This is a genomic window from Mesorhizobium sp. M1142 (genome assembly GCF_040318565.1).
Taxonomy (GTDB): Bacteria; Pseudomonadota; Alphaproteobacteria; order Rhizobiales; family Rhizobiaceae; genus Mesorhizobium.
The window spans coordinates 456,277-512,638 of record NZ_JAMYMK010000001.1 but is presented as its reverse complement, the minus strand read 5'-3'; the positions used below and the strand labels follow the sequence as shown (position 1 = coordinate 512,638).

Genomic DNA, 56,362 nt, shown 5'->3' with positions numbered 1-56,362 from the left:
GGCCACGGTGACGGCGAAGGCACCGGCATCGAAGGCCTCCTGCGCGTCCACCGCGCTGATGGCGCCGACATAGCCGCGCGGCATATAGCCGAGCGCATCGACGCGCGCCCGCTTGCCCGGCAATCCTTCGGCGAGCGCGCGCTCCAAGGCTGCCGGCAGGTCGCTGCCCGACAGCTTGACGTTGCCGTGCTGGTCGCGCTCCAGCCTTTCCGGCGGCACCAGGCTTTCGACCAGCGCCTTGCCGTCGGCGGTGCTGACGCCTTCGGAGACGGCAACGATGCAGCGCTTGTGGCGGTCGAGCGTGGCGCGCACGTCGTCGATGAAACCGGCCGCCGAGAACGGCCGCTCCGGCACGTAGACGAGATGCGGGCCGCTGTCCTGGTCGAGCTGCCAGGCCGCGGATGCGGCCGTCAGGAAACCGGCATGCCGCCCCATGACGATGCCGACATAAATGCCCGGCAAAGCGCGGAAATCGAGATCGACCGAAAGAAACGCGCCGGCGACGAACTCGGCCGCCGACATGAAGCCGGGCGTATGGTCGTTCTCCTCGAGATCGTTGTCGATGGTTTTCGGCGCGTGAACGAAGGCGATCTTGCCGCCGGCGGCGTCGGTGAGGATCTGCTGCGTGCCCGAGGTGTCGTTGCCGCCGATATAGATGAAGGCATCGGCGCCGGCTTTCTTCAAGCCGCTGAGGATGAGGTCGCAATAGGCGGCATCCGGCTTGTCGCGCGTCGAACCGAGCGCGGCGCTCGGTGTCGCCGCGATCAGCCGCAGGCGGTCCTCGGGGATGGCGGAAAGATCGACGTAATTGCCGTCACGAATTCCGCGCACGCCGTGGATGGAACCAAGCACCTTGGCGCCGGGATGCCGCTTGCGGATTTCGAGCGCAGCACCCACCACGGTCTGGTTGATGACGGCGGTCGGGCCGCCGCCTTGCGCGATGACAAAAGTTCCGGCCATTGTTCACGTCTCCCGGGCGATGAAATCGCAGGCACTTTCGCCTGTCTTGCGGCATCGCGCAACGGCAGAGTGATCGCTGAAGGCGAAGCCGCCGTTCAGACGACGACGACCGGGTTTTTCTTGGAGACGCGGCTGTAGAGATCGATGATGTCCTGGTTGATCAGGCGCACGCAGCCCGACGACATCGCCTGGCCGATGCTCCACCATTCGGGCGAGCCGTGGATGCGATAACCGGTGTCGCTGCCGTTCTGATAGATGTAGAGGGCACGCGCGCCGAGCGGATTGTCGAGGCCGCCCGGCTGTCCGCCTTGCCACTTCACTAGTTCCGGCCTGCGGGCGATCATCTCGGGCGGCGGGGTCCAGACCGGCCATTCCTTGCCGTACTGGATGTTGGCGCGGCCGGACCAGCGGAATCCGTCCTTGCCTATACCGACGCCGTAACGGATCGCCTCGCCGCCGGGCTGCACCAGATAGAGCAGCCGTTCCTGCGAGTGAACGACGATGGTGCCGGGCTGCTCGCCGGTCGGATCGACGACGATCTGGCGGCGAAACTCCGGCTTGATCTTGAGATAGGGCACCTCCGGCACGTTGAAGCCACCGTCGGTAAGCGAAGCGTACATCACGTCGGGGCTGGTGATGTTCTTGTCGACGCTGATGCTCGGACGGACGGGCCGGATCGAGCCGGTGGTGACGTCGTCGAGCTGGAGCGACGGCAGATCCAGCGTCTGGCTGCAGCCTGTGACGCCGAGCAGCGCTAGCGCGCCGGCGCCGGACAGCACCGTGCGGCGGGAAAGCTGTAGTTCGGTTTCGATTGCGTCGCCATTATGCGGCAGCGACAGACCGTGCGGCAACTCACGCATTTACCCAAACCCTACGCTGTCGGCGGGAAACACGGTCCGGCCGGATAGCAGGCATTTTCACCAATCATGGTTGAAAAAGCGTGAAGGCCAGCCGCCTGGCGTTAACGAGGGGCTTTTTCGATTCTTGCCTCTTTACATCTGCGCGAGGCCAAGGATTTATCCTCTCCTTTAAGCTCAAGGAGAAGAAAATGTCCTTCGAAAACTGGGCCGCGTTTGCCGCTGCCTCGGCAGTCCTTCTGGTCATTCCAGGCCCGACCATCCTGCTGGTGGTTTCCTATGCACTCGGCCAAGGCTGGCGCACCGCGCTGCCGATGGCAGTCGGCGTGGCGCTCGGCGACTTCACCGCGATGACACTGTCGATGCTGGGCATCGGCGCGCTGCTGGCGGCGTCGGCCACCGTATTCACGGTGCTGAAGGTGATCGGGGCCTTCTATCTGATCTATCTCGGCATCAAGCTGTTTCGCGCCGGCGGCGCGCTCCGGGCCGAACCGCGCACCGATGCGGTGTCATCGGCGAAAATGGCGGCGCATGCCTGGCTGGTTACTGCGCTCAATCCGAAAAGCATCACCTTCTTCGTCGCCTTCCTGCCGCAGTTCCTCGACCGGCACGCGGATTTCTGGACACAGATGCTGATCTTCGAGATGACCTTCCTGACGCTCGCCTTCGCCAACGCCTTCGGTTATGCGCTGATCGCCGCAAGGGCGCGCAACGTCGTGCGCAATCCAAAGGCGATCCGCATCTTCAACCGCACCGGCGGCACGCTGCTGGTCGGCGCAGGCATCGCCACGGTGGCGATGCGATCGGGCAACTGAGGACAAGCCATGGCGGTCAGGGATGCATTCGGCCTGACACTGTCTGGCGCGACGGAGGCCGGGTTTTCGTCCTACAGCCAGGCCGTGCGCGAATTGCAGTGCTTCATCGGCGATCCGGTCGGCTCCATTGACCGGGCAATCGCCGACGATCCCGGCTTCGTCATGGCGCAGGTGTTCAAGGGTTATCTCTTTGGCCTCGCCACCGAGCGTGAGGCGACGGCGGTGGCCAAGGCATGTCACGAGGCGGCGCTGCCGCTTGCCGCGACGACACGCGAGCAGGCGCATGTCGCCGCCCTTGGCCACCTTGCGGAGGGACGCTGGCACGAGGCCGCCCGCGTGCTGGAGGATATCGCCATCGAGTTTCCGCTCGATGCGCTGGCGCTGCAGACCGGGCACCAGATCGACTTCTTCACCGGCAACGCGCGCATGCTGCGCGACCGCATCGGCCGCGCGCTGCCGTCCTGGCAGAGCGGCATGCCGGGCTATCACGCCATACTCGGCATGCAGGCCTTTGGCCTGGAGGAAATGGGCGATTACGCGCGCGCCGAAAAACTTGGCCGCACGGCGGTCGATATCGAGCCGCGCGACGGCTGGGCCCAGCATGCGGTGGCCCATGTCATGGAGATGCAGAGCCGGCAAAAGGACGGCATTCTGTGGATGCGCGCCAATCCCGAAGCGTGGACGCGGGAAAGTTTCCTGCAGGTGCACAATTGGTGGCACCTGGCACTGTTCCACTACGATCTCGGCGAAATCGACGAGGTGCTGGCGCTCTATGACGGGCCGATCTATGGCGAGCGCTCGACGCTGGCGCTCAACATGGTCGATGCCTCGGCGATTCTGTGGCGGCTGCATCTCGGCGGCGTCGATGTCGGCAGCCGCTGGGCGGCGCTCGCCGCCAACTGGTTGCCCAAGGCCATCGCCGGCCATTATGCCTTCAACGACGCCCACGCAATGATGGCGTTTGTCGGTGCCGGCCTCGACGCGCCGGCCAGCGGCTTGCTCGAGGCGCAGCGCGAGGCGATGCTCGGCAAAGACGACAACGCCGGTTTCACCCGGGATGTCGGCCATCCCCTGACGCTCGCCATCAAGGCATTCGGCGAGGGCAATTATGCCGGGGCGATACGCCTGATCCGGCCGATCCGGGCGATCGCCCATCGCTTCGGCGGCAGCCACGCCCAACGCGATGTCATCGACCTGACGCTGATCGAGGCGGCATTGCGTTCCGGTGATGGCGCGCTGGCGAGGGCGCTTGCGGCGGAACGCGCGCTGGCACGGCCGGACAGCCCGTTGTCGGCACTGTTTTCACGGCGCGCAATCGCTCTCACGGCGAATTGACCAAGATTAAATCTTGCCTTAAAAACTGCCCCGGCCAGATTTTTTCGAGTGTCGAAAAAATCTTCGCGTGTTGACTGGAGCGTTTTTCCGGCAGCACGATTGCCGGGATATCTTCGCCGCTCGTGTCGCAGGACTAGGCTGGGAAGCAAGAAAGACCGTCGCCGCCAGGCCTGACGGACATGGGAGGAAGCATGTATCTCGGCCTCGATCTCGGCACGTCGGGCGTCAAGGCGCTGCTGATCGATGCAAGGCAGGGCATCGTCGGCTCCGGCCACGCGCCGCTCGATGTGTCGCGCCCGCATCCCGGCTGGTCCGAGCAGAACCCGGCCGACTGGATTCGCGCCTGCGAAGCGGCGATCGCCGAGCTGAGGTCCATGCATGCGAAGGAGCTCGCGGCGGTCAAAGGCATCGGCCTTTCCGGCCATATGCATGGCGCCACCCTGCTAGATGCCGCCGACCAGGTGCTGCGCCCCTGCATCCTGTGGAACGACACACGCAGCCACGCCGAGGCGGCTGCACTCGATGCCGACCCGCGCTTTCGCAAGCTGACCGGCAACATCGTCTTTCCCGGCTTCACCGCGCCAAAGCTCGCCTGGGCGAAAAACAACGAACCGGCTGTTTTTGCCAAGGTGGCAAAGGTCCTGCTGCCGAAGGACTTTTTGCGGCTCTGGCTCGCCGGCGACCATATTTCGGAAATGTCGGATTCGGCTGGCACGTCGTGGCTCGATGTCGGCAAACGCGCCTGGTCCTCCGAACTGCTCGCAGCGACGTCGCTCGACGAAAGGCAGATGCCGTCATTGGTCGAAGGCACGGCCAAGGCCGGTGCCTTGCGCGGCGAACTGGCTGCGAAATGGGGCATGCAGACGGGCATTCCGATCGCCGGCGGCGCCGGCGACAACGCGGCCTCGGCCTGCGGCATGGGCACGGTCGGCGCCGGCCAGGCTTTCGTCTCGCTCGGCACGTCGGGCGTGCTTTTTGCCGCCAACGCGTCCTATCTGCCCAATCCGGAAAGTGCGGTGCACACCTTCTGCCACGCACTGCCCGGCACCTGGCACCAGATGGGCGTCATCCTGTCGGCAACCGATTCACTCAACTGGCTGTCGGCAATTGCGGGAAAAAGCGCCGTCGAGTTGACCGCCGAACTCGGCGATGCGCTGCAGGCGCCGACCGGTGTCTCCTTCCTGCCGTACCTGTCAGGTGAGCGGACGCCTCACAATGATTCCGTCATTCGGGGCGCCTTTACCGGGCTTGCCCACGAGTCCGGCCGCGCGGCGCTGACCCGGGCCGTGCTCGAAGGCGTCGCCTTCGCCTTCCGCGACAGCCTCGAAGCCCTGGCCAAAGCCGGCACGACGCTGACCCGGGTGACGGCGATCGGCGGCGGCTCGCGTTCGCGCTACTGGCTGAAGGCGATCGCCACAGCGCTTGGCCTGCCAGTCGATATTCCAGCCGACGGCGATTTCGGCGCCGCCTTTGGCGCCGCCCGGCTTGGCCTGATCGCGGCGACCGGCGCCGATCCGCGCGCCGTGTGCACGGCGCCAGCGACGGACGCCACGGTCGAGCCGGTCGCCGCCCTCGGCGGTGCCTATGCAGAGGCCTATCAGCGCTACCGCCAGCTTTACCCGGCGATCAGGAGCGCCACGGCGTGAGCGATTTCCCGCCCTCGCCGTGGCCTGCCGAGAAGGCCTTACTGTGCCGGCACCTTGTCGAGAAAGCCGGTGACGCTTTTCAGCCGGCCATTTTCGATGACGCCGATATCGGTGCCTTCGATGACGGACTCGACGCCTTCCGGCCCGAGATTCCAGGAGAAACGGATGGTATCGGCGAAGCCGTCCGGCTTGCCTTTCAGCGAGAACCTGAAGCCGGCAAAGCGCTGCTGCACGCCTTCGATCAGCGCAGCGATGCCGTCATGGCCGTCGCCCTGCATGATCGGATCGCGGTAGCCGACGTCCTCGGTGAAGGTCGCCTCGAGCAAGGCTTTCCTGCGTGCGGCGTCGCTCTCGTTCCAGGCGGCGATGTAGTTTTCGGCAATGGTGTTGAGGTCGGTCATGGTCTGTCTCCTTCGTTGGGTGGCTTTGACATGAGCCTTTTCGACCAGCGCCAGCGCGAAACCAATTACGCCTGAGGTAATCAGGCCGAACCATGCGAGAGGAAAAGAACATGAGCAGCGGTTTTTTCGGCGACATCCAACAGATCAAATACGAGGGACCGGATTCGACCAATCCGCTGGCCTACCGGTTCTACAATCCCGACGAGATTGTCGCCGGCAAGCGGCTCGAAGACCATCTGCGCTTTGCCGTCGCCTATTGGCATTCCTTTGCCTGGCCGGGCGGCGATCCGTTCGGCGGCCAGACATTTGACCGGCCGTGGTTTCCGAAGGCCGGCAGCACCGACACGATGGAGTTGGCCAAGCTCAAGGCCGACGTCGCCTTCGAGATGTTTTCGTTGCTGGGCGCGCCTTATTTCTGCTTCCACGATGCCGACGTGCGGCCGGAGGGCCGGGACTTTTCCGAAAGTGCGGCGCGGCTCGACGAGATCGCCGATTATTTCTCGGAAAAGATGAAGCAGACCGGCGTCAAGCTGTTGTGGGGCACGGCCAACCTGTTCTCCAACCGCCGCTTCATGTCGGGCGCCGCCACCAATCCCGATCCGGACGTCTTTGCCTATTCGGCGGCGACGGTGAAACACTGTATCGACGTCACCAAGCGTCTGAACGGCGAGAACTACGTGCTGTGGGGCGGCCGCGAGGGCTATGAGACGCTGCTCAACACCGACCTTGCCCGCGAGCAGGAACAGGCCGGCCGTTTCCTCAATCTGGTCGTCGATTACAAGCACAGGATCGGCTTCGAAGGCACCATCCTGATTGAGCCGAAGCCTCAGGAGCCAACCAAGCACCAGTATGATTACGACGTCGCCACCGTCTATGGCTTCCTCAAGCGTTTCGGACTGGAGAATGAGGTCAAGCTCAACATCGAGCAGGGCCACGCCATCCTGGCCGGCCATTCGTTCGAGCATGAACTGGCGCTGGCCAATGCGCTGGGAATCTTCGGCTCGATCGACATGAACCGCAACGACTACCAATCGGGCTGGGACACCGACCACTTCCCCAACAATGTGCCGGAGATGGCTCTCGCCTACTATCAGATGCTGCAGGCCGGCGGCTTCAAGACCGGCGGCACCAATTTCGACGCCAAGCTCAGGCGCCAGTCGCTCGATCCGCAGGATCTGCTGATCGGCCATATCGGCGGCATGGATTGCTGCGCTCGCGGCCTCAAGGCGGCAGCGCGCATGGTCGAGGACAAGGCGCTGTCCGGCCCGCTCGCCGAGCGCTATGCCGGCTGGGATTCGGCCGAAGCCAAGGCGATGCTTGCCGGCAAGCGCACGCTGGAGGAAATTGCCGAGCGCGTCGTCAAGGAGAAGATCGAGCCGCAGCCCAGATCCGGTCGTCAGGAACTACTCGAAAACGTCGTCAACCGGTACGTCTGAGGCATACCATCCCGCGGCCGCATTGTTCAGCGGCCGCGGGATAAAGACGACTTTCCGCGGGGCTGACACCGACAAGGTTTGCCCGTGCGAAACTTTCGGTCTGCTTGCTGACCGGGCCTGGCATTTGCCTTAGCCGTGATCGAGGCCTCTCAGGTAGGCGCAGAACATGTCGGCCATGGCGTCGGCGTAGGCTTCGATCTCCGCGGGGGTTCGGGGCAACTCCGAGAACTGCTTCCCCACCGTGCTGAGCGTCGTCATGACCAGGTCGCCGGCCAATTCGCGAGTCGCTTGCGCGGCGTTGGGCAACGCCTTCTGCATGAAGAGCTGGATGGTGCGGTCTCCGGACGCCCTTGCCGCCTGCGCCTCAGGCGCGTCGCGGTAAAGCGGTGCGGCGTCGTCGAGCGCCACACGCACCGCGGCCTCGTCACACTCCGAGCGGAGGAAGGCGTGGACCAAGGCGCGCAGCCGTTCAAATGGCGGTTTCCCGACATCCTCGAGGATGTCGCGCAGCAAATCGGTCGTCTGCCGCCATTCGTCGCTCTGGAGCCGGAACAGGATCGCCGCCTTGTTCGGAAAATACTGATACAGCGATCCGACACTGACACCGGCCTTCTCGGCCACCCGCGCCGTGGTGAAGCGCTGCGCGCCTTCCCTCGCCAAAACCTGAACAGCAGCCTGCAAAATCGCAGCAACGAGCTCTGCCGAGCGGGCCTGCTTGGGCTGTTTTCGCGAGGAAATCCGCGGACTGCGGTGATCGCTCATTGAGAGGCGCGCCAATGCGATTAGTAAATGCGAATGATTAGTCGTATTTTGAGTGCCGCGCAAGAACGCATTCAATTCTGACTGGAGACCAACATGACTACACTGTCGACAACGCCGCTCGCGCCCCTGCTGGATCGCCTGTTCGAGGAAGCCGCTGCCGCAACGAGCCCTGCGGTGGCGGAGCTCTCCGCCGAAGATCGGATGCGCCTGGTTCGAAGCAAGACCGAATACCTCGATTTCTATGGGCGGCTAAAGGACCTCTGGCTTCCCGTTTCGCGAGAGACCGGCACGCTGCTCTACATGCTGGCACGGGGCAGCAGCGCAAGGACGATCGTTGAATTTGGAACCTCGTTCGGCATCTCGACCCTGCACCTTGCCGCAGCCTTGCGGGACAATGGCGGTGGCCGCCTCATCACCAGCGAGTTCGAGCCATCCAAGGTGGCGCGCGCCAGGAACAATCTGACGGCAGGCGGTCTCATCGACCTGGTGGAAATCCGAGAAGGAGATGCGGTGCAAACATTAAGCGTCGATCTTCCCGAAACCGTCGACCTGCTTCTGCTCGACGGCGCCAAAGCGCTCTATCCAGAGATCTTGAGTCTGGTCGAAAGCCGCCTCAGGCCGGGCGCCTTCGTCGTTGCCGACAACGCCGATCTTTGCCCCGAATACCTCGAGCGGGTGCGCTCGACCGGAAGCGGCTACATGTCCACGTCGTTCAGCGAGGATGTCGAGCTGTCGATGCGGCTTGGCTGAAGCACTGCCTGACCTACTGGTACGATAGTGCCTAAGATGGGCGGCGGCGGATAAAACTTTGCCCGGCGCCGCCCATCAATCGCCTCGCTCTTGCCTTCAAACAGCCGTCACGAACCTCCTATAGTGTGGTTCGTGGCGGGAACGGAAAGAAGGAGGCGAAACGATATGCAGCACGAACGCGAAATCGACGCCCTGCTCTCATCTGGCGAGGCCGGATCGATCATCGACCGGCTGATGGCGCTGCCGCACCCGAAGCAGGGTGCGCTGAGTGCGAACGAATGGGATCGCGCGGTCGCCAGCCGCTTCGAGACCCATCTTGCGAGACAAATGCGCTCGCAGATCGACGGCAACAGCGACCGCCAGGACGCTGCCTGATCTACCTTTGTCTGTGCATGCCGTTGTCCCAAAACCGCTACGGACTTTTGGGCGACATGCATTATCCCCGACGCAGCCTGACCGGCGCCTCGCCGAACGCTCTTGAAAACGCCCTGGAAAATGCCGCGGCGGACGAAAACCCCGTTCGCCCGGCAATATCGGCCATGGCCACGCGCGTGTCGACCACCAGCCGGCGCGCGGCGCCGAGGCGCAGCCTGAGATAATAGGCGCCGGGCGTTTCGCCGATCGATTTGCGAAAGATACTTTCCAGCGTTCGTGCCGTCACCCCGGCGCGCTTGGCCACCGCGGCTATGGTCAGCGGCTGGTCGATATGCGCTTCCATCAGCCGGATGGCTTGCGCCAACCTGGGATCGTAGCCGTCGAGACGGCCGAGCGAGACCAGCGGCTGCGCGTCGGTCGCGGCGCGCGCCTGGTCGTAGATGAAGACGCTCGCGACATCGAGCGCCACGGCCATGCCGAGCCGCGTGCGAATCAGATGCAGCATCAGGTCGAAGGTCGGCGAGGCGCCGCCGGAGGTGAACACCGGGCCGTCGATGACGTAGCGATCGGGGCGCACGTCGACGCCGGGAAAGGCCGACGAGAAATCCTCCATGTCCTCCCAGTGGGTGGTGGCGCTGCGCCCTTCCAGCAAGCCCGCGCGCGCCACCAGCCACGTACCCGCCTCGACGCCGCCGCAGGCGCGTGCCGCGCGCGCCGCCCGGCGCAGTCCGGACAGCAGGGCCGATGTGGCATAGTTCTGCGTGCCGAATCCGGCGACGACGACCAGCATGTCGGTTGTGTCAGCCGCATCGAAGCGGCCGCTGACCGCCACCGGCAGGCCGCATGTGGTAACCGGCGCCTCGCCCGTCACCGAGACCAGCCTGAAATCGAACAGCGTCTCACCGGCAATGCGGTTTGCGGCGCGCAATGGATCGACGGCTGAGGCGACGCACATGATCGATGAGCCGGAGAATACCAGCAGCGTTACCTTGAGCGGCAAACGCTCGGCCTGAAAGATCGTCGGTTTTTCGTTTTTGGTCACACGATCTTCGTAAAACGCAAAACAGTTTCCGGCAAGTCAGGCATTCTTGCCCTACGTCCTATTGGGAGAGAGTCCGATGCCGTTAGCGATGAACCGTGAGGTCTTCATTACCTGTGCCGTGACCGGGTCCGGCAGTTCGCAGGATCGCAGCCCGCATGTGCCGCGTTCGCCCAAGCAGATCGCCGATTCGGCTATCGAGGCGGCAAAGGCAGGTGCGGCGATCGTCCACTGTCATGTGCGCGATCCCGAAACCGGCAAGCCTAGGCGCGACGTACCCCTTTATCGCGAAGTAACGGAGCGCATCCGCGCGGCGGATGTCGATGTGGTTTTGAACCTGACCGCCGGCATGGGCGGCGATATGGTGTTCGGCCCGCCGGAAAACCCGCTGCCGCTGAACGAAAAAGCCACCGACATGGGCGGTGCCAGCAACCGCATGGAGCACGTCCGCCAGTGCCTGCCGGAAATCTGCACGCTCGACTGCGGCACGATGAATTTCGCCGAGGCCGACTATGTCATGACCAATACGCCCGGCATGCTGCGTGCCATGGGCGGCATGATGACGGCGCTCGGCGTCAAGCCGGAAATCGAGGCTTTCGACACCGGGCATCTGTGGTTCGCCAAGCAATTGGTCGAGGAAGAAGTGCTGAAGCCGGACGCCTTGGTGCAATTGTGCATGGGTGTGCCGTGGGGGGCGCCGGACGACCTCAACACCTTCATGGCGATGGTCAACAATGTGCCGTCGACGTGGAACTGGTCGGCTTTTGCCATCGGCCGCAACCAGATGGCCTACGTCGCTGCCGCGGTGCTCGCCGGCGGCAATGTCCGCGTCGGGCTGGAGGACAATCTCTGGCTCGACAAGGGCGTGCTGGCGACCAATGCGCAGCTGGTCGAGCGGGCGGTCAGCATCGTGTCGAATATGGGCGCCAGGGTCATCGGCCCGGACGAAGTCCGCAAGAAGCTCAACCTGACGAAGCGCGCACCGCTTTGAACAGGGAATCGGTTGGGAGGAGCCGCCGATGAAGACCGTGAAATTCACCGCCATGAAGGACGGCGACCGCGAGGATTACGCCTTCCTCACCGAGCACGAGATCGACTACGCGGCAAAGACCGGCGAACGGCTGCTCGACGCGCTCGTCCAGCTGGATGCGGGCCTCTCGGGCTACAAGATCACCCGGCTCGGCCATTCGCTGCAAGCGGCAACGCGGGCCTGGCGCGACGGCGCCGACACCGACTGGATTGCCTGCGCCTTGCTGCACGACATCGGCGACATCTACGCGCCCTATAATCATGACGAATATGCGGCGTCGATCCTGAAACCCTTCGTTCGCGAGCAATGCACCTGGGTGGTGGAAAAGCACGGCGACTTCCAGCGCCTCTATTACGCCCATCACCTCGGCGGCAATCCGCACGCCCGCGACCGTTTCGCCGGGCACATCTACTTCGACGATTGCGATGAGTTTTGCGAACGCTGGGATCAGTCGAGCTTCGATCCCGGCTACGAGACATTGCCGATCGATTTCTTCCGGCCCTTCGTGCTCGAAGTGTTCGCGCGCAAGGCCTATGACGCGTCCGTGATCCGTGCCGGCGAACGCGTCGCCCTCACCGACCCCGCAACAGCCAGCACAAGAACCGGAGCTTCCGCATGAGCATCATCAACAAGGCGGCCGCCATCGGTGGTGGCGTGATCGGCGCCGGCTGGGTCGCGCGGCTGCTGCTCAACGGCATCGACGTATCGATCTTCGATCCCGACCCCGAGGCATCACGCAAGGTCGGCGAGGTGATGAAGGGAGCGCGACGCGCCTACAAGCAGATGCTGCCCGGCGGCTTGCCGAAAGAGGGCAAGCTCACCTTCGCCAAGACGCTCGCCGAGGCGGTGGCCGATGCCGATTTAATCCAGGAAAGCGTGCCGGAGCAGCTCGACCTGAAGCACCGCGTGCTGGCCGAAATCGACCTTTATGCGCCGGCCAACGCAATTGTCGGCTCCTCCACTTCCGGCATCAAGCCGACCGACATGCAGGTGGCGATGAAGAAGCATCCGGAGCGGCTGGTCGTCGGCCATCCGTTCAACCCCGTCTATCTGCTGCCGCTGGTCGAGATCGTCGGCGGCGAACAGACCTTTCCCGAGGCGATCGACGTCGCCAAGGAGATGTATGCCTCGATCGGCATGAAGCCGGTGGTAATCCGCAAGGAGATCGAAGCCTTCGTCGGCGACCGCCTGCTCGAAGCGGCATGGCGCGAGGCGCTGTGGCTGGTCAAGGACGGCATCTGCACGGTCGAGGAGCTCGACGACATCATGCGCTATGGCTTCGGCCTGCGCTGGGCGCAGATGGGCATGTTCCAGGTCTATCGCGTCGCCGGCGGCGAGGCCGGCATGCGCCACTTCATGGCGCAGTTCGGCCCGTGCCTGAAATGGCCGTGGACCAAGCTGATGGACGTGCCGGAGTTCAACGACGAGCTGGTCGAGCTGATCGCGACCCAGTCGGACGACCAGGCGCACGGTCTGTCGATCCGCGATCTCGAAAAGATCCGCGACGGCAATCTGGTCGCCATCATGGAGGCACTGTCGAAGCAGAACAAAGGCAAAGGCTGGGGTGCCGGCGCCTTGCATAGGGACTACACCAGGCAGTTGGCCAAGCTTGCGGCGAAGAAGCCCAGCGCCTCCAGGGCGGCCGAAAAGGCCAAGGCTGAAAAGCCGAAGAAAAAGAAGAAAGGCTGAGACCATGGATTTTGGTCTTTCGGAGGAGCAGAAGCTCATCGTCGAGACGACGCGGGCCTTCGTCGAGAACGAGCTTTACCCGCATGAGCGCGAGGTTGAACGTACCGGCGTGCTGCGCCGCGAGCTGATCGAGGAGATCAAGGCCAAGGCGATCGAAGCCGGCCTCTATGCCGCCAACATGCCAACGGAGGTCGGCGGCGCCGGGCTCGATACGGTGACCTGGCTACTCTATGAAAAGGAGCTCGGCCGCGCCAATTACGCGCTGCACTGGACCTGCGTGGCGCGACCCTCCAACATCCTCCTTGCCGGTACGCCGGAGCAGCGCGAGAAGTATCTGTTCCCGTGCATTCGCGGCGAAAAATGGGATTGCCTGGCAATGACAGAGCCGGGCGCCGGCTCCGATTTGCGCGGCATGAAGGCAACCGCCGTGCAAGACGGCGACGACTGGGTGCTGAACGGCACCAAGCATTTCATCAGCCACGCCGACCTCGCCGATTTCGCCATCGTCTTCATGGCCTCAGGGGAGGAAGAGTCTTCGCGTGGAAAACGCAAGAAGATCACCGCCTTTTTCGTCGACAAGGGCACCAAGGGCTTTACCGTGCGCGACGGCTACCGCAACGTCTCGCATCGCGGCTACACCAATGCCATTCTCGAATTCGACGATTGCCGACTGCCGGCGAGCCAGGTACTCGGCGAGGTCCACAAGGGCTTCGACGTCGCCAATTCATGGCTCGGCGCAACGCGCCTGCAGGTCGGCGCCACCTGCCTCGGCCGCGCCGAGCGGGCGCTTGGCCACGCCATCGAATACGCCGCGCAGCGCCAGCAGTTCGGCCAGCCGATCGGCAAGTTCCAAGGCGTGTCGTTCAAGCTCGCCGACATGGCGACCGAGCTGAAGGCCGCCGACCTGATGGTGTTCGAAGCCGGCTGGAAGTACGATCAGGGCACCGTCACCGACCAGGACATGGCCATGGCCAAACTGAAGGCCACCGAAATGCTCGCCTTTGTCGCCGACGAGGCGATTCAGATCCATGGCGGCATGGGGCTGATGGACGACCTGCCGCTGGAACGCATCTGGCGCGACGCCCGCGTCGAGCGCATCTGGGAAGGCACTTCGGAAATCCAGCGCCACATCATCTCGCGCGCGCTGCTGCGCCCGTTCGGGGCCTAGAGCATGCCCCCAAAAAGTGGAATCCGGTCTTTGGAAAAGATCATGGCCAGACGAAAAGATGACAATGCACAGGCTTGAACGTCTTTTGCGGCCGAAATCGATCGCCGTCTTCGGTGGTGCGCAGGCGGCGGCCGTCGTCGCGCAATCGATCAAGATGGGCTTTGCCGGCGAGATCTGGCCGGTGCATCCGAGCAAGGACGAGGTCGCCGGCCGCAAGGCCTATCGCTCGGTGGCCGAATTGCCCAGTGCGCCGGATGCCGCTTTCGTCGGCGTCAACCGGCACTTGACCATCGAAGTGGTCAAGGCGCTGGCGGAGCGCGGCGCCGGCGGTGCGGTCTGCTTCGCCGCCGGCTTTCTCGAAACCGAGGCCTATGACGAAGACGGCGAGCGGCTGCAGGCCGAACTGGTCGAGGCGGCCGGCCAAATGCCGATCATCGGGCCGAACTGCTATGGGCTGATCAATTACGCCGACGGCGCGCTTTTGTGGCCCGACCAGCATGGCGGCATCAGGCTGCCGGAAGGCGGTCGCGGCGTTGCCATCATCACCCAGTCGTCGAACATCGCCATCAACATGACGATGCAGAAACGCGGCCTGCCGATCGCCTTCCTGATGACCGCCGGCAACCAGGCACAGACCGGGCTTTCCGAAATGGCGCTCGGCCTGATCGAGGACGACCGCGTCACCGCGCTCGGCCTGCATATCGAGGCCTTCGATTCGGTAGCCGGCTTCGAAAGGCTGGCGGCGCGGGCACGCGAGCTGAAGAAGCCTGTTATCGCCATGAAGGTCGGCCGCTCCGAGCAGGCGCGGCAGGCGACCGTCTCGCATACCGCGTCGCTGGCCGGCTCGGACGCGGCGTCCGGCGCCTTCCTGAGGCGGCTCGGCATCGCCCGGATCGATTCAATTCCCGCCTTCATCGAGGCGCTCAAGCTACTGCACGTCACCGGCCCCCTGCCCGGCTACCGGCTGTCATCGATGAGCTGCTCGGGCGGCGAGGCGTCGGTCATGGCCGACAGCGCCGAAGGCCGCTGGGTGACGTTTCCGCCACTCGCCCCCGAGCACCGCGCGCGGGTCAAATCGACGCTCGGGCCGCTGGTCGCGGTGGCCAATCCGCTCGACTACCACACCTTCATCTGGAACAACGAGCCGGCGATGACCGCCACCTTCACCGCCATGGTGTCTGGCGGCTTCGACCTCAATATGCTGGTGCTCGACTTTCCGCGTCCCGACCGCTGCTCGGACACGGACTGGTGGGCGACGCTGCGCGCCTTCGAATCGGCGCTGAAGACCAACAGCGCGCAGGGCGCGATCGTCTCCTCGCTGCCGGAAAACCTGCCCGAGGAATACACTGCGGGCCTGATGGCGCGGGGCATGGTGCCGCTGTTCGGCATTTCCGAGGCCATGGACGCCGCCCAGGCGGCAGCCTTCATCGGCTGGGCGTGGCGCGAGCCGCAGGCGCAGCCGATCGACACTTCGGCGTCCGGCGCGCCGGCCGGCGACCATGTCACGCCGGACGAGGCCGAGGCGAAGGCGCGGCTCATCGAGGCCGGGCTCCCCGTGCCGAAGGGCGAGCGCGCCGGCAATGCGGTCGAGGCTGTGATCTCCTCGATGGCGCTCGGCTTCCCGGTAGCGCTGAAGGCTCTTGGCGTCATCCACAAGTCCGAGCTCGACGCGGTCCGGCTCAACCTCAGGGATGCCGAATCGGTCAGCACCGCCGCCCATGATCTCGGCCCCCTCGGCACCGGCCTTTATGTCGAGCGCATGGTGCGCGACGGCGTCGCCGAGCTGCTGGTCGGCTTCACCCGCGACCCGATGTTCGGCGCGGTAATGACGCTCGGCACCGGCGGCGTGCTGGTCGAGCTGTTGCGCGACAGCGTCACACTGATGCTGCCGGCGACCCGTGACGACATCGAGGCCGCTTTGCGCGGGTTGAAACTGTTCCCGCTGCTCGACGGTTATCGCGGTCGGCCGAAGGCCGATGTCGCAGCGGCAATCGATGCGATATCGGGCATTGCCGCTTTCGTGCAGCAAAATGCCGGCGAGATCGAGGAGCTCGACATCAATCCTCTGATCGTCTGCACCGAGAGCAAGGGCGCCTGGATCGCCGACGCGCTGCTGGTGCTGGGAGAGAACAAAAATGTCTGACGTCATCACCACCCGCCGCGAGGGCACGATCCTCGAAGTCATGCTCGACCGGCCCAAGGCCAATGCCATCGACCTGAAGACGTCGCGGCTGATGGGCGAGACGTTCAAGGGGTTTCGCGACGATCCCGACCTGCGCGTCGCCATCGTCAAGACCGCCGGCGACAAGTTTTTCAGCGCCGGCTGGGACCTTAAGGCAGCGGCTGGCGGCGATGCCGTCGACGGCGACTATGGCGTCGGTGGCTTCGGCGGGCTGCAGGAATTGCGCGACCTCAACAAGCCGGTGATCGCCTGCGTCAACGGCATGGCGGTCGGCGGCGGCTTCGAGCTGGCGCTGTCCTGCGACCTCATCTACGCGTCGGACCACTCCTCCTTCGCGCTGCCCGAAATCCGCGCCGGCACGCTGGCCGATGCGGCAACGATCAAGCTGCCGAAGCGCATCCCTTATCACGTCGCCATGGACCTTTTGTTCACGGGCCGCTGGATGGATGTCGCCGAGGCGCATCGCTGGGGCCTGGTCAACGAGGTGCTGCCCAAGGAAAGACTGGAGGACCGCGTCTGGGAGATCGCCCGGCTGCTCGCCAGCGGCCCGCCGCTGGTCTTCGCCGCGATCAAGGAAACGGCCCGGGTCGCAGAATCGCTGACCTTCCAGGATGCCATGAACCGGGTGACGCGCCGGCAACTGCCGACGGTTGACGCGCTCTACGGCTCGGAGGACAATCTCGAGGGTTTTCGCGCCTTTGCCGAAAAGCGCGATCCGGTGTGGAAGGGCAGATAGTGAGTGTCCCTGGAACGACGGCGTTCCGTCCCAGAGGAGGGTGTTCAGGCGGATTCGTCACTATCCGTTCCGTTCCCATGACTAACTACAAGAAACTCATCGACGCCGAGACCTGGGCGTTCATCGAGCGGACCAATTCGTATTATCCGCCGGATACGATCGACTACACGATCGCCGAGCAGCGCGCGATCTACGACCGGATGTGCCGCGAATTCTCTGCCGGCTATCCGGATGGCGTGACGGCTGAAACCACCGCCATTGCCGCGCCAGCGCACGACGTCCCGATCCGCATTTATCGCAGCGCGGCGCGAACGCCTCTGCGATGGTGCTCTATGTCCATGGCGGCGGCTACATCCTCGGCGGGCTCGACAGCCACGACGATGTCTGCGCCGAGCTTTGCGCCCGCACCGGCTATGAGGTGGTCTCGGTCGACTACCGGCTGGCGCCGGAACATCTGCACCCGGCCGCCTTCGACGATGCGATGGGCGCCTTCGAATGGGCCACCGCCACTTACGAATGCCCCGTCCTGCTCTGCGGCGACAGCGCCGGCGGCAATCTCGCCTGTGCCGTCAGTCATGCGACGCGTGGCCACGTGACAAAGCCGGTCGGCCAGGTGCTGATCTATCCTGGCCTTGGTGGCGATCGTTCACTCGGTTCCTATGTCACGCATGCCGAAGCGCCAATGCTGACGATGCGCGACCTGGAGTTCTATAAAAACATCCGGACTGGCGGAGTGGACGCTACAGGCGACATCACTTTGTCTCCGCTCGCCGACGCCGATTTCGCCTATCTGCCGCCTACCGTCGTGATCACCGCCGAATGCGACCCGTTGTCGTCGGACGGCGAAGCCTATCGCGACCGCGTCGTTGCCGCAGGCGGACGTGCCTGGTGGCTCGAGGAGCCGGGGCTGGTGCACGGCTATCTCAGAGCCAGGCACACGGCCGGCCGCGCCCGCTCGAGCTTTACCCGGATTGTCGATGCCGTGACGGTACTTGGGAAGGGCGAATGGATCTGGTGAGGGCTGTCCTCCTCACCGCGAAGGGCCTTTATCGGCCGCTATAGCTCTACTTGCGGCGGCGTCGGCCGGAGACCCGCCTCAACCAAGGTCCCAAATGAAAGGCGCTCATCAGCAGGTACATCGGGACCATGCCGCCCAGCGGCGACGCATCTTGCCCGGTCGAGCACATCATATCCGGCGCTCCGCCAAGAAACGTCAGCAGCGCCATGGTTGCGAAGGCCGGCGCGGCCGCAAAGGACAGCCAATCGGCTGCGCCAAGGCCGGCCGGGCTCGCATCGGCGGTGGATCCGCCTGCATGAATCTCGCTCATGGCCATAGTCCTGCATAACGAGCGGGATGCGTCGAATGAACGTGCATCCCGCTCCTCCAATTGTCCTAGCCGCATTTCCGCGACGCCAAACGTTCTATTCGGTGCGGTTCCGGAACGCGGCCTCTCCGGCGTCCGACACCTCGACCCACTTTTTGTCGGGAACGGTTTCGGCGCCATAATTGTCGTGCCAGTTCCACCACTTGTACGTCGGCGTCTGCGGATAGCCTTCGGGCGAATCCTCCCAAACCTCCTGGCGGCCGAGCGGCGACAGGTCGAGATAGCTCCATACGGTCCCCATCGCCTCGTCGCCGCGGTTGTTGATGAAGTAGGTACGGAACACGCGATCGCCATCGCGGATGAACACGTTATGGCCGTGCCACTCGTCAACGCCGAAATCGGCATCGAAGCTGTCGGTGATGGTGTACCAGGGCATCTTCCAGTCCATCCGCGCCTTCAGCCGCGCAATGTCGGCCTGCGGTGCGCGCGAGGCGTAGGCAAGCGTGGTGTCGCGGGCGTTCAGATGGGCAAGATTGCCGACCTGGTCTGCCCCCAGCGAGCAGCCGCGGCAAGCGTGATCGGGCCAGCCGAATACGCCGGGCTCGAAGAAAGCGCGGTAGACGATCAGCTGACGGCGGCCCTCGAACAGGTCGAGCAGGCTCACCTTTCCGTTGGGGCCCTCGAACGTATAGGCCTTCTCCACCGCCATCCACGGCATCCGCCGACGCTCGGCGGCCAAGGCGTCGCGAGCCCGGGTCACGGTTTTCTCCTTCACGAGCAACTGCTGGCGCGCGGCCTCCCACGCATCAGGCGAAACGACCGGTGGTGTCTTCATCGCGAGCCGCGTCGTCTGCTCGCCTGTGCCATTCTGATGTGCCGTCATTGTGCATCTCCCTTGCTGGTCTGTTGTCGCACCATTCCCGGCGCGACGTGTTGCTGATCGGTCATGAGCCAGGATAGGGGCGATAGCGGATTGGCGAGAGTGACAAGTGTGACGCGATTCCGACGGGTTCGCTGATCACGGCCAATTTCGCCGCCCCGTGACGCCTCTGCTCATTCGTGCCCGGACTGCTGAATGGGCCGTGCGCCAGCCAGGTAGCGATCATTGTCAAACGGTTCGGCCTGGTTGCTGTCCGGGCTCCACAGCTGCCGGTGGGTTCGTGTGAGATCGCCGAGATAGACATGCAGCGCACCGGATCGCGCGCTGCCCGTATTCGCAACCGCATGCACGGTATTTGACGCCATGTGCACGACGGCAGGCGCTGCGATGTCCTGCCTTTCGGGAACATCGAGTTCGCTGCCGGCAACGGGATAGATGAAGTTCGTCTCGCTGCCCTTGTAGATGCCGATCAAGGCATCCATCAGGTGGTTGTGGGGCGGGTACTGCAGGCCGGGCGACAACGTGATGTGATAGATCGTCAGGTTCGGGCTGGCATGCAAAAGAACCTCGTCGTCGTCTTCTTCGTGAGCGAGTGTTCCCGATGCGTGAAAACGGTTGATGTAATCGCCCAGGACCGTCCTTACCGCTTCGAGGGGATCTGGCCCCTTCGCGGCATTGACGATATCATCGGCAACAGCGTAGAGAGGCGAGTTGGCGGGTAAAGGCATATCAGTTATCCTCCCTGAGATGCTCAGATTTTCAACCTGAGGTGCTCACGCTAGCGAATGTCGATGCCAGCGTCAACCGGACAGCCAAACGGACAAAATATGAAAACGACGAAGTTGACCGCCGAACCGGCAAGGCCGGCCACGGTCGAGGCGACAGCACTGTCAGCCGCCGACGTCCTTCGCAGGGAACAGGCATATGAGCAGCTGAGGAACGACATCATTGCCTGCGTGCTGCGCCCCGGCGAAGCGCTGACCGAAAAACAGATCGGCGATCGATACCAGATCAAAAAGGCAACCATCCGCGCGGCGTTGGCCCGTCTGATGCAGGAAGGTCTGGTCAGGAGCGAGCCGCGCCGCGGCTACGTCGTTGCAACGCTCAGCCTGCGGGACGTCAACGAGATCTTCGATGTCCGCAGCTTGATCGAACCGGAAGTGTTCAGGGTGGCGGCATCGAACATTACCGAGCGCGGGCTGGAGGACATCGGGCTGGCAGCGAGAAAAGTGCTGAAGCCGGAGACGTTGCGTAGTCATGTTGCATTCCTGGCGGCGGATCGTGCGTTTCGTCTGGCCCTTGCGGGGCTCTCGGGAAATTTACGACTGGCGCATCTACTGGACCAGATACTCGACCAGTCGGCGCGGGTTCTCCACCTTGGGTTCAAATCCCGCGACTTCACCCAGTTGATCATCGCCCAGCAAAAGGAACTGGTTCTTGCCTGCGAGGCAGGCGACGTTTCCGGCATCGTCAAACTTGCCCGTTCGCAGTGCCTGTTTCTCAAGAAGCAGGTGCTCGAGGCTTTGCTTGCCGGTTCCAAGCTTCGGGACGTCAATTTGCAGCCCTTCGCCTAGAGCGGTTCTCCTGGAACCGGTAACCGGCTCTAACTATCTGTTTTGCCGCATTTATGCGGGCGCCGAATGATTCCATTTGGCTGCAAAATGCTCAGAGGGAAAGTTGGCCGTTCGGTGCGACCGCCACCTTGGCGCAACGGCGCCGGCGGGGCTTGTTCACCCCACCGAGGAAGATGCCGCCGAGCGACCAGAATGCCTGGCCGCCAAGCGACTGCTCCGGCTCCTGCTCGACGGCCTTTGCCGGCCGCAGTCAGTTCGGCGGCCGCGACAAAGCCGGCAAGGCCGGCGCCGACGATGATCACATCCGCATCGTCGGGCATCTATTTGGCCAAGATCTCGTCCAAAAAACCGGCCCGTTGCAGGATCACGGCCGGCCTAGACTGCCTCCCAGCCTTCCTTCTCGCCGGCGCGGAAGATGGCATCGATGACCTTCTGGTTGAGCACCGATTCTTCCAGGGTGAAGACACGATCCTTGCCACCCTGTGCCGCCCGCGCGAAGGCCTCGACTTCCAGCCGGTACTGTTGCGTGCCGGGAAAGCGGAAGACCTGCGCCTCGCTGTGGTTCTGGTTGTGCAGTTCGACACGGTGATGGTCGTAGAGTCCGGCATTAAACGGTGAGAACACCTCGATGAAGCCCTTCTCACCGTGAAAGACCATCACCTGGCGTGCCGCCATCTGTGTCGACAGGTAAAACGACAACTCGAAGTCGCCGAAATCGGCGCGGATCGAGGAATAGATGTCGGTGCCGAATGTCTTGTCGCGCTCGATCCTCGCCTGGACGCGCAGCGGCTCCTTGCCGGTCGAAAAGCGCGTCGATACCGTCGGATAGACGCCGATGTCGGGCAGCGCGCCGCCGCCGAGATCGAGCTTGTTGCGCATGTTGTTGGGGTCGACATTGTAGTAGGAGAACGCGCCCTGGACATGGCGCAGCCGGCCGATGGCGCCGTTGCCGATCAGCTCGCGCACCTTGATCCATTGCGGGTGGTAGACGACCATGAAGGCTTCGCAGACCAGCACCTTCCTGGCATCGCGCAGCTTGATCAGTGGCGGAATGTCCTTGGCGTCGAGAGCCAGTGGCTTTTCGACCAGAACATGCTTGCCGGCCTCGATCGCCTTGGCTGCCCATTCGACATGCTGCGAGGTCGGCAGCGGAATGTAGACGCCGTCGATGTCGCTGGAGGCGAGCAGTTCCTCATAGGAGCCGAAAGCATGGCGCGCCCCGAAGCGTTCGCCCAGCGCCCGAGCTTTCGACAGATCGCGGCTGGCGATCGCCGACAGCACGCCGTTCTCCGCCTCGACGATTGCCGGTAAAAGCTGCTCGCGGCCGATTTTGGCCGTCGACAAAACACCCCATCGGAACATCAGATTTCTCCTCTCGATTGCAGGCCTGGAGGTTTGCCTGAAATCGGCGGAAAAGCCAATGCGGGAGCATGGTTCCTCGCCCCACCAAGTGGGGAGAGGAACCCAGGTCCTGCAGCGACGGTGAAATCGCAGGGAGAACCGCTCAACCCCTTCTACCCGTCAGCGTCATGTCGAATTCGACGACGTTGGAATAAATCGGCGTGCCGACATCCATGCCATAGCGCGACCGCAACACCTTGCCTGTGACGTGGAACTTTATCGTGCCCGCCTTGAGGCTGCCGAGCTCGGCCGTGAACTTTTCCTGAAAGGTCTTGCCGCGCGCCGTCAGCCGGCCGGTGACAAGGGCCGACGTGTCGCCGGTGCGTTTGACGCTGGTCGAACGGAACTGGATCTCCGGATTGTTGGTCGCGTCGAAAACCGCGTCCGAGCGGAGAAAGGCATCGATGCGACTTTGGCCGGTACCGACGCTTTCGGGGAAGATGGTGAAATTGACCTGGGACCGGCCGACATCGCTGTTGTCGATAAGGATATTGCCCTTGAAGCGGGAGAAAGCACCGTCGAGCCCGCCGCCGCCGAGCTTGGCAATGGAGAAGTGGATGCTGGAACTCCCTGGGCTGATCGTGTAGCTGCCGGCCGCCTCGCCAAGGGCAACGGCGGCAAAAACAGGCATGGCAAAACAAGCGGCGGCTGCCGCAAATCCGAAGATGCGCGCGTACATGGAAATGGTCCTCTTGGCAGGCAACGCTTTCTTGCGTCCTCGCCCCATGAACGAATGAGCCGCCCGCTCTATTCCGTCTCGCGATGTGACGAAGCCGTGATCATGCGCGTCAGCACGGTATCCCTCAGCCAGAAATGATGACGCAGCGCAGCGGCGAGATGCAAAGCGACAAGACCGATGCCGGCATAAGCGAGATACCAGTGCGTCGCTGCCCAGAAGCTTTCTGCCATGTCCGATTCACCAAGCGGCAGATTGGGCATGACGAACAGATTGAACGGCACGCTCGGGATCTCCAGCACCGAGACCGAGACCAGCGCCCAGCCGGACAGCGGCAGAGCGAGCTGAAAAGCATAAAGCGCAAGATGGACAAGCGGCGCCATGCGGCGCTCGAAAGGGCCGACTGAGCGCGGCAGCGGCGGGGCCGGTCTGCCAAGGCGCCAGGCGATGCGCAGGATGACCAGCCCAAGCAATAGGAAACCGAAAGATTTATGCAGCTGAATCAGCTCGAAGGCGGTGCGCTGGCTGGACAGCCGCACCATGACGAAGCCGAGCACGAACTGGCCGATAAAGAGCGCCGCGATCAGCCAGTGAAGGATGATCGCTGTCCAGCCGTAGCCGGTCGGCTGGTGTTTGGGCAGTGCTGACATGGTCTGTGAACGAATGCCAGGTCGGCTTTCTTCCATCCCGGAAAGGCGGTTTCCACTTATGTTTGGAGACGACCAATTGCCGGTGCCAACGGCCGTAAGACGAGCATTCACGCCTGAATAGATTGCCCTCCGCAGTTCCGACGGTGCCCCTATGTACTCACTTTGAAGAAATCGACAAAGGCCCTGAGCGCCGGCCGCATCTGGCGTCGGCTCGGATAATAGACGAAGAAACCATCAAAGGGCGGGCACCAGTCCTCGAGCACGCGAACGAGCTTGCCGGCGGCGAGCGGGTCGCGGACATAGTCCTCGAACACGAAGGCGAGCCCGGCGCCGTCAACCGCAGCATTGGCAATCAGATGGTCCTCGTCGAGGATCAATGGCCCTTGCACCGGGATTTCGATCTCCTCGCCGTTTTTCTCGAATTCCCAGCGATAGATGATGCCGCTGGAGAAGCGGAAGCGGATGCAGCGGTGAGCGGCGAGATCGCGCGGATGCTGCGGCCTGGGCCTGGTCTCGAAGTAAGATGGCGTGCCGACCACCGCGCCGCGAAGGTTCGGCCCGATGCGCACTGCGATCATGTCGCGCTGCAGGCTCTCGCCCAGCCGCACACCGGCATCGAAGCCGCCCTCGACCACATCGGTGAAGCGGTCATCGATGACGATCTCCAGCACGATGTCGGGATAGGCAGCCGCAAAGGCGCCGAGCCTTGGCGTCAGCGCCAGGTGGGCGGCGGTGCGCGGCACGGTCAGCCTGAGATTGCCCGCCGGCCGGTCACGCGCCTCGATCGCCGATTCCAGCGCCAGGTCGATTTCCGACAGCGCCGGCCTGAGGCGCTCGAGCAGTTGCGCGCCCTCCTCGGTCGGAGCGACGCTGCGCGTGCTGCGCGCCAGAAGGCGCACGCCGAGGCGCGCTTCCAGGCTGGACACCGCGTGGCTGACCGCCGACGGCGCGATTGCCAGCTCCTTGGCGGCGCCGCGAAAACTGCCGCATTGGGCGACCGTTGCCAGCACGGCAAGCTGTGAAAGATGTGTTCGCTTCATTGATCTATTTTTGGGAACAGCCCGTGCAAATAAGAGGCGATTATCGAACGCTGCGCAAGACGGTATCTCTGTGGCATCACAACCATCACAACAAGGAGACACGTGATGCAAACCCGCAAGCTTGGCAATGAACTCGACGTCTACCCAGTCGGCCTCGGCTGCATGGGGATGAGCTTTGCCTATGGTGGCCAGCCGGAGGCGGAGGCGATTGCCACGCTGCGCCACGCCGTCGAGATCGGGGTCAATTTCTTCGACACCGCCGAGGTCTATGGCCCCTACGAGAACGAGATCCTGGTCGGCAAGGCGCTGAAGCCGGTGCGTGATCGTGTGACGATCGCGACCAAATTCGGTTTCAAGATCCTCGAAGAAGGCAGCGGCACCGAACGCATGGCCGGCGTCGACAGCCGCCCGGAGCATGTCAAGGCGGTGGCCGAAGCGTCGTTGAAGCGGCTGGATACCGAGATCATCGATCTCTACTACCAGCACCGCGTCGACCCCAGCGTGCCGATCGAGGATACGGTCGGCGCCATGGCCGAGCTGGTACGCGAGGGCAAGGTGCGGGCGCTCGGCCTGTCGGAGGCGAGTGCGGCGACCATCCGCCGGGCGCATGCCGTGCATCCGATCGCCGCGGTGCAGAGCGAGTATTCGCTGTGGAGCCGCGATCCGGAGGAGGAGGTGTTTGCCGTCTGCCGCGAGCTCGGCATCGGCTTTGTCCCCTATAGCCCGCTCGGCCGCGGCCTGCTCACCGGCACGATCGCCAGGCCCGATGTTCTCGGCGCCGACGACTGGCGCCGGGGGTTGCCGCGCTTCCAGGCCGACGCCATGGCGGCCAATGCGGTGGTCGTCGCCGTGCTGGAAAAGATGGCAGCCGAGAAGGACGTGGCGCCGGCGCAGCTGGCGCTCGCCTGGGTGCTGCATCAGGGCGACTTCATTGTGCCGATCCCTGGTGCCCGCAAGATCCGACATCTCGAACAGAATACGGCGGCAGCCGATATCGTGCTGACCCAGGCCGAGGTAGCAGCCATCGGCGATGCGCTGTCGCCGGACAAGGTTGTCGGCAAGCGGTATACGGAGGAATTGCTGGCGCTGGTGAATGGCTGAACAGCGATCGGGCTAAGACAGAAAGGCCGGGCATTTAAGCCCGGCCCATTGTTTGCAGAGACGCTCACGCGTACTGGATGAGGACCCAGGTAACCGCCTTACCTTTGTAGGGCGGAAAAATGTTGCCCTTTGCGATCGGGGCGGTTGTGGAATCATAGAGGTCGTCTACCTTCCACACGCCACTTTCGGGGCTGGTTTCACCAGTGCGTTTTTTGGTCCCAAGCGGAACCTCGGCTTTTGCGTAAATATCCACAGCTTTATTCCTTCTGTTGTGGACAACAACGCTGAGGGTTGACGCGGCGAACCAGCCGTGATTCAAGAATCACGTCTTCACAAGAGACCGGCCCAGCCCCTCAGCAGGGTTTGCTGGGTCCGAAATCGGGGTCGGCCGCAGTTGTAGCTGTGGTCGGCCTCGTCCCGCTTCGGATCGCTGACAGGACTCGATTGATTCTTGCGGAAACGCAAGAACCAGGGCGGGCTTTCGCAGTGCGATTTCGCGCTTTTCCCCCAGATTTTTGCATAATATTGGCTTGTGCCCTTTAGACACCGGCAACGCTTACACACGGCGCATCACCACGGCACGACTGATATCTCCGGCCAGTTTGCCTTCGCACGCGCGCCCTTCGCCTCATGCGTACGCTGGTTGTCCATCACCCGGTTTGGGGTGATGCGGAACGTGAAGATGTCGTCGAGGCCGAACGGCGCCACCAATTGGAGCCGGCCGTCATTGTCCATGTGGACGCCGACCGCATGGGTCCGCGAGGCGAAAAAGCTGAGCGAGTGGCTGGAGCTTGTATAGCGGGGGCAAGATCGTCCGAACTTCAAGGGATACCATATATGCACCCGCGCCTGATTGCGGATCTCGACCGGCAGCGGCAGGCCGGCGAAGACTGAGGCGGCGCGGGCAATCACGCCGTCCTCGGCCTCATAGGACAGGTCGCTCTCGTCGAAATAGAACAGGTCGACATCCCTAATGCCGTATCCCGACGGCTTGCCGGTCAGATGATTCCAGACGCTGTTGTAGAGCGCGCCTGAGACAACCAGCCAATCGGGCAGATCGAGCCCGCGTGCCCGCTTCAGCGTCTCGCCGAGCAGAGGGTCGGCGGAGACGATGTCGAGAAACACCGCGCGTTGTGCTTCAAACGAGAGGCCGGCATAGCGAAGATGGTCCATCGCCCTTTGGAGGGCGATTCGCCATATGTCCGCAAGCTCAGCCGCGCAGCACGCCGCCGGTCTGCTTGTGCACATTCTCGACGATGCGCTTGGCCAGCGCCTCGAAATCCTCATCGGTCAGCGTCTTTTCGACCGGCTGGATCGACACCTCGATGGCGATCGATTTCTTCGCCGCGCCGAGGGCTGCACCCTCGAAAACATCGAACACCGAGACGCCGGAAATCAGCTTCCTGTCGGCGGCCAGGGCGGCGCGAACGAGTGTGCCGGCTTCGACCGCCTTGTCGACGACGAAGGCGAAGTCGCGCTTGACCGCCTGGAAGGCGGACAGATCGAGCCTTGGCTTTGTCCGCGTCGGCTTGGCCTTAGGCTCAGGCACCGCATCAATGAATACTTCGAAGCCGCAGAGCGGGCCGGAGACGTCAAGCCCTTCCAGCGTCTTCGGGTGGAATTCGCCGAATGTGCCGAGCACGACCTTCGGCCCGAGCTTGATCGTGCCGGAGCGGCCGGGATGATACCAGGCCGGGCCGCCGGCCTCGATCTGCAGCCGCTCGACCGGCGCGCCGCAGGCTTCGAGTGCTGCGATTGCATCGGCCTTGGCATCGAAGACGCCGACGGCGCCGGCGTTGCCGGCCCAATGGCGGCCGGAGCCCTCGAGCTTGGCGGTGCCGCGCCGCACGCCGGCGGCAACGCGCCGCTGCTGGTCGGCGCCGTCGCCCTCGTAAGTGCCCGACACTTCGAACAGCGCGACATCCCCGATGCCCTTGTCGGCATTGCGCTGCGCTGCCGCGATCAGCCCCGGGAGCAGCGACGGCCGCATATCCGACATATCGGCCGCGATCGGGTTGGCAAGCTTTAGCGCCTGCTGGCCGCCGCCGAACAATTCGGCGTATTTTGCCGGAATGAACGACCAGGTGACGGCCTCCATCATGCCGCGCACGGCAAGCGCCCGCTTGGCGGCGCGGGTGCGTATCTGCAGCACAGTCAGGATTTTGGCGTTGACCGCATCGTGGGAACCGAGCGGCTGCGGCGCGATATTGTCGACGCCGTGGATGCGCATGACCTCCTCGACCAGGTCGGCCTTGCCATCGACATCCGGCCGCCAGGACGGGACCGCTACATTGACGACATCGCCCGTGCCCTCCGGCCTGAAGCCGAGGCGGGCAAGAATGTCGAGGCTCGTCGAGCGCGGCACTTCGATGCCGGTCAGCCGCTTCACTTCCGACAAAGGGAACGAGACGATCTTCGGCCGATGGCCGGCATAGCCGACGACCTCGGTTTGCGCCGGCGTGCCGCCGCAGAAATCGAGCACGAGCTTCGTTGCCAGCTCCACGCCGGGAACCATCATTTCCGGGTCGACGCCACGCTCGAAGCGGTAGCGTGCATCGCTGATGATGCCGAGCGTGCGGCCGGTGCGAGCGGTGGCGATCGGGTCCCAAAGCGCCGACTCGATCAGCACGTCGGTGGTGTTCTCGTCACACCCGGAATGCTCGCCGCCCATGATGCCGGCGATCGATTCGATGCCGTCCTGGTCTGCGATCACGCACATCTCAGGCGTCAGCGTGTATTCGCGGCCGTCGAGCGCCAGCACCTTTTCGCCGTCACGCGCCCGGCGCACGGTGAGATTGCCGGTGACCTTCCCAGCGTCAAAAACATGCAGCGGCCGACCGCGGTCGAAGGTGACGTAATTGGTGATATCGACGAGCGCGCTGATCGGCCTCAAGCCGATGGCGAGAAGCCTTTGCTGCAGCCATTTCGGCGACGGTCCGTTCTTGACGCCGCGCACCAGGCGCAGCGCAAAACCGGGACAGAGCTCCGGCGCTTCGATCGTCACCTTGACCGGCGTCTCGCCCCTGCCGGGGATCGGCTCTATCGGCGCGCTCTTCAGCGTACCGAGCCCGCTCGCCGCCAGATCGCGGGCGATACCATGGACACTGGTGGCATCCGGCCGGTTCGGCGTCAGATTGATCTCGATCAGCGGGTCGTCGAGATGGGCATAGGCGGCGAAACTGGTGCCGACCGGCGCATCGGCCGGCAGGTCGATGATGCCGTCATGCTCTTCGGATAATTCGAGCTCACGTTCGGAGCACATCATGCCGTGGCTTTCAACGCCGCGGATCTTGCCGACGGTCAGCGTCACGTCGATGCCGGGGATATAGGTGCCCGGTGCTGCAAAGGCGCCGATCAGGCCGGCGCGGGCGTTCGGCGCTCCACACACGACCTGCACAGGTGGCTTGCCGTCGCCTGTGTCGACGGTCAGCACGCGAAGCCGGTCGGCATCTGGGTGCTGCACCGCCGTCACCACCTTGGCGATGACGAAGGGGGCCAGGCTCGCCCGGTCGTCGACATGCTCGACCTCGAGGCCGATCGAGGTGAGACGCTCGACGATTTCCGCCAGCGAGGCATCGGTCTCGAGATGATCCTTGAGCCAGGAGAGGGTGAGTTTCATGACTGTGTTCCGTCTGGTCTTGGCCGGCCGTCTGGTCTTTGCCGGCTGACTGGTCTGGGCACGTTGCACTTGAAGCTATGCGGCCGCGCGTCCGACATGTGCAGGAAGGCGAGCTGTCCGCGGATTTGCTGCGGCCGGCTCGTCACGCGCTCAGGCCCCCGAACAGCGTTGGCATGTCGAGCGGCCTAAAACCGTAATGCGAAAGCCAGCGGACATCGGCGTCGAAGAAGGCGCGCAGATCCGGCATGCCGTATTTCAGCATGGCGATGCGGTCGATGCCCATGCCCCAGGCGAAGCCCTGGTATTCGTCAGGATCGAGGCCACCGTAACGGAGCACATTGGGGTGCACCATGCCGCAGCCGAGAATCTCCATCCAGTCGGAGCCTTCGCCGAAGCGCACCTCGCCCGGCCGCGAACGATCGCACTGGATGTCGACCTCGAGGCTGGGCTCGGTAAACGGAAAGAAAGACGGCCGGAAGCGCATCTTCACGCTCGGCACCTCGAAGAAGGCTTTGCAGAACTCCTCCAGCACCCATTTCATGTTGGCGACGTTGGCCGACTTATCGATCACCAGCCCCTCGACCTGATGGAACATCGGCGAGTGGGTGGCATCGGAATCCTGCCGATAAGTCTTGCCGGGGATGACGATGCGGATCGGCGGCTTCTGCATCTCCATGGTGCGGATCTGCACCGGCGAGGTGTGGGTGCGCAAAAGCTTGCGTTCGCCCTGCGCGTCCGGCTGGAAAAAGAAGGTGTCGTGCATCTCGCGCGCCGGGTGGCCTTCCGGGAAGTTCAGCGAGGTGAAATTATAATAGTCGGTCTCGATGTCGGGGCCTTCGGCGATGGCAAAGCCGAGATCGCCGAAGATCGCCGCGATCTCGTCGATGACCTGGCTGATCGGATGGATGCGGCCGCGCTCGGCCGGCGATTGTCTGACCGGCAGCGTCACATCAACCTTCTCGGCGGCGAGACGCGCCATAATCGCCGCGTCCTTCAGCTCGGCGCGGCGAACAGAAAGCGCCTCGGTGACGCGGTTCTTGAGGCCGTTGATCGCCGGGCCCTTGACTTGGCGCTCCTCGGCGCTCATCGAGCCGAGCGTCTTCAGCATCTCGGAAACCGAGCCCTTCTTGCCGAGGGCCGAGACACGCACCGCCTCGATCGCCTGCTCGTCGGCGGCCGAGGCAATCTCAGCCATCAGGGAATGTTCGAGAGTTTCCATGTCACTCATGTTCCAGATCCGATTGGAAGCAAAGAAAAACCCGCGCCAGCCCTGCCAGCGCGGGTTTCCCAAATCAAGTGTCGATAGCTTGGGAAGCGCTGGTCTTAAGCGACAGCGCTTTCAAAAGCATTGGGCGTGGTGTTCTTGAGATATTCGAGCGCGACCTTGGCCTTGGCCACGAGTGCGGCGAAGGCCTGCGGCTCGTGGATGGCCATGTCCGACAGGATCTTGCGGTCGATCTCGATGCCAGCCTTGTTGAGACCGTCGATGAAGCGGCCGTAGGTCAGGCCATGCTCATGCGTCGCCGCATTGATGCGCTGGATCCACAGCGCGCGGAACGAACGCTTGCGATTCTTGCGGTCGCGATAGGCGTACTGCAGCGACTTTTCCACCGCCTGCTTGGCGATCCGAATGGTGTTCTTACGGCGGCCGTAAAAACCCTTGGCGGCTTTCAGGACCTTCTTGTGCTTGGCGTGCGAGGTGACGCCTCTCTTTACGCGTGCCATGTCATGATCTCCTTAAACGTTGTCCAGGCCGAATGCTCTAAAGGCCGTTCGGCAGAAAATTCTTGATGACCTTCTTGCCGTCCGGTTCAGCCAGAACCATCGTGCCGCGGGCATTTCGAATGAACTTGTTGGAACGCTTGATCATGCCGTGACGCTTGCCGGCCGCAGCCGACAGAACTTTACCCGTACCTGTGATCTTGAACCGCTTCTTGGCGGCCGACTTGGTCTTCATCTTGGGCATTTTGCTACTCCGTTTATATGCGCACCAATGCGCTTTTTGTTCGCTTCAGGCCGACCAAAGCCCGAAAAGCAAATGAAACCGCCACGGCATGCCCTGCCGGGCGGTTTTTTGGGAACGGCGGTCCTATACGTCAAAGCGGGCTGGCGCGCAACACCCCGTGCCGAGCAACACTGTACTCAGCAACACTGCACTCAAGGGAAACGGAACAGCACCGGCAATATGCCGGACTGCTGGGCGCCGTCGATCAGTTCGAAAGCCGGCAAGGCAACCAGGAAGACCAGACCGTCCAGCAGCGTGGTTCGCAGCAGGCGCGGCTTGAAGCCGCCGGTGTCGCCTTCCTGATACAGCGACAGCTTGGGAAAAAAGCGCGGCACTTTCGCCAGGTAGGCCTGGTATGGCGCGCCGAGAACCTCCTTGAGGAATTTCTCCTCGCGCAGGATAACGATGTAAAAGGCACCAGCGCAGAGCGCTGCAAAGCCGATCGTGGCGGTGATCGAGCCGATCTGTGCGCCGACACCGGCGGCAGCTAAAGTAGAGAAGACATAGAGCGGGTTGCGGGTGATCGAATAGGGGCCGCCGGTCACCACTTCGGAGGATTTGCGGCCGCCGATATAGAGCGTCGACCACAAGCGTCCGACGATGCCGAGAAAGATCAGCACGACGCCAACCATTTCGATCGTTTCATGCACAGGCGTATCGGGCGGAAAAACCGACTGCCCGAACAAAAGCATCGCGAACAGGACGACGACGACGACGGCAAGCACCATCCTGCGCGTGTGCTGGTAGCTGCCCAGCCCATATTTGGCTTCCGAATGCTTGATGTCATTGACCATGTCGGGAATCCGATCGTCGAGGGAACCAGAGCGTCTTTGCTCTCGCCGGCGATCGCAGCGTCTGGCCAAGAAAACAGGCGCCCCGCCGATCGCCGGGACGCCTTGCAACATGATTCAGGCGGATTTTATGCACGTCGCCCAAAAGTGCGCAGCGGTTTTGCGACAACGACATGCACAAAACAGAACTAAAGCGCAACGCGCTTTAGCGGGGCGCCAGCACCATCATCATCTGGCGGCCTTCGAGCTTCGGTTCGGCTTCGACCTTGGCGATGGGCGCCACTTCCTCGCGAACCTTGTTCAGAAGCTGCATGCCGAGTTCCATATGCGCCATCTCCCGACCGCGGAAGCGCAATGTCAGCTTGACCTTGTCGCCTTCCTCGAAAAAGCGCCGGACAGCCTTCATCTTGGTCTCGTAGTCGTGGCTGTCGATGTTCGGGCGCATCTTGATCTCCTTGATCTCGATGACCTTCTGGTTCTTGCGCGCCTCGGCCGCCTTCTTCTGGTTGGCGTATTTCAGCTTGCCGAGATCGAGGATCTTTACGACGGGCGGCACTGCATTGGGCGATATCTCGACCAGGTCGAGCCCAGCCTCTTCGGCGAGCAGCAATGCGTCGTTGATGGAGACATCGCCGCGGTTCTGGCCTTCGGCGTCGATTAGCTGGACCCGGGGAACCCGGATGTCACGGTTGGAGCGCGGGCCTTCCTTGGTGGGCGCCGCTGCTTTGAAAGGTCTGCGAATGGTCGTGGTCTCCTTGAGCCGTTTCGTTAAGGGGTTCTTCAGTTCAGAATTGCGAACGCGCAATGTGGTGAGCGCGCGGTCGGAGTCAATAGCACAGCATTCTCAGGAAATCACCTGCCCGATGAATGCTCCTCTGCACCAAGCGAAGAAAGTAGCAGAGCACTTTTCGTTGAACCCCCGCTTGTGCCAAAAGACCGGCGTGAGGGAATACACCATGAGCACCACCCCGATCTTCCTGGACGTCGACGGGACGAGCATCGCCGTCAGGCATGCGGCAGGTGCCGAGCCCGGCATCGTCTGGCTTGGCGGCTACAAATCCGACATGCTGGGCACCAAGGCCGAAACCTTGTCGGAATGGACGCGCAAAGAAGGCCGCGCCTTCCTGCGCCACGATTATTCCGGCCACGGCGAATCGAGTGGTGCCTTTGCCGACAGCACCATCTCGAAATGGCTGGGCGAGAGCCTGGCGGTTTTCCGCCGTTTCACCCAGGGCAGGCAAATCCTGGTCGGTTCGTCGATGGGCGCCTGGATCGCGCTGCGCATGGTGCAGGAGTTGCGCAAGGCGGGCGAGAACAGCGTCGCCGGCCTTGTGCTGCTGGCGCCGGCGCCCGATTTCACGTTCGAACTGGTGGAGCCGGTGCTGACCGGTGCGCAGAAGCGCGACCTCAGGAAAAAGGGCTTTTTCGAAGAGCCGTCGGACTATTCCGCCGAACCGTACATCTACACGCGCGCACTGATCGAGGACGGCCGCAACAACCGGGTGATGACCGGGCCGATCGACACGCACTGTCCGGTCCACATCCTGCAAGGCCTGGCCGATCCCGACGTGCCGTCGAGCCATGCGCTGAAGCTGGTCAGCCTGCTGCCGGCCGACGACGTCACGCTGTCGCTCATCCCGGACGGCGACCACCGCCTGTCGCGGCCACAGGATCTCGACATGCTGGTGCGGACGGTGGACGCTATGGTGCGGCAGGCGGGATAGAGGCATGCGCATTTCCATTCCGGTGTCCGCCTTCGTGGCGGCGATCGTCGGCTTCGGCGGTACGCTGGCCATCGTCATTGCCGCCGCCAAGGCGGTCGGCGCAACGCAGGTCGAGACGGCAAGCTGGGTGACGGCGCTTTGCCTGGCGATGGCGATCGAGAGCCTGTGGCTGTCCTGGCGCACAAAAATGCCGGTCATCACCGCATGGTCGACGCCAGGCGTGGCGCTGATCGCCGCGTCGACCGGCTTTTCGATGGGTGAGGCGGTTGGCGCCTTCGTCGTCACCGCGGTCCTGCTGATCGCCACAGGCCTGTTCGGGCCCTTGACCAAGCTGATCGCCAGAATACCGGCGTCGGTCGCATCCGGAATGCTGGCCGGCATCGTCGTCACCTTCGCCATCAATGCGGTCAAGACCGTTCCCGTCGACCCCTGGCTGATCCTGCCGCTGGTTGCGGCATTCTTCGTCATTCGCCTGTTCAACCCGGCGCTGTCGGTGCTGCTGGTGCTGATCGGCGGCGGTCTCGCCGCCTTCCTCACCGGCCGGGTCGGCGGTCTGCCGGCACCGGAACTCTCAAGCTTGACGCTGGTGATGCCGCAGTTCACCGCCACTGCAATCATCGGCCTCGCCTTGCCGCTCTACCTCGTCACCATGGCCTCGCAGAACCTGTCCGGCCTCGCCGTGCTGAGGGCAGCCGGCTATCATCCCGAACCCGGGCCGCTGATCGGCGTCACCGGCCTGTTTTCGCTGCTGACGGCGCCGTTCGGCGCCTCGACCACCAATCTGGCGGCAATCTCGGCGGCGATCTGCACCGGGCCCGACGTGCATCCCGATCCGGCCGAGCGCTGGAAGACCGGGCCGTTCTATGCGTTGGCCTATCTCGTCTTTGCCCTGTTCGGCGCCTCGCTGGTGGCGATCTTCGCCGTGTTGCCGCAGAGCCTGATCGCGCTGGTCGCCGGCCTGGCGCTGATGGCACCGCTCGCCAATGCACTGTCGATCGCCTTGAAAGACGAGGACGAGCGGATGGCCGCCACGGTCACCTTCGCCGTCACCGCATCGGGGCTGACGCTGTTCGGCGTCGGCGCGGCGTTCTGGGGGCTGATTGCCGGATTGGTCGTGCTTTTCCTCGAAAATCTCAAAAAGCGATAATCATTTCAGCCGCTTGTCCGGTTTTGGCGATCGCTGTCTTGAATCGCCGTTTTCTCCATCCCATTTCGATTCAACGCAGCCGGATTTGGCTGTCTCCAACTGAAGGATTGGGAGAAATGAACACATCTGCATTGATCCGTCCGGCCTGGACGCCGGCGACCATCGCGTTGATGGTGATCGGGTTCATGGTGTTCTGGCCGCTCGGCTTGGCCATGCTCGCTTACATCATCTGGGGCGACCGGCTCGAGGGCTTCAAGCGCGACGTCAACCGCGCCACTGACGGCATCTTCGCCGGCTGCCGCCGCGGTTCCGACAAGGCCGCGCGCTGGGGTCATGGCTCCGCCCGCACCGGCAACGTCGCTTTCGATGACTGGCGCGAAAAGGAACTCGAGCGTCTTGCCGAGGAACGCCGCAAGCTCGACGAGATGCTGAGCGAGTTCGACGAGTATGCCCGCGAATTGCGCCGCGCCAAGGACCAGGAAGAGTTCGATCGCTTCATGGCCAATCGCAACAAGTCGACGTCCCCCACGACCGGGTCGGCGACGAACAACAAACCCAGCGGCAAGTCCACGCCAGGCCTGCTCGACGAGTAAGGTCCCGTGCGCAGATAGATAATCCAACGGCGTCGCGTCAGCGGCGCCGTTTCTTTTTTGTTCTAGTCGTTTCCCTCGAATCACGTATCGTCCCGGAATGTCCTTCGGCTTCTTTCGCACCCCGACGAAACCCAAGCCCACGCCCGTCGTGGAGCGCGAGCATTGCGTTGCCGGCCGCACGCTGCCGCTCAAGATCGTTGAGAACGACCGGGCGCGGCGCCTGACGCTGCGCATCGATTCCGGTGGCCGTGGTCTGCGCATCACCGTGCCGCCGGGGCTGCGGCGCGGCGAGGTGGAAAAATTTCTCGACCGCCATCAGGACTGGCTGGAGCAAAGGCTGGCCAAGGTGCCCAACCGGCCGCAGGTGCGGCCCGGCATCAAGATACCGGTGCGCGGCGTGCCGCATCGCATCGTCCATGAACCGTCGAAACGCGGCACCGTCACGCTGTCGCGCGACGAGCGCGGGCCGCTGATGATCGTGCATGGCGAACGCGTGCATCTGCCGCGCCGCATCGCCGATTTCCTCAAGCGCGAAGCCAAGCGCGAGATCGAGGCGCTGGTGACCAAGCACAGCGCGGCGGTCGGCAAGCGCGCCAAGGCGATCCGCTTCAAGGATACGTCGAGCCGCTGGGGGTCGTGCACGTCGGACGGCAATCTGTCGTTTTCCTGGCGTATCATGATGGCGCCACGGCCGGTGATAAACTACCTCGTCGCGCACGAGGTGGCGCATCTCAAGGAGATGAACCACGGGCCGAAATTCTGGAAACTGTGCGAGCAGCTTTGCCCGGATACCGAACGCTGCAAGGATTGGCTCAAGCGCAATGGCGGCGCGCTGCAGGCGATCGCGTTCGAGTAGTTGTCCGATCAATCGTCATTCGCCGCGTTCAACTCCTCCGGCCGCAACCCCTCATCGACATGGCGGGGCCAGGGCAGAAAATCCTTCTCGAACGTCTCGTTGCTGAAATAAGCCAGGGCTCGGTGCGCCTCGGCGCCGTTGAAAGCCGCCTTGTCCATCAAATGAGCGATGACCTCATGGGCCTGCGCCAGCTTTTGCCTGAGTTCCGCGACGGTCTTTTCCGGCATGATCTTTGTTCTCCCGCCTTTGTGCCTGAGCAAGTAGCGTTGCGCTCTTATATTAGCGAGGTAGCGCGTTCCGCTCTTACATTAGCAAGGTAGCGCGTTCCGCGCTGGCGGCAAACAGGATGCTTTTTCTCGACTCTTTGGCCGTTTCGTGCCAATCCCGCGCCATGGCGCTCGACATCAAGATATGCGGGTTGAAGACCGACAAGGCACTAGCCGCGGCATTGGCCGGCGGCGCCAGCCATGTCGGCTTCATTTTCTTTGCCAAAAGCCCGCGCTATGTCGAGCCGGCCGAAGCCGACCGCCTGCGCGAAGCGGCGCGCGGCAAGGCTAAGGCGGTTGCCGTGACGGTCGACGCCAGCGATGCGTTCCTGGACGAGATCGTCGAAAAGATACAGCCCGATATGCTGCAGCTTCACGGCGCCGAGCCCCCCGAGCGGGTGGCCGAGGTGAAGGCCCGCTACGGTTTGCCGGTGATGAAGGCGCTGCCGGTCAGCGAGGCTGCCGATCTCGCGCGGGTCAAACCCTTCATCGGCATTGCGGACCGCTTCCTGTTCGATGCCAAGCCGCCTAAGGGTTCGGAATTGCCGGGCGGCAACGGTCTTGCCTTCGACTGGCGCATTCTGGCCGGCCTTGACGCCGGCGTTGATTACTTGCTTTCCGGTGGGCTCAATGCCGGCAATATCGGCGACGCCTTTCGGCTGGCGAACCCGCCCGGAATAGATGTTTCCTCGGGCGTGGAGAGCGCGCCGGGCGTCAAGGAACCGGCGCTGATCGAACAATTTTTCCGCGCCGTCGGGGCAGCACGCGACAACCGCGCCGCCTGACCACGCTTCAAACCTCAGACCAGGAGATCGGCGATGGACAAGCCGGCGATACCGAATTCCTTCCGCACCGGCCCCGATGAGCAGGGCATGTTCGGCATTTTTGGCGGTCGTTTCGTTGCCGAAACGCTGATGCCGCTGATCCTCGAGCTGGAGCGGCACTGGAACGAGGTCAAGAACGACCCGGATTTCAAGGCCGAACTGACCGATCTCTCGACGCATTACGCCGGGCGGCCGTCGAAGCTCTATTTCGCCGAAGGCCTGACCAGGCATCTTCGTGAGGTCTCCTCGGCGAAGGGCCTCGGGGGCGGCGCAAAGGTCTATTTCAAGCGCGAGGACCTGAACCACACCGGCTCGCACAAGATCAACAACTGCCTCGGCCAGATCCTGCTCGCCAAGCGCATGGGCAAGACGAGGATCATCGCAGAGACCGGTGCCGGCCAGCATGGTGTCGCTTCCGCCACGGTCGCGGCGCGCTTCGGGCTTCCTTGTATCGTCTATATGGGCGCGACCGATGTCGCCCGGCAAAGCCCCAACGTCTTTCGCATGAAGCTTCTGGGCGCCGAGGTGCGGCCGGTGACGGCCGGCCACGGCACGCTGAAGGACGCCATGAACGAGGCCCTGCGCGACTGGGTGACCAACGTCGAGGATACCTATTACCTGATCGGCACCGCCGCCGGCCCGCACCCCTATCCGGAGTTGGTGCGCGACTTCCAGTCGGTGATCGGCACCGAGGCGCGCGCCCAGATCCTCGAGCAGGAAGGCCGGCTGCCGGACACCATCATCGCTTGTGTCGGCGGCGGTTCCAACGCTATCGGCCTGTTCCATCCCTTCCTCGACGACAGTGAGGTGCGCATCATCGGCGTAGAAGCCGGAGGCCGCGGCCTCGACGGCATCGAGCATTGCGCCTCGATGAGTGCCGGCGCGCCCGGCGTGCTGCATGGCAACCGTACCTACCTCCTGCAGAACGCCGACGGCCAGATCATGGACGGCCACTCGATCTCGGCCGGCCTCGACTATCCCGGCGTCGGGCCGGAGCACTCATGGCTGCGCGATTCCGGCCGCGTCGACTACGTGCCGATCCTCGACAGCGAGGCGCTGGAGGCGTTCCAGTTGACGACACGCGTCGAGGGCATCATTCCTGCGCTTGAATCGGCCCATGCCATCGCACAGGCGGTGAAGATCGTGCCTGACATGGACAAGGACCAGATCGTCATCGTCAACCTGTCCGGCCGCGGCGACAAGGACGTGCATACGGTGGCCAATATGCTGGGCATGGAGATCTGATCATGGCCACCCGTATCGACCGCCGCATGGCAAAGCTGAAGGCCGAGGGCCGACCGGCACTCGTAACCTATTTCATGGGCGGCGACCCTGACTACGACACGTCGCTCTCGATCATGAAGGCGCTGCCCGGCGCCGGCAGCGACATCATCGAGCTCGGCATGCCGTTTTCCGATCCGATGGCCGACGGCCCGGCGATCCAGGCGGCCGGCCTGCGGGCGCTGAAGGGCGGCCAGACACTGGTCAAGACACTGAAGATGGCCTCGGAATTCCGCGCCGGCGACAGTGAAACGCCGATCGTCTTGATGGGCTATTACAATCCGATCTACATCTACGGCGTCGAGCGCTTCCTGAGCGACGCGCTGGCCAGCGGCATAGACGGGCTGATCGTCGTCGACCTGCCGCCGGAGATGGATGAGGAACTTTGTATCCCGGCACTCAAGGCCGGCATCAATTTCATCCGGCTGGCGACGCCGACCACCGACGACAAGCGCCTGCCCAAGGTGCTGCAGAACACCTCCGGTTTCGTCTATTATGTGTCGATGACCGGTATCACCGGTTCGGCGCTGGCCGACACCGGCAAGGTGGCGGCAGCTGTCAAGCGCATCAAGAGCCATACCGACCTGCCGGTCTGCGTCGGCTTCGGCGTCAAGACCGCAGAGCAGGCGCGCATCATCGGCGCGTCGGCCGACGGCGTCGTTGTCGGCACCGCGATTGTCAATGCCGTCGCCAACGTGCTCGGGCCGAAGGGCGAAAAGACCGCCGATCCGGCCGAGGCCGTCGCCACGCTGGTCAGCGGGCTTTCGCAAGGGGTTCGCGCGGCTCGCCTTGCTGCCGCCGAATAATCTTCCTACGTCTTCTTAAGGGACAGGAGCCGAAGCGATGAACTGGATCACCAATTACGTCCGTCCGAAGATCAATTCGATGCTCGGCCGCCGCACCGACATGCCGGAAAACCTGTGGATCAAGGATCCCGAGACCGGCGAAATGGTGTTCCATAAGGATCTGGAGCAGAACCAGTTCGTCATCCCGTCCTCCGGCCACCATATGAAGATATCGGCTAAGGAACGGCTGAAATTCTTCCTCGACGACGGCAAATACGAGACGCTGGAAAACCCCAAGGTCGTTCAGGATCCGCTCAAGTTCCGCGACGAGAAGCGCTACGTGGACCGGCTGAAGGATGCCAAGGCCAAGACCGGCATGGAAGACGCCATCATCAATGCGCTGGGCACGGTCGAAGGCGTGCCGGTGGTGGTGACGGTGCAGGATTTTGCCTTCATGGGCGGCTCGCTCGGCATGGCGGCCGGTGACGCCATCGTGCATGGTTTCGAGGTCGCCTTGCAGCGCAAGCGGCCGCTGATCCTGTTTGCGGCCTCCGGCGGCGCGCGTATGCAGGAAGGCATCCTGTCGCTGATGCAGTTGCCGCGGACCACGGTCGGCGTCGACAGGCTGAAGGAGGCCGGCCTGCCCTACATCGTCGTCCTGACCAACCCGACGACCGGTGGCGTCACCGCCTCCTACGCCATGCTGGGCGACGTGCACATTGCCGAACCAGGCGCGCTGATCGGCTTTGCCGGACCGCGCGTCATCGAGCAGACGATCAGGGAAAAACTGCCCGAAGGCTTCCAGCGCGCCGAATATCTGATGGAACACGGCATGGTCGACATGGTGGTGTCACGGCTGGAGATGCGCCAGACGATTGCGCGGCTGTTGAGAATGCTGCTCAAGCTGCCGGAGGAGCAAAAACCGCAGGAGCCGGAGATCCTGCCGCCGTCTGTGATTCCGGCCGAAGCCCGGCCGCACGCCTGACGCGACAGCCCGCGGCGCGAGCGGCTGTTGTGTGCCGTTGCGCACGCGCCTAGGATTCTCCCATGACCACGCTTGCCGCCGACCGCGAAATCGAAAGCCTGATGGCGCTTCACCCGAAGGGCTTCGACCTTTCGCTCGACCGCATTTCGCGGCTGCTCGAACGCCTCGGCAATCCGCAGGACCAGCTGCCGCCGGTCATCCACATCGCCGGCACCAATGGCAAGGGCTCCTGTGCCGCCTTTTCACGGGCGCTGCTCGAAGCAGCCGACTACCGCGTCCACGTCCACACTTCGCCACACTTAGTGAACTGGCACGAGCGCTACCGGCTGGCCGCCGATGGCGGCGGCAGGCTGGTTGACGACAAGGTCTTCGCCGAAGCCATCGCCCGGGTCGCCGAGGCCAATCAAGGCCAGAAGATCACCGTGTTCGAAATCCTCACCGCCGTTACCTTCCTGCTGTTTTCCGAGCATCCGGCCGATGCCGTCATCCTCGAGGTCGGCCTTGGCGGCCGCTTCGACGCCACCAATGTCATCGCCGAGCCGGCCGTGTCGGTGATCATGCCGGTCTCGCTCGACCACGAAGCCTATCTCGGCGACCGCGTCGAGCTGATCGCCGCCGAAAAGGCCGGCATCATCAAGCGCGGGTGCCCGGTCGTCATCGGCGCGCAGGAAAGCGAGACGGCCCAGCAGGTGCTCATCGAAACCGCCGAACGGCTCGACTGCCCCGCCTTCGTCTATGGCCAGGATTTCCTTGCCTATGAGGAAAACGGCCGCATGGTCTATCAGGACGAAGATGGATTGATGGACCTGCCGCCGCCGCGCCTGCCGGGGCGCCATCAATTCGCCAATGCAGCGGCAGCGATCGCGGCGGTCAAGGCGGCCGGCTTCGAGATCAGCCACCGCGCCGCCGAGAAGGCGATGGCGAATGTCGCCTGGCCGGGCCGCATGCAAAAGCTGCCGCAAGGCCGGCTGAGCGAACTGGCGCCGAAGGGCGCCGACATCTGGCTCGACGGCGGCCATAATCCCGGCGCAGGCGTGGTCGTCGCTGAGGCGCTGGCGGAGCAGGAGGAAAAGAACCCGCGGCCGCTGTTCCTGATCTCGGGCATGATCAACACCAAGGACCAGAGCGGCTATTTCCGGGCCTTCAAAGGGCTGGTGCGGCACGTCTACACCGTGCCGGTGAGTCTGAGCGACGCCGGCGTGCCAAACGACGAACTGGCGACCCGCGCCATTGAGGCAGGCTTGTCGGCCGAACCGGTTAGTTCCGTTGCAAGCGCACTGATGCTGCTGCGCGACACATGGGACGGACCGCCGCCACGCATCCTGATCGGCGGATCGCTTTACCTGGCCGGCGGGGTACTGGCCGAAAACGGCACGCCGCCAACCTGAGGCGTGCGTTCGCCCGGGCCGCGATGGCGCCACACCTGTCAGATCACCGCGAGGAGCCAGTCATGATCAAGGTAAAGCAGCTCGCACACGTTTGCATTTTCGCGAATGACCTGGAGATGACGCGACGCTTCTATCGGGACGTCCTCGGCATGGACACCCAGTTCAATTTCCTGCGCGACGGGAAGACTTTCGGCTTCTACCTCAATTGCGGCAGCCGTAGCCATGTCGAGGTGTTCCAGAAAGACGGCGCAAGCTATAGCGACTTGAACCAGATCAACCACTTCTGCCTCGAAGTGGAAAACATCGACGCCGCGATCGCCCATCTGAGGTCAAAGGGGGTCGATGTCACTTCCAAGAAACGCGCGTGCGATGACACCTACCAGGCCTGGATCCGCGACCCCAACGGTGTGAAGGTCGAACTGTTCGAATACACTGAGAAAAGCGCACAATTCGTCGGCGGCGATCGTATCGCGGATTGGTGAATAGCGCCGCGCCGGACAATTGTAGCGGCGCAGCCGGTGGTTGGTGGACTACTTCAGTTCGACCTCGATGAAGGCGAATTCGCTATCGTTTGCGCTGATCACGTCATGTTCGACGCCCTCATTGCGGAAATACGGCGAGCCCTTCTTCATTTCGGCAAAGGATTCCCCATCCTTGGTCAGGAGCTTCACCTTACCGTCGGTCAACGGCACGATCACATAGTCGTGGCCATGGCGGTGCCAGCCGGTGTTGTCGCCCGGGGCGAAACGGTATTCGGTGACAATGACTCGCTCATTGTCGATGAAGACGGTGGCCTTGGCGGATCCGGTCATATCGCTTCCCCTTTGTATTCCGAACAGAAGAATACCGGGCGGCAAGCCGCGAGTGCCAGAGCGCCCCACCAATGACGCCAGCAAAAGAAAGCCCGGCACAAGGCCGGGCTTTCTGCAAAATTTTGATCGGATCAGGCGAGGCTGCCGTTGATCCAATGCGACAATGCCGTTTTCGGCGCAGCACCAACCTTCATGTCGGCGACTTCGCCGCCCTTGAAGATCATCAGCGTCGGGATCGAGCGCACGCCGAACTGCGCGGCCAGCTCAGGATTCTCGTCTATGTTGAGCTTGGCGATCTTTATCTTGCTGCCGAGTTCGATGGCGATGTCCTCGAGCGCCGGGGCGATCATCTTGCACGGGCCGCACCATTCCGCCCAGAAATCGACCACGACCGGCTCCTTGGCGTTGAGCACGTCGGCCTGGAAATTGCTCTTGTCGACCTTGACGGTGGCCATGCTGAGATCCTTTCGATTTGTTCGTCGCACCAAATGTGGTGGTGATCGCGTCCGTCTTCAAGCAAGTGTTGTGTCACGCTCCCGTGAGTCTAGCAAGCGCGTCGTCCATGGCCGCTGCCGGCAGATCGATCAGCCGCGGCGCCTCGGTGAACAGCAGCGCCGCCGAGACCTCGCGTCCCGGATAGAGCGGCTGAAGCAGGGCGCGATAGAGTGCGAGCTGCAGAACATAGGCTTGCGGGACTTCGGCGAGCGTAGCTGGCGCTGGCCGATTGGTCTTGTAGTCGACGATCGAAACCTTGTCCGGCGTTACTGCAAGCCGGTCGATCTTGCCGGAAATCGAGCGCAGTTTGCCCCTCACTCCCAGGCTGCCCATGATGGCGACTTCGGCGCGCGAGTTTGGCGCAAACAGCGGTGCGAAACGGCTGTCGGCAAGAATTCTGAAAACGCCAGCCAGGGCCTTGTCGCGCTCGCCGTCGGGCCATGCCGCGCCGGCTCTTGCCAGATAGCGTTCGGCGGCATCCCGGCGTTTTCCCTCGGCGATGCCGGGCAGCATCTGCAGCAATTTGTGCAGCGCCAGCCCGCGCACGACGGCAAAGCCGGGCTCGGCGTCGGCATCCAGCACCGGCGAACGCGTGTCGGCTACCGCTTGCCGCGCCTCGTCGATCAGCACCGAGGCGCCGGACGGCGAGAGCGGCCGCGGCAATTCCTCGAAGGGCGGCAGAGGCTGGAACAGGGTTTCCGGCAATGGCGCAAAGCGTTCAGCCTGTCGTGCCTCATCCACGGACGCCAGTGGCATGGGCGGCAGTTTCGTCACCTGGAAACGATGCACGGTCTCGCCGGTGGCGGGATGCCGGCGTTCTTCGCTCTCCGTGGCACCGACCAGTGCGCGGCTGACGATCGAATGCCAGGTGCCGGTATTCGGCGCCCGCTTGCCATGGTAGCCGCAGACGATCAGCCGATCCTCGGCGCGGGTCATGCCGACATAGAGCAGCCGGCGATATTCATCGTCGGCGAGCTCTCGGGCGCGGGCCGATGCGGCGCGTGAAAATCCATTGGCGACATCGCTGGCCGAACGCCAGAGATAACCCTTGCCCTCCCAGCAGTCGCCCGAGCCTTCGAACGGCATCAATCTCGGCAGATGCTGGTCGCTGAACGGCGCGGAGCCGCCATCGACAAGGAATACCACCGGCGCCTCCAGGCCTTTGGCGGCATGCACGGTCATGACGCGAACCTCGTCGCGGGTCTGGTCCATTTCGCGCTTGATCTCGGGGCCGGCGTTTTCCAGCGTCGACAGGAAGGATTCCAGTCCCGGCAGGCCGGTCCGCTCCTCGGCCAGGCAGAAATTCAGGAATTCGTCGAGGATGTCGCCGGCCTCCGGCCCGAGCCGCGCGATCATCTTCTTGCGCAGGCCGTCGCGGGCGAGAGCTGCAGCATAGAATTCGAACACCGGCTTGAATGCGGCCTCGTTCGACCATGTGTCGAGCCGGCTGACGACGGCGGCCAACGCCTCGCTTTCGCCGGCATGCCGGCGCAGCGAGGCGATCAGCGAGACGCCCGACGGCCTCCCCGCAGCAAGCGCGAAAAGCTGCTCTTCCGAGACATCGAAGACCGGGCTGCGCAGCACGGCGGCCAGCGACAGATCGTCCTCGGGCTGGATGAGGAAATGACCGAGTGCGATCAGGTCCTTCACCGCGATATGGCCAGGCAGGCTGAGCCGGTCGGCGCCGGCCACGGGGATGTCGCGGCGCTTCAACGCCCGTGTCAGGGCATGGACGAAGCGGTCGCGCTTGCGCACCAGCACCAGCACGTCGCCGGGCCGGAGTTTCTTGCCGCGCCCTTCGATGACCTCGCCGCCGCCGATCCAGCTGGCAATGGTCGCTGCAACGTTTTCGGCAACGCGCACCGCCGGTGCGTGGGCGTGATCCACCGCTTGCGTCCAGTCGTCCGGTTCGTCGACGATGTCGGCGCCGAGCGAGGGCCAGACCTCGACATAGCCCGGCGCATCGTTGCGGATCGCCTTGTGGTCGAGCGGATCGGGATCGTGGCTGATGCCGCGCCGCACGTCCGGGTCGGCAAAGACACGATCCACCGCCGCAAGCACGTCGTCGGTCGAGCGAAACGACCAGGTCAGCTTGAGATCGGCGAAGGCGGCGGCGGCGGATCTGACTTTGCCGGCAAACAAAATCCGGCTGTCGGCAAAGGAGTCCGGGGCGGCTCCCTGGAAGGAATAGATCGACTGCTTTTCGTCGCCGACCGCAAAGATGGTGCGGTGGACGGCGTCGCGTGCGCCGAGTCCGGCAAAGAACTCCTCCGCCAGCCGCTTGACCACCTCCCACTGGTCGGGACTGGTGTCTTGCGCCTCGTCGAGGAGGATGTGGTCGATGCCCTGGTCGAGCTTGTATTGCACCCATGGGCCGGCGTCGGGCCGCGCCAGTAGATGGACCGTGCGGGTGATCAGGTCGTTGAAGTCGAGGAAGCCGCGGGCGCGCTTCAATTGCTCGTAGCGGGCGATCAGCCAGTCGGCGATGGTCAGCGCCGCACGGGTGCCTTCCAGCATCCTGAACAAGGCCAGCCGGTCGGAGATTTCGAGAATGGCGTCGACCGCCGCCAGATATCGTTCGGCAAGATCGGGCAACCGGTCAAGCAATGCCCTTTTGAACGTCTTTGCCGGATCGTAAGGCTCGCCGTCGGCCCTCAGGAAAGCCTTGGAGAGCAAATTCAGGCGACGCACCGGATGCTCCTCGGCGAAGGCGAGACGGGCGTATGGCAGCATATTGTTCAGCACCACGCGCGCATCGGCGGCCTCGGCCGCCCGTGAAAAGGTGACGAGATAATCCGGCAGGAAGCCGGGCAGCGGCCAGACGGAGGCGGCTATGCCTTCGGCCGTCTGGCCGGCGCGGAACTGAAACTCGTCGAACAGCGCCTGAAAACCATCGCCGCCGGCCGCGGCGATGAACGCACGCAAACCATCGCGCTTGCGCACGATCTCGGCCAGCAGTGCGTCGAGCCCATGTTCGCCGCCGCGCTCAAGCACGGTGGCGAAGGCCTCGGCCAACGCCGCATCGCCTGCAACGCCGCCCGAAATCATGTCGCGGCGGGCGGCGGCGAACAGCGAAGCCTCCATTTGCGGATCGAGCATTTCGAAATGCGCCGGGATATTGGCTTCCAGCGGGAACTGATGCAGCACCGATTCGCAGAAGGCGTGGATGGTCTGGATCTTCAGCCCGCCCGGTGTCTCCAGCGCCTCCGCAAACAACCGCCGCGCCCGGCGCATGGTTTCGCGGTCGGGCTGGCGGCCGTCCAGCGCCTCTATCCGTTTCGAGAGCTCGGCATCGCCCAAGGTCGTCCATTGCGACAGGGTCGAAAACACCCGGTTCGACATGTTGGCGGCGGCGGCACGCGTATAGGTCAGGCACAGGATCTTGGACGGATCGGTGCCACGCAGCAGAAGCCGGATAACACGCTGGGCGAGTACATGGGTCTTGCCGGATCCGGCGTTGGCCGACACCCAGGCGGAATTGCGCGGGTCGGACGCGCTTGCCTGGCTCGCGGCAGTGTCGCTTGGAATGGGGTAGGCCTTTTTCATGCCTCCCCTCCCTCGTCGTCGGCGTCGCCGCCGGCCGACCATTCGAGCACGCGGGCGAGATGGTCATAGTCGCCGTCGGTCTCGCCCTCGCGGAACGGCAGCGCCCGCGACAGATAGCCGGTCGCCGGGTCGGCGTAGTGGATGAGCAGTTTTTCCAGCCGCGCCCACGCTTCTTCGGCGAGATCGGCAGCGGTTCGCGGCCTGCGGTTGTATTCGAGGATGGATTCCTCGAACACTTCGCCATTCGGCCTCAGCCGCACGAAGGCCAGTTGCGACGGCTCGCATGCGCCAAGCTCCTTGAAAGCGCCGCGCCTGAGCAGCGCGCCCTCCAGCGCCAGTTGCGGCGCGAGCAGCGTGTGCGCCTGTGCCTTGGATGGCGACGAGCCGGTCTTGTAGTCGAGGATGTCGGCCATTCCGCCAGCCAGCAGATCGATGCGATCGGCATAGCCGGACAGGGTTACGCCGGATCGGCCGACCCCGGTCTTTTCGGCGCGTTCCTCGGCGTGCCGCCGTGCCACGGCTGCGGCCCGGCCGCGCTCCCATTCGATGATGCCGGCGGCAAGCTTTTCGAAGCGTGGCCACCACACCGCCTCGACATCGGCGGGCAGCGCAGCCTCGGCAGAGCAGGAGCGGCCTGCGGCGATGAGCCCGTCCAGCGCCTCCGGCGCGCGCGGGTCGGCCACCCTCGCCGAGAAGAGGTGCAGAATTGCGTGAAACAGCGTGCCACGCTCGGCGGCGCCCGGATCGCGAATGACCGGATCGAGCGGCATCAGGCCGAGTATCCTTCTGGCATAGACCGCATAGGGATCGCGACGCAGCGTTTCGATCTCGGTGACCGAGAAGTGGTGCGGCCGTACGATGAGCGGCGGTTTCGGCTGCGGCCGCGGCGCAAAGTCCTGCTTTTCGCCGGCATCGAGCGCACGCGCCCAGGCAAGCAGTTCATCGCCGCGCCGGCGAAGTGCCGTAGCATGGTCCTCGCCGACGAAGGTAAGGATACGCTGCAGCCAGCGCGAGGGCACCGACGGTGCGTCGCCGGAACGGGCGGAGCGGGCCAGCACCAATTTCTTGGCGCCCATGGCCATCTGGAAATCATGGGCGGCAAGGCCGATGCGCCGCTCCGGCGGTTCAAGATCGATGCCGGTCTTCATCAGCCGCGACATGAAGCGGTCGCTCTCCGGCTTGCGCGGCCACACGCCTTCGTTGAGCCCGCCGACGACCAGCGTGTCGACATCCTGAAGCCGCGCTTCCAGCACACCCCAGATGGCGATGTTCCTGTCAGTGCCCTGCGCCGGCTTGACCATCTCGGGCGCGATCAGCGCCTCCATCACGTCAGGCCATTCGTCAGCCGCGAAGGAGAACGACACCGAGGCCGCGACCAGCCCGCGCAAGAGCTCGGCAAGCTTTTCGCCGGCATCGCCGGCATAGAGTTCGCTCAGGCTGCCGTCGGCGGCGCGTCCGAGGCTTTCGAGCGCAACGACGCTGGCACGCACAAGCGTGACAAGATCGGCATTCTCCTCGCCGCGAAAAGCAACCAGCGGCGCCAGCGCAGCCGCTAGCCGGATCAGCAGCTCGCGCGCCTGTTCGATGCGCCTGACCGAGAGGCGCGATCGCCAGAAAGGCGGGCGGCGATTGCCGCCGCCGTCGAATTCGAGGAGCCGCGTGTCGAAGAGCTGCGGCAGCGACGCGACGTCCGGACGCCCGGTGCCACCGCGCAGCGCCACGAGTTCGACGATTTCGGCCGCATGGCGCACGCTTGCCCGCTCTCGGCCGAGGCCTAGCAGGGGATGCTTGAGCAGCGACAGCAAGGCGACCGGGTCGCCCGGGCGGAAGGCTGCCTGAAGCGCCAGCCTGAGCAGGCTGGCGGCTGGCGTGTTGATGAGCGGCGTGCCCCCGGAATCGTCGGCGGCGACGCCGAAGCGCAACAGCTCGACCGAGACGCGCCGCGCCAGCGCGCGATCGCCGGTGACCAGCGCGGCGCGCTGGCCGGGCCGTTCGACGGCCTGTTTGAGCGCGACGGCGATCGCCACGGCTTCATCGCGTTCGCTGGCGGCTTCGAGAAGCGTCACGTCAGCGAAAGCCTCGGCAATATCACCGGCCGTAAAGCGGGCGCGCGTCTCGGCCCAGAGCTCGGTAGTCTCCGCCGGGCGAAGCGCTTCGCCGACGAGTGCGGCGCGCAATGCAAGCGGCCGCGGCGCAACAGCAAGGTCCTCGACATCGGCGCGCGGCACGCCGATCTTGCCGATCAACTTTGCCAGGCCGTATTGCGGGTGGCCAAGCAGGGCCGGGCGCGCACCGAGTGCACTGATGGCGGCAAAGGACGGCTCGTCCAGTGTCCGGTCGAGCCCGGGCAGCACAACGGCGCCATTGGGCAGACCGGCGATCACGGCAAGCAGCTCGGCCGTGGCTGGGATCGATCCCGTGGAGCCGGCGGCGATCACCGGCCCGGCCGGCGGATTGCGCCTCAGCCGCGCTGCCTCCAGCCTTATCAGGGCATTGCGATGCGCGGCGGGATTGGAGCGATGGCGTTCCTCGAGCAGCTTCGGCCAGTTCTCGGTCACGATGCTCAGGAAATCGAGCGTCACCTGCCACCAGCCGGCGAGATTGCCGGTCACAAGGTCGGCGAGCCTCGCCCAATCCGTGCCCTCGGTCTCGATCTCGTCCATCAGCCGCGCCAGGTCGCGCGCCAGCCAGAGGGCGTCGGCGGCGGAGGCCGGGATGACGATCTCCTCGTCGAACAGTGCCGCGACATGTGCCGGCAGGCGGCGTTTCCACGCTCGCACCAGCGGCGCAAGCAGCAGCAGGCGCTCTACCGCGGCGATCGGCGGCGCAAGGTCGATGGCGGCCGAAGCTCCTGCCTCGAAGGCCGCTTCATCTTCGTCGAACTCGCCAAGCGGGCGGATGACCGGCAGGATCGCCGAGCGGCCTCCGGAGCGCGAGAGAGCATCGACGAAGACGCCGCGCAGCGCCCGCGCCGCACGGCGCGTCGGCACATAGATGGTGAGATCGGCCAGCATCAGCGGATCGCCATCGTAGGCAAAGCCGGGAACCAGGCGCCCTGCAAGCAGCTCCTCGGCCAGCGTCGGCAGGAACGGCGCTCCGGGCGGAATCGAGAAAACGCGGCGGGAGCCGCTCATTTCGACTCGGTAAGAGCGCCGGGTGCCTCAGCAACAGCATTGGGCGTGCCGGCAAGCGCGGCGGCGACCGCTGCTTCCGCCCGCGGGATCGCGTCAGGTGTGCCGACTGTGATCCAGTGACCCTGCATCTTCATGCCGAACAGGCGGCCGGCGGCGATTGCCGCATCGAAATAGGCGTTGAGCGACAGCGGGCCGGCCGGCGCATCCTTGAAGATGCGCGGATGGATGATTGCGGCGCCGGCATAGATCAGGCCGGCCGGATCGTTGTTCGCACGCCGTAAGGCGCCGTCCGGCGCCATCAGGAAATCGGTGCCGCCGCTATGTCCGGTTGCCGACTGAAGATCCGCAAGCATCAGCAGAATGTCCCTTGTCGCGTCCTCCCATGCAAGAGCAAGTCGCCTGAGATTGGAAACGCCGCTGTCGATCCAGAAGGTGTCCGCGTTGAGCACATAGAAGGGCGCCCCTAACCAGGGCAATCCCTTGACGATACCGCCGGCAGAGTCGAGCAGGCCGCTGCTCTCATCCGAAATGACGATTCTCGGCGCATTGCGGCGGGCTACATGGTCCACGATCTGTTTCGGCAGGTAATGGACGTTGACGACGGCCTTGGCGACGCCGGCTTCGGCTAGGCAATCCAGCCCCCAGTCGAGCAATGTCTTGCCGGCGATCTTGACCAGCGGCTTCGGCATGGTATCGGTGATCGGCCGCATGCGCTTGCCGAGCCCGGCGGCGAGCACCATGGCGGTCGTTGGCATCGGTCCCTCGTCCGACACCGCCAGGCCTGAATCCTTAGCCGTCAAATCGAGCGTTCCTCCAGCAAGCCGTGGGCGATGTAGAAATCCTGCAGCCCGGCCAGCGCCGGATGCGTCAGCGCCCGGCGAAGATAGTCGCGGATGCGCGGCAGATGCTTCAGATAATAAGGCTTGCCGTCGCGTTTTTCGAGCCGCACGAAGATGCCGAGTACCTTGGAATTGCGCTGTGCGGCCATGATTGCATAGGTTTCGAGGAATTCGTCCTCGTCGAAGACGCCGGCCGCGCGCCGCGCGGCGATATAGGCGGCGAGCGTGTGCTTTTCGATTTCAGGTGAAATGGTGACGCGTGCGTCCATGGCGAGCGATGCGACGTCGTAGGCGGACGGTCCGATCAGTGCATCCTGGACATCGACGACGCCGAGGCGTTCATGACCGGAACGGTCAGCGCGCCAGATCAGGTTGGGCGAATGGAAGTCGCGCAACATAAGCGTGTATTCGCGCCCCTCGAGCCGATCGAGCACCGCATTCCATTCGCTGCGATAACCGGCGCGCAGCGCCTCGCTTGGCGGAGCGCGTGAAATCGCCGGGACATACCAGTCGACCAGCAATTCGGCCTCGATCATCATGGCGTCGCGGTCGAAAGGCGGCACCTCGTGGAAGACGCCGGGGCCGGCCTGCATGCGGGCCGGCCATGTTTTGCCGTGCATCATGGCAAGCAGTTCGGCCGCCGCCGCATAACGCGCGGCCACCGGCTGGCCGCGCTTGTCGAGAAAGCCTTGGGAACCGAGATGCTCCAGCAGAAGAAAACCCTGCTCGAGATCCTGGGCATGGATTTCCGGGACGCTGACACCGCCGGCCCGCAAGGCCCGGTCGATGGCGACGAATGCCGAAACGGATTGCGCCGTGTGGGCGATCTCGGCATAGGGTTTGCCGTCGCGGACTGGCGGTCCGAGCACCAGCCTTGGCGAGTTCATCAGCACGCGCGGCGGAAATCCGGCGAGCGTGACGATCTCGTAGGAGCGAGCCGAGGCATCACCGATAAAATGTCGTCGCTGCGCTTCGCCCCAACCGGCCTGTTCGAGAAAATCACGCATTGCCAGCGATCGCGCCGCGCGCTCGAAGGCGGCGCCCTCTCCCGACAGTCTCGCCAGTCGGCCGTCGCCCTGCTGGAGAAGTTCGACCAGCACCGACGTATTCGGCAAATATGCCTCTGCCCGCTCCGGCCATTCGACCAGCGCAGCCCCTTGCGTCAGCGCCTCGTCGAAGCCCAGCTCGTCCAGCTCGGATGCCGTGCCCAAGCGGTAGAGATCGAAATGATGGACCGGCACACGCGTGTCGTAGCTCTGGACCAGCGTGAAGGTCGGGCTCGGCACGTCGAGGCCGGCATCGTCGGCCAGCGCCCTGATCAGCGCCCGTGCCAAGGTCGATTTGCCGGCGCCGAGATCGCCCTTGAGAGCGAGCACGTCGCCAATGCGCAGCGACATGGCAAGATCTTCGCCGAGCCTTGCCGTCGCAGCCTCGTCGGCGAGAAAACGCTCCAGCACCAATACCGCCATCGACCGCGCTACTCGGCCGCCGCACGGATGCCCGACGGCGTGTCGGGAAAAGCGCAAACAACCGTGGTGCCCTTATCCCTGCCGGTCTCGATGCGGACGCTGCCGCCATGGAGTTCGACAAAGCTCTTGACGATCGACAGGCCGAGCCCGGCGCCACGGCGGCGGCCGCCATTGGTGCGCGGCTCGAAGCGCCGGAACACTGACTCAAGCAGGTCCGGCGGCATGCCGGGGCCGTCATCGTGAACGGAAAATTCCACGCCGTCGGCAAGCTGGCGGCAGGCGAGCGTTATGGTGCTCGCCTCCGGCGCGTAATTGGCGGCATTGCTGAGCAGATTGTAGAGTATCTGGCGGACGCGGATCTCGTCGCCGTGGAAGGTCTTCGGCGCGGCAGCCGCGTCGATCCTAAGCTTGATCGCATGTTCCTCCAGCCGATCGGCGACCAGTTCGGCGGCGGCCGTAATGGTTCGATTGATGTGAACTTCGGAAATGTCGAGTTCCATGATGCCGGCATCCACCGTCGCCAGATCGAGGATGTCGTTGACGATGGTGAGCAGGACCGAGGAGGACGAGCCGACATGCCCGATATATTCGCGTTGCTTCTGGTTCAACGGACCAGTCGACGGCAGTGAAAGAAGCTCGGTAAAGCCGATGATGTTGGTGAGTGGCGAGCGCAGCTCATAGGAGACGTGCTGCACGAATTCGTTCTTGATCTGGTCGGACTTTTGCAGCGCCTCATTCTTGTCCTTCAGCGCCCGCTCGACATTGACGCTGTCGGTAACGTCGACGAAGGTCATCATCACCTGGCCGTTGGGCAAAGGGATGACGGCGTAGCGCAAAACGGTGCCGTTGTTCAATTCGGTCTGGCCGTGGCGGTCGCGGCGCTCGTCGTCGAAGCCGGTGATGGCGGCAACGAACCCGCCCCACGGACTGTCGACGGCACGGCGGTCGCAAAGTTCGCGGATCGTCGAGACATGGACGTTGGGTTTTGAGGCATCGGCATCCAGCCCCCACAGGGCCGCGAAGGCCGGGTTGGACAATCTCAGCCTGCCGTCGGGGCCGAACACAGCGACGCCTTCGGCAAGGTTGTCGAGCGTCTCACCCTGAACCCGCACAGCGGTCTGATAGCGGCTTTCAAGGTCCATCTTCTCGGTCAGGTTCTCAAACACCCAGGTGACGCCGCCCTTGGGCTGCGGATTGGCGACGACGCGAATGGTTTTGCCGTCCGGCAGATGCCACCAATGCTCCTGCGATTCAACCGCGCGGTAGGCGCCGAGCAGGCTCTCTTTCCAGCGCCGCCATTCGGGCTGCTCGGCGATCTTGCCTTCGCTGCGCAGGCGGTCGAGCAGCAAGGCGTTATCCGGCGCGCTGTGCAGGAAACCGCTGTCGAGGCCCCATAGTTTCTGGAACGCCTGATTGAAAAACCGCAATTTCTCGTCGGTATCGAAAATCGCTACGGCGGTGTTGAGCTGATCGAGCGTGTCGGCGTGGCTCTGCACGGTCCGCTCATATTCGGCGCGAATGGCCTCGATGGCGCTGATGTCGCAGGCAAGACCAGCCGAACCATCCGCCCCGGCAAAATCGGTCACGGCAAACATACGGCGGTCGCCTTCGATCACCGTGGAGAGCGTCTGTTCGAAGACGGGGTGCGACTTGTGCTGCGCAGCGATGGTGTCGCGCGCCTGGCCTCCGAGGAATTCCTTGCCGTCACGAACCGCCGCTTCGGCATTCTCGGCCTCGACCGCTTCGGCATAGGCCCGGTTGACCCATTTCAGCCGCCCGTCGACAGTACGCAGCCATGACGGCATCTTGAGCGCATCCAGAAGACCGATCAGCGTCTCATGGTCGGCGGCCAAGCGCTGGTTCTCGATCTTCAGCCTGGCCTGGCTTCGCTGTGTCTCCGAAAGCGAGACGAAGCGAACCAGCACATGCGCCGCACTCTTGCGGCCGTGAACCTCGAGCGGCTGGCCGGCCTGCGATTCGATGACCAGATCGAACGGCTTTGCCTTGTCCCGCAGTGATGCGACGGCATGTTCGAGTGCGGCCGCCGAACGCGGCATCAGCCAGCGGCCGAAAGCCAGGAAGGCCGCCCGGTCCTCCGGCGCGCCGCTCTCGATCGGCAATGTCCCGACAAGCTCGGGCTTCTTGTTCTCGGCCGCCCATACGACCACGCGCTGATCGCGGGAATGGAGCAGCGCCTCGGAGCGCTGCAGCGCGGCATTGACATCGGCGATGCGGGTCCTGAGCTCGGCATTTTCCGCCGCGGTGCGCGCCCGTTCGCGGATCAGAAAGATGGCCGACAGCAATGCCGCCCCCATGACGCCGACGAACATGGCGAGTTGCATGACCTCGACCGTGCTGACCGACAGCCCGGCCTTTTGCGCCGCGCGGGTTTGGGCATGTGCAGTAAAGCCAAGCAGCGGACCAACCAGCGCGGAAGAAGCAAGCAGCACCCCGACACGGCTGCCGGCGCGCCATAGAAGGCTGCCGCCTCTGGCAGCGGAGCCCGTGACCGAATCGTTATGGCCGCCGGAAACGGCCTGTCCCGCGCAAGGCGGGTTATCCCCCGGCATGTCTTGGTCCTCTTCGCCGCCTGAATGCAAGACCGCCCTGATGCGTGCGCCGGGCCTCGTCCCCGGACCGCGAATCAGCACCATAGCGCTTGCGCGAATCGGCGTGAAGAATCAATCAGCGCAAAAATAAAGCCGGGCGAAAAGTCAATCGCCCGGCTTCAATATCTAGTGGCAAGTTTCGCCGTGGTTAATAGCGGTAGTGTTCCGGCTTGAACGGTCCCTGCGGAGTGACGCCGATATAAGCGGCCTGTTCGCCGGACAGTTCGGTCAGGCGGGCACCGAGCTTGTCGAGATGCAGGCGCGCGACCTTTTCGTCGAGATGCTTCGGCAGGACATAGACCCGGTTCTCGTACTGGCCGGGCTTGGTGTACAACTCGATCTGGGCCAACACCTGGTTGGTGAAGGACGCCGACATGACGAAGCTCGGGTGGCCGGTGGCGTTGCCGAGGTTGAGCAGGCGGCCTTCCGACAAAAGGATCATCCGCTTGCCGTCCGGGAAGGTGATCATATCCACCTGAGGCTTGATGTTGGTCCATTTCAGGTTGCGCAGCGAGGCCACCTGGATCTCGTTGTCGAAGTGACCGATGTTGCCGACGATCACCATGTCCTTCATCAGGCGCATGTGATCGAGGGTAACGACGTCCTTGTTGCCGGTGGTGGTGATGACGATGTCGGCCGTCGGCGCCGCGTCTTCGAGCGTGACCACCTCAAAACCGTCCATCGCCGCCTGCAGCGCGCAGATCGGATCGACCTCGGTGACCTTGACGCGGGCGCCGGCGCCCTTGAGCGAAGCCGACGAGCCCTTGCCGACGTCGCCATAGCCGCAGACGACTGCGACCTTGCCGGCCATCATCGTGTCGGTGCCGCGCCGAATGCCGTCCACAAGCGATTCCTTGCAGCCATATTTGTTGTCGAATTTCGACTTGGTGACGGAATCATTGACGTTGATCGCCGGGAACGGCAGCAGGCCCTTCTTCTGCAGTTGATAGAGCCGGTTGACGCCGGTCGTCGTCTCTTCGGTGACGCCGCGGATCGCTTCCTTCTGCCTGGTGAAGAAGCCGGGTGATGCCTGCATGCGCTTCTTGATCTGGGCAAACAGGATCTCTTCCTCTTCGCTGCCCGGATTGGACAGCACATCCTCGCCGGCCTCGGCGCGGGCGCCGATCAGGATGTACATGGTGGCATCGCCACCGTCATCGAGGATCATGTTGGAGGTGCCGCCATCGGCCCACTGGAAGATCTTGTCGGTGTAGACCCAATAATCCTCCAGCGTCTCACCCTTGACGGCAAACACCGGAATTCCGGCCTCGGCAATGGCCGCGGCGGCGTGGTCCTGGGTCGAGAAGATGTTGCAGGAAGCCCAGCGGATATCGGCGCCGAGCGCTTTCAGCGTTTCGATCAGCAC

General features: G+C 63.9%; 53 protein-coding genes and 2 pseudogenes (2 of these 55 running past the window's edge). 25 read left to right on the top strand and 30 right to left on the bottom strand.

Features of this window, described 5'->3' with window-relative positions:
* Positions 1-960, bottom strand: partial view of a diphosphate--fructose-6-phosphate 1-phosphotransferase gene (locus NKH42_RS02530; RefSeq protein ID WP_352505923.1) — the 5' portion only. It extends 207 nt beyond the left edge of the window; the window shows 960 of its 1,167 coding nt (coding positions 1-960); its start codon is at positions 958-960; its stop codon lies off the left edge, out of view.
* A gap of 95 nt (positions 961-1,055) precedes the next feature.
* Complete coding sequence (locus NKH42_RS02525; protein WP_352505924.1) at positions 1,056-1,820, bottom strand: L,D-transpeptidase; 765 nt, start codon at positions 1,818-1,820, stop codon at positions 1,056-1,058.
* Between the two features lie 188 nt (positions 1,821-2,008).
* Between NKH42_RS02525 and NKH42_RS02520 the strand changes: the two genes are divergently transcribed.
* From NKH42_RS02520 to xylB, 3 genes are all read left to right on the top strand, one after another.
* Positions 2,009-2,632, top strand: a complete 624-nt coding sequence (locus NKH42_RS02520; protein WP_352751845.1) for a LysE family translocator — start codon at positions 2,009-2,011, stop codon at positions 2,630-2,632.
* 9 nt (positions 2,633-2,641) lie between these two features.
* Positions 2,642-3,967 carry a tetratricopeptide repeat protein gene (locus NKH42_RS02515; protein ID WP_352751843.1) on the top strand — a complete coding sequence of 442 codons (1,326 nt, stop codon included), beginning with the start codon at positions 2,642-2,644 and terminating at the stop codon, positions 3,965-3,967.
* Positions 3,968-4,158: 191 nt separating this feature from the next.
* Positions 4,159-5,613, top strand: coding sequence for a xylulokinase (xylB, locus tag NKH42_RS02510; protein ID WP_352754353.1), 1,455 nt, complete (start codon positions 4,159-4,161; stop codon positions 5,611-5,613).
* Positions 5,614-5,651: 38 nt separating this feature from the next.
* Here the strand turns inward: xylB and NKH42_RS02505 are convergent, their stop codons facing one another.
* The gene (locus NKH42_RS02505; RefSeq protein ID WP_352505928.1) at positions 5,652-6,014 is read right to left on the bottom strand and encodes a nuclear transport factor 2 family protein; all 363 of its coding nucleotides are present in this window, start codon (positions 6,012-6,014) and stop codon (positions 5,652-5,654) included.
* A 110-nt stretch (positions 6,015-6,124) separates the two neighbouring features.
* Here NKH42_RS02505 and xylA point away from each other — a divergent pair, with 110 nt between their 5' ends.
* Complete coding sequence (gene xylA, locus NKH42_RS02500; RefSeq protein WP_352751839.1) at positions 6,125-7,450, top strand: xylose isomerase; 1,326 nt, start codon at positions 6,125-6,127, stop codon at positions 7,448-7,450.
* A 129-nt stretch (positions 7,451-7,579) separates the two neighbouring features.
* On the opposite strand, the gene NKH42_RS02495 is transcribed toward xylA, so the two are convergent.
* Positions 7,580-8,212 (bottom strand): TetR/AcrR family transcriptional regulator, encoded by a 633-nt coding sequence (locus tag NKH42_RS02495; RefSeq protein WP_352505930.1) that lies wholly within the window; start codon positions 8,210-8,212, stop codon positions 7,580-7,582.
* Between the two features lie 93 nt (positions 8,213-8,305).
* Here NKH42_RS02495 and NKH42_RS02490 point away from each other — a divergent pair, with 93 nt between their 5' ends.
* Together NKH42_RS02490 and NKH42_RS02485 are read left to right on the top strand one after the other, a co-directional pair.
* Positions 8,306-8,962, top strand: a complete 657-nt coding sequence (locus tag NKH42_RS02490; RefSeq protein ID WP_352751837.1) for an O-methyltransferase — start codon at positions 8,306-8,308, stop codon at positions 8,960-8,962.
* A gap of 165 nt (positions 8,963-9,127) precedes the next feature.
* Positions 9,128-9,337 (top strand): hypothetical protein, encoded by a 210-nt coding sequence (locus NKH42_RS02485; RefSeq protein WP_254815980.1) that lies wholly within the window; start codon positions 9,128-9,130, stop codon positions 9,335-9,337.
* Between the two features lie 61 nt (positions 9,338-9,398).
* On the opposite strand, the gene NKH42_RS02480 is transcribed toward NKH42_RS02485, so the two are convergent.
* Positions 9,399-10,379 (bottom strand): GlxA family transcriptional regulator, encoded by a 981-nt coding sequence (locus tag NKH42_RS02480; protein ID WP_352751835.1) that lies wholly within the window; start codon positions 10,377-10,379, stop codon positions 9,399-9,401.
* A 76-nt stretch (positions 10,380-10,455) separates the two neighbouring features.
* Between NKH42_RS02480 and bcoG the strand changes: the two genes are divergently transcribed.
* The 7 genes and pseudogenes from bcoG to NKH42_RS02445 all read left to right on the top strand — a co-directional run bounded on the left by bcoG (position 10,456) and on the right by NKH42_RS02445 (position 18,199).
* Positions 10,456-11,367, top strand: coding sequence for a 3-dehydrocarnitine:acetyl-CoA trimethylamine transferase BcoG (gene bcoG, locus NKH42_RS02475; protein WP_352751833.1), 912 nt, complete (start codon positions 10,456-10,458; stop codon positions 11,365-11,367).
* Positions 11,368-11,395: 28 nt separating this feature from the next.
* On the top strand, positions 11,396-12,025 hold the full coding sequence (locus NKH42_RS02470; protein ID WP_352751831.1) for an HD domain-containing protein: 630 nt from the start codon (positions 11,396-11,398) through the stop codon (positions 12,023-12,025).
* Entirely contained in the window at positions 12,022-13,095 is a 1,074-nt protein-coding gene (locus NKH42_RS02465) for a 3-hydroxyacyl-CoA dehydrogenase NAD-binding domain-containing protein (protein WP_352700942.1), read from the top strand. Before NKH42_RS02470 ends, NKH42_RS02465 begins: the two co-directional genes overlap by 4 nt.
* Positions 13,096-13,099: 4 nt before the next feature.
* Positions 13,100-14,263: an acyl-CoA dehydrogenase family protein gene (locus NKH42_RS02460; protein WP_352700943.1), complete on the top strand. Its 1,164-nt coding sequence runs from the start codon at positions 13,100-13,102 to the stop codon at positions 14,261-14,263.
* Positions 14,264-14,327: 64 nt separating this feature from the next.
* Positions 14,328-16,406 carry an acetate--CoA ligase family protein gene (locus NKH42_RS02455; RefSeq protein WP_352754357.1) on the top strand — a complete coding sequence of 693 codons (2,079 nt, stop codon included), beginning with the start codon at positions 14,328-14,330 and terminating at the stop codon, positions 16,404-16,406.
* The gene (locus NKH42_RS02450; RefSeq protein WP_352505940.1) at positions 16,399-17,181 is read left to right on the top strand and encodes a carnitinyl-CoA dehydratase; all 783 of its coding nucleotides are present in this window, start codon (positions 16,399-16,401) and stop codon (positions 17,179-17,181) included. The genes NKH42_RS02455 and NKH42_RS02450 overlap by 8 nt, the downstream gene beginning before the upstream one ends.
* Before the next feature lie 77 nt (positions 17,182-17,258).
* Positions 17,259-18,199: pseudogene (locus NKH42_RS02445) on the top strand (alpha/beta hydrolase).
* A gap of 46 nt (positions 18,200-18,245) precedes the next feature.
* Here NKH42_RS02445 and NKH42_RS02440 read toward each other — a convergent pair.
* From NKH42_RS02440 to NKH42_RS02430, 3 genes are all read right to left on the bottom strand, one after another.
* Complete coding sequence (locus tag NKH42_RS02440) at positions 18,246-18,509, bottom strand: hypothetical protein (RefSeq protein WP_352505942.1); 264 nt, start codon at positions 18,507-18,509, stop codon at positions 18,246-18,248.
* Between the two features lie 94 nt (positions 18,510-18,603).
* The gene (locus tag NKH42_RS02435) at positions 18,604-19,389 is read right to left on the bottom strand and encodes a DUF899 domain-containing protein (protein WP_352480219.1); all 786 of its coding nucleotides are present in this window, start codon (positions 19,387-19,389) and stop codon (positions 18,604-18,606) included.
* A gap of 170 nt (positions 19,390-19,559) precedes the next feature.
* Positions 19,560-20,114, bottom strand: a complete 555-nt coding sequence (locus NKH42_RS02430; protein ID WP_352505944.1) for an autotransporter — start codon at positions 20,112-20,114, stop codon at positions 19,560-19,562.
* 99 nt (positions 20,115-20,213) lie between these two features.
* Here NKH42_RS02430 and NKH42_RS02425 point away from each other — a divergent pair, with 99 nt between their 5' ends.
* Entirely contained in the window at positions 20,214-20,960 is a 747-nt protein-coding gene (locus NKH42_RS02425) for a GntR family transcriptional regulator (protein WP_352686559.1), read from the top strand.
* A 136-nt stretch (positions 20,961-21,096) separates the two neighbouring features.
* Here the strand turns inward: NKH42_RS02425 and NKH42_RS02420 are convergent.
* The 5 genes and pseudogenes from NKH42_RS02420 to NKH42_RS02400 form a co-directional block, all read right to left on the bottom strand.
* A pseudogene (locus NKH42_RS02420) lies at positions 21,097-21,280 on the bottom strand (FAD-binding protein); the annotation flags it as partial.
* A gap of 55 nt (positions 21,281-21,335) precedes the next feature.
* Positions 21,336-22,322: a Gfo/Idh/MocA family protein gene (locus NKH42_RS02415; protein WP_352686556.1), complete on the bottom strand. Its 987-nt coding sequence runs from the start codon at positions 22,320-22,322 to the stop codon at positions 21,336-21,338.
* Between the two features lie 142 nt (positions 22,323-22,464).
* Complete coding sequence (locus NKH42_RS02410; RefSeq protein ID WP_352686553.1) at positions 22,465-23,040, bottom strand: YceI family protein; 576 nt, start codon at positions 23,038-23,040, stop codon at positions 22,465-22,467.
* Between the two features lie 68 nt (positions 23,041-23,108).
* Positions 23,109-23,687, bottom strand: coding sequence for a cytochrome b (locus NKH42_RS02405; protein ID WP_352736799.1), 579 nt, complete (start codon positions 23,685-23,687; stop codon positions 23,109-23,111).
* Between the two features lie 149 nt (positions 23,688-23,836).
* Positions 23,837-24,727, bottom strand: a complete 891-nt coding sequence (locus NKH42_RS02400; protein ID WP_352751829.1) for a LysR family transcriptional regulator — start codon at positions 24,725-24,727, stop codon at positions 23,837-23,839.
* 105 nt (positions 24,728-24,832) lie between these two features.
* Here NKH42_RS02400 and NKH42_RS02395 point away from each other — a divergent pair, with 105 nt between their 5' ends.
* Positions 24,833-25,828 carry an aldo/keto reductase gene (locus tag NKH42_RS02395; RefSeq protein WP_352751827.1) on the top strand — a complete coding sequence of 332 codons (996 nt, stop codon included), beginning with the start codon at positions 24,833-24,835 and terminating at the stop codon, positions 25,826-25,828.
* A gap of 64 nt (positions 25,829-25,892) precedes the next feature.
* On the opposite strand, the gene NKH42_RS02390 is transcribed toward NKH42_RS02395, so the two are convergent.
* The 8 genes from NKH42_RS02390 to infC form a co-directional block, all read right to left on the bottom strand.
* Positions 25,893-26,081, bottom strand: a complete 189-nt coding sequence (locus NKH42_RS02390) for a hypothetical protein (protein ID WP_352751825.1) — start codon at positions 26,079-26,081, stop codon at positions 25,893-25,895.
* 317 nt (positions 26,082-26,398) lie between these two features.
* Entirely contained in the window at positions 26,399-27,001 is a 603-nt protein-coding gene (locus NKH42_RS02385) for a nucleotidyltransferase family protein (RefSeq protein WP_352751823.1), read from the bottom strand.
* 37 nt (positions 27,002-27,038) lie between these two features.
* Positions 27,039-29,447, bottom strand: a complete 2,409-nt coding sequence (gene pheT, locus NKH42_RS02380; RefSeq protein ID WP_352751821.1) for a phenylalanine--tRNA ligase subunit beta — start codon at positions 29,445-29,447, stop codon at positions 27,039-27,041.
* A 142-nt stretch (positions 29,448-29,589) separates the two neighbouring features.
* A complete protein-coding gene (pheS, locus tag NKH42_RS02375) occupies positions 29,590-30,675 on the bottom strand; it encodes a phenylalanine--tRNA ligase subunit alpha (protein WP_352505953.1) in 1,086 nt (361 codons plus the stop codon).
* A 95-nt stretch (positions 30,676-30,770) separates the two neighbouring features.
* A complete protein-coding gene (gene rplT / locus NKH42_RS02370) occupies positions 30,771-31,172 on the bottom strand; it encodes a 50S ribosomal protein L20 (protein WP_006201247.1) in 402 nt (133 codons plus the stop codon).
* Between the two features lie 37 nt (positions 31,173-31,209).
* Positions 31,210-31,413, bottom strand: coding sequence for a 50S ribosomal protein L35 (gene rpmI, locus NKH42_RS02365; RefSeq protein ID WP_006201248.1), 204 nt, complete (start codon positions 31,411-31,413; stop codon positions 31,210-31,212).
* A gap of 191 nt (positions 31,414-31,604) precedes the next feature.
* Positions 31,605-32,246 carry a methyltransferase family protein gene (locus NKH42_RS02360; RefSeq protein ID WP_352505954.1) on the bottom strand — a complete coding sequence of 214 codons (642 nt, stop codon included), beginning with the start codon at positions 32,244-32,246 and terminating at the stop codon, positions 31,605-31,607.
* 202 nt (positions 32,247-32,448) lie between these two features.
* On the bottom strand, positions 32,449-32,985 hold the full coding sequence (gene infC / locus NKH42_RS02355) for a translation initiation factor IF-3 (protein WP_023677573.1): 537 nt from the start codon (positions 32,983-32,985) through the stop codon (positions 32,449-32,451).
* 214 nt (positions 32,986-33,199) lie between these two features.
* On the opposite strand from infC, the gene NKH42_RS02350 reads away from it, so the two are divergent.
* From NKH42_RS02350 to NKH42_RS02335, 4 genes are all read left to right on the top strand, one after another.
* Entirely contained in the window at positions 33,200-33,967 is a 768-nt protein-coding gene (locus tag NKH42_RS02350) for an alpha/beta hydrolase (RefSeq protein ID WP_352505955.1), read from the top strand.
* Positions 33,968-33,971: 4 nt separating this feature from the next.
* On the top strand, positions 33,972-35,114 hold the full coding sequence (locus tag NKH42_RS02345) for a benzoate/H(+) symporter BenE family transporter (protein WP_352480205.1): 1,143 nt from the start codon (positions 33,972-33,974) through the stop codon (positions 35,112-35,114).
* Positions 35,115-35,230: 116 nt separating this feature from the next.
* Positions 35,231-35,707, top strand: coding sequence for a DUF2852 domain-containing protein (locus NKH42_RS02340; protein WP_352505957.1), 477 nt, complete (start codon positions 35,231-35,233; stop codon positions 35,705-35,707).
* 97 nt (positions 35,708-35,804) lie between these two features.
* On the top strand, positions 35,805-36,563 hold the full coding sequence (locus tag NKH42_RS02335; protein WP_352480203.1) for a M48 family metallopeptidase: 759 nt from the start codon (positions 35,805-35,807) through the stop codon (positions 36,561-36,563).
* A gap of 8 nt (positions 36,564-36,571) precedes the next feature.
* Here the strand turns inward: NKH42_RS02335 and NKH42_RS02330 are convergent, their stop codons facing one another.
* Positions 36,572-36,790: a hypothetical protein gene (locus tag NKH42_RS02330; RefSeq protein WP_254815955.1), complete on the bottom strand. Its 219-nt coding sequence runs from the start codon at positions 36,788-36,790 to the stop codon at positions 36,572-36,574.
* Between the two features lie 164 nt (positions 36,791-36,954).
* Between NKH42_RS02330 and NKH42_RS02325 the strand changes: the two genes are divergently transcribed.
* The 6 genes from NKH42_RS02325 (at position 36,955) to NKH42_RS02300 (ending at position 42,574) form a co-directional block, all read left to right on the top strand.
* On the top strand, positions 36,955-37,614 hold the full coding sequence (locus NKH42_RS02325; protein ID WP_352751868.1) for a phosphoribosylanthranilate isomerase: 660 nt from the start codon (positions 36,955-36,957) through the stop codon (positions 37,612-37,614).
* A 33-nt stretch (positions 37,615-37,647) separates the two neighbouring features.
* Positions 37,648-38,898: a tryptophan synthase subunit beta gene (trpB, locus tag NKH42_RS02320; protein ID WP_352505958.1), complete on the top strand. Its 1,251-nt coding sequence runs from the start codon at positions 37,648-37,650 to the stop codon at positions 38,896-38,898.
* A 2-nt stretch (positions 38,899-38,900) separates the two neighbouring features.
* A complete protein-coding gene (trpA, locus tag NKH42_RS02315; protein ID WP_352480201.1) occupies positions 38,901-39,740 on the top strand; it encodes a tryptophan synthase subunit alpha in 840 nt (279 codons plus the stop codon).
* A gap of 37 nt (positions 39,741-39,777) precedes the next feature.
* Positions 39,778-40,704, top strand: coding sequence for an acetyl-CoA carboxylase, carboxyltransferase subunit beta (gene accD, locus NKH42_RS02310; RefSeq protein WP_254815952.1), 927 nt, complete (start codon positions 39,778-39,780; stop codon positions 40,702-40,704).
* Between the two features lie 62 nt (positions 40,705-40,766).
* Positions 40,767-42,092 carry a bifunctional folylpolyglutamate synthase/dihydrofolate synthase gene (locus NKH42_RS02305; protein WP_352686530.1) on the top strand — a complete coding sequence of 442 codons (1,326 nt, stop codon included), beginning with the start codon at positions 40,767-40,769 and terminating at the stop codon, positions 42,090-42,092.
* A 62-nt stretch (positions 42,093-42,154) separates the two neighbouring features.
* Entirely contained in the window at positions 42,155-42,574 is a 420-nt protein-coding gene (locus tag NKH42_RS02300) for a VOC family protein (RefSeq protein WP_352505960.1), read from the top strand.
* A gap of 48 nt (positions 42,575-42,622) precedes the next feature.
* On the opposite strand, the gene NKH42_RS02295 is transcribed toward NKH42_RS02300, so the two are convergent.
* The 8 genes from NKH42_RS02295 to ahcY form a co-directional block, all read right to left on the bottom strand.
* Complete coding sequence (locus NKH42_RS02295) at positions 42,623-42,904, bottom strand: cupin domain-containing protein (protein WP_352505961.1); 282 nt, start codon at positions 42,902-42,904, stop codon at positions 42,623-42,625.
* A 131-nt stretch (positions 42,905-43,035) separates the two neighbouring features.
* A complete protein-coding gene (gene trxA, locus NKH42_RS02290) occupies positions 43,036-43,359 on the bottom strand; it encodes a thioredoxin (protein WP_023677558.1) in 324 nt (107 codons plus the stop codon).
* Positions 43,360-43,432: 73 nt separating this feature from the next.
* Entirely contained in the window at positions 43,433-46,945 is a 3,513-nt protein-coding gene (addA, locus tag NKH42_RS02285; RefSeq protein WP_352505962.1) for a double-strand break repair helicase AddA, read from the bottom strand.
* A complete protein-coding gene (gene addB, locus NKH42_RS02280; protein WP_352686526.1) occupies positions 46,942-50,079 on the bottom strand; it encodes a double-strand break repair protein AddB in 3,138 nt (1,045 codons plus the stop codon). The genes addA and addB overlap by 4 nt, the downstream gene beginning before the upstream one ends.
* Positions 50,076-50,834: a nucleotidyltransferase family protein gene (locus NKH42_RS02275; protein ID WP_352505964.1), complete on the bottom strand. Its 759-nt coding sequence runs from the start codon at positions 50,832-50,834 to the stop codon at positions 50,076-50,078. Before NKH42_RS02275 ends, addB begins: the two co-directional genes overlap by 4 nt.
* Before the next feature lie 41 nt (positions 50,835-50,875).
* Entirely contained in the window at positions 50,876-52,387 is a 1,512-nt protein-coding gene (tsaE, locus tag NKH42_RS02270; protein WP_352505965.1) for a tRNA (adenosine(37)-N6)-threonylcarbamoyltransferase complex ATPase subunit type 1 TsaE, read from the bottom strand.
* Positions 52,388-52,395: 8 nt separating this feature from the next.
* Complete coding sequence (locus tag NKH42_RS02265; RefSeq protein ID WP_352505966.1) at positions 52,396-54,957, bottom strand: sensor histidine kinase; 2,562 nt, start codon at positions 54,955-54,957, stop codon at positions 52,396-52,398.
* Positions 54,958-55,144: 187 nt separating this feature from the next.
* Positions 55,145-56,362, bottom strand: the 3' portion of a protein-coding gene (ahcY, locus tag NKH42_RS02260) for an adenosylhomocysteinase (protein ID WP_352480192.1). 183 nt of this gene lie beyond the right edge of the window; 1,218 of the gene's 1,401 nt are visible here — the last part of the coding sequence; its start codon lies beyond the right edge, outside the window; the stop codon is at positions 55,145-55,147.

Coding starts and splice junctions, on each gene's coding strand:
- NKH42_RS02425 (WP_352686559.1), top strand. CDS start 20,214: ATGAAAACGACGAAGTTGACCGCCGAACCGGCAAGGCCGGCCACGGTC.
- tsaE (WP_352505965.1), bottom strand. CDS start 52,387: ATGGCGGTATTGGTGCTGGAGCGTTTTCTCGCCGACGAGGCTGCGACG.
- NKH42_RS02465 (WP_352700942.1), top strand. CDS start 12,022: ATGAGCATCATCAACAAGGCGGCCGCCATCGGTGGTGGCGTGATCGGC.
- NKH42_RS02490 (WP_352751837.1), top strand. CDS start 8,306: ATGACTACACTGTCGACAACGCCGCTCGCGCCCCTGCTGGATCGCCTG.
- trxA (WP_023677558.1), bottom strand. CDS start 43,359: ATGGCCACCGTCAAGGTCGACAAGAGCAATTTCCAGGCCGACGTGCTC.
- xylB (WP_352754353.1), top strand. CDS start 4,159: ATGTATCTCGGCCTCGATCTCGGCACGTCGGGCGTCAAGGCGCTGCTG.
- NKH42_RS02395 (WP_352751827.1), top strand. CDS start 24,833: ATGCAAACCCGCAAGCTTGGCAATGAACTCGACGTCTACCCAGTCGGC.
- NKH42_RS02455 (WP_352754357.1), top strand. CDS start 14,328: ATGCACAGGCTTGAACGTCTTTTGCGGCCGAAATCGATCGCCGTCTTC.
- NKH42_RS02265 (WP_352505966.1), bottom strand. CDS start 54,957: ATGCCGGGGGATAACCCGCCTTGCGCGGGACAGGCCGTTTCCGGCGGC.
- NKH42_RS02405 (WP_352736799.1), bottom strand. CDS start 23,687: ATGTCAGCACTGCCCAAACACCAGCCGACCGGCTACGGCTGGACAGCG.
- NKH42_RS02415 (WP_352686556.1), bottom strand. CDS start 22,322: ATGTTCCGATGGGGTGTTTTGTCGACGGCCAAAATCGGCCGCGAGCAG.
- NKH42_RS02410 (WP_352686553.1), bottom strand. CDS start 23,040: ATGTACGCGCGCATCTTCGGATTTGCGGCAGCCGCCGCTTGTTTTGCC.
- NKH42_RS02325 (WP_352751868.1), top strand. CDS start 36,955: ATGGCGCTCGACATCAAGATATGCGGGTTGAAGACCGACAAGGCACTA.
- NKH42_RS02505 (WP_352505928.1), bottom strand. CDS start 6,014: ATGACCGACCTCAACACCATTGCCGAAAACTACATCGCCGCCTGGAAC.
- NKH42_RS02450 (WP_352505940.1), top strand. CDS start 16,399: ATGTCTGACGTCATCACCACCCGCCGCGAGGGCACGATCCTCGAAGTC.
- addB (WP_352686526.1), bottom strand. CDS start 50,079: ATGAGCGGCTCCCGCCGCGTTTTCTCGATTCCGCCCGGAGCGCCGTTC.
- pheT (WP_352751821.1), bottom strand. CDS start 29,447: ATGAAACTCACCCTCTCCTGGCTCAAGGATCATCTCGAGACCGATGCC.
- NKH42_RS02360 (WP_352505954.1), bottom strand. CDS start 32,246: ATGGTCAATGACATCAAGCATTCGGAAGCCAAATATGGGCTGGGCAGC.
- accD (WP_254815952.1), top strand. CDS start 39,778: ATGAACTGGATCACCAATTACGTCCGTCCGAAGATCAATTCGATGCTC.
- NKH42_RS02300 (WP_352505960.1), top strand. CDS start 42,155: ATGATCAAGGTAAAGCAGCTCGCACACGTTTGCATTTTCGCGAATGAC.
- NKH42_RS02400 (WP_352751829.1), bottom strand. CDS start 24,727: ATGAAGCGAACACATCTTTCACAGCTTGCCGTGCTGGCAACGGTCGCC.
- NKH42_RS02275 (WP_352505964.1), bottom strand. CDS start 50,834: ATGCCAACGACCGCCATGGTGCTCGCCGCCGGGCTCGGCAAGCGCATG.
- rpmI (WP_006201248.1), bottom strand. CDS start 31,413: ATGCCCAAGATGAAGACCAAGTCGGCCGCCAAGAAGCGGTTCAAGATC.
- NKH42_RS02460 (WP_352700943.1), top strand. CDS start 13,100: ATGGATTTTGGTCTTTCGGAGGAGCAGAAGCTCATCGTCGAGACGACG.
- xylA (WP_352751839.1), top strand. CDS start 6,125: ATGAGCAGCGGTTTTTTCGGCGACATCCAACAGATCAAATACGAGGGA.
- NKH42_RS02295 (WP_352505961.1), bottom strand. CDS start 42,904: ATGACCGGATCCGCCAAGGCCACCGTCTTCATCGACAATGAGCGAGTC.
- NKH42_RS02385 (WP_352751823.1), bottom strand. CDS start 27,001: ATGGACCATCTTCGCTATGCCGGCCTCTCGTTTGAAGCACAACGCGCG.
- NKH42_RS02340 (WP_352505957.1), top strand. CDS start 35,231: ATGAACACATCTGCATTGATCCGTCCGGCCTGGACGCCGGCGACCATC.
- NKH42_RS02520 (WP_352751845.1), top strand. CDS start 2,009: ATGTCCTTCGAAAACTGGGCCGCGTTTGCCGCTGCCTCGGCAGTCCTT.
- NKH42_RS02430 (WP_352505944.1), bottom strand. CDS start 20,114: ATGCCTTTACCCGCCAACTCGCCTCTCTACGCTGTTGCCGATGATATC.
- trpB (WP_352505958.1), top strand. CDS start 37,648: ATGGACAAGCCGGCGATACCGAATTCCTTCCGCACCGGCCCCGATGAG.
- addA (WP_352505962.1), bottom strand. CDS start 46,945: ATGAAAAAGGCCTACCCCATTCCAAGCGACACTGCCGCGAGCCAGGCA.
- NKH42_RS02525 (WP_352505924.1), bottom strand. CDS start 1,820: ATGCGTGAGTTGCCGCACGGTCTGTCGCTGCCGCATAATGGCGACGCA.
- NKH42_RS02485 (WP_254815980.1), top strand. CDS start 9,128: ATGCAGCACGAACGCGAAATCGACGCCCTGCTCTCATCTGGCGAGGCC.
- pheS (WP_352505953.1), bottom strand. CDS start 30,675: ATGAGTGACATGGAAACTCTCGAACATTCCCTGATGGCTGAGATTGCC.
- NKH42_RS02515 (WP_352751843.1), top strand. CDS start 2,642: ATGGCGGTCAGGGATGCATTCGGCCTGACACTGTCTGGCGCGACGGAG.
- NKH42_RS02435 (WP_352480219.1), bottom strand. CDS start 19,389: ATGACGGCACATCAGAATGGCACAGGCGAGCAGACGACGCGGCTCGCG.
- NKH42_RS02495 (WP_352505930.1), bottom strand. CDS start 8,212: ATGAGCGATCACCGCAGTCCGCGGATTTCCTCGCGAAAACAGCCCAAG.
- NKH42_RS02345 (WP_352480205.1), top strand. CDS start 33,972: ATGCGCATTTCCATTCCGGTGTCCGCCTTCGTGGCGGCGATCGTCGGC.
- NKH42_RS02350 (WP_352505955.1), top strand. CDS start 33,200: ATGAGCACCACCCCGATCTTCCTGGACGTCGACGGGACGAGCATCGCC.
- NKH42_RS02470 (WP_352751831.1), top strand. CDS start 11,396: ATGAAGACCGTGAAATTCACCGCCATGAAGGACGGCGACCGCGAGGAT.
- NKH42_RS02440 (WP_352505942.1), bottom strand. CDS start 18,509: ATGAGCGAGATTCATGCAGGCGGATCCACCGCCGATGCGAGCCCGGCC.
- NKH42_RS02305 (WP_352686530.1), top strand. CDS start 40,767: ATGACCACGCTTGCCGCCGACCGCGAAATCGAAAGCCTGATGGCGCTT.
- rplT (WP_006201247.1), bottom strand. CDS start 31,172: ATGGCACGCGTAAAGAGAGGCGTCACCTCGCACGCCAAGCACAAGAAG.
- NKH42_RS02335 (WP_352480203.1), top strand. CDS start 35,805: ATGTCCTTCGGCTTCTTTCGCACCCCGACGAAACCCAAGCCCACGCCC.
- trpA (WP_352480201.1), top strand. CDS start 38,901: ATGGCCACCCGTATCGACCGCCGCATGGCAAAGCTGAAGGCCGAGGGC.
- NKH42_RS02330 (WP_254815955.1), bottom strand. CDS start 36,790: ATGCCGGAAAAGACCGTCGCGGAACTCAGGCAAAAGCTGGCGCAGGCC.
- bcoG (WP_352751833.1), top strand. CDS start 10,456: ATGCCGTTAGCGATGAACCGTGAGGTCTTCATTACCTGTGCCGTGACC.